The organism is Nocardia sp. NPDC003482, assembly GCF_053588115.1.
The window spans coordinates 1-57,338 of the sequence record NZ_JBSFPI010000009.1 but is presented as its reverse complement, the minus strand read 5'-3'; the positions used below and the strand labels follow the sequence as shown (position 1 = coordinate 57,338).

Annotated in this window: 50 protein-coding genes; 15 read left to right on the top strand and 35 right to left on the bottom strand. The window is 70.2% G+C overall.

Annotated features, from left to right (window positions below):
- Positions 1–1,037: 1,037 nt before the first annotated feature.
- The gene (locus ACWDSJ_RS15785) at positions 1,038–1,922 is read right to left on the bottom strand and encodes a class I SAM-dependent methyltransferase (RefSeq protein WP_450032596.1); all 885 of its coding nucleotides are present in this window, start codon (positions 1,920–1,922) and stop codon (positions 1,038–1,040) included.
- 281 nt (positions 1,923–2,203) lie between these two features.
- On the opposite strand from ACWDSJ_RS15785, the gene ACWDSJ_RS15780 reads away from it, so the two are divergent.
- From ACWDSJ_RS15780 to ACWDSJ_RS15770, 3 genes are all read left to right on the top strand, one after another.
- Entirely contained in the window at positions 2,204–2,782 is a 579-nt protein-coding gene (locus ACWDSJ_RS15780) for a TetR/AcrR family transcriptional regulator (RefSeq protein WP_450032594.1), read from the top strand.
- 92 nt (positions 2,783–2,874) lie between these two features.
- Positions 2,875–3,792, top strand: coding sequence for an acetoacetate decarboxylase family protein (locus ACWDSJ_RS15775; protein ID WP_450032592.1), 918 nt, complete (start codon positions 2,875–2,877; stop codon positions 3,790–3,792).
- Positions 3,793–3,819: 27 nt separating this feature from the next.
- Positions 3,820–4,503, top strand: a complete 684-nt coding sequence (locus ACWDSJ_RS15770) for a type 1 glutamine amidotransferase domain-containing protein (protein ID WP_450032590.1) — start codon at positions 3,820–3,822, stop codon at positions 4,501–4,503.
- A gap of 97 nt (positions 4,504–4,600) precedes the next feature.
- On the opposite strand, the gene ACWDSJ_RS15765 is transcribed toward ACWDSJ_RS15770, so the two are convergent.
- From ACWDSJ_RS15765 to ACWDSJ_RS15755, 3 genes are all read right to left on the bottom strand, one after another.
- Positions 4,601–4,999: a PPOX class F420-dependent oxidoreductase gene (locus ACWDSJ_RS15765; protein WP_450032588.1), complete on the bottom strand. Its 399-nt coding sequence runs from the start codon at positions 4,997–4,999 to the stop codon at positions 4,601–4,603.
- Positions 5,000–5,032: 33 nt separating this feature from the next.
- Positions 5,033–5,509 (bottom strand): DUF1772 domain-containing protein, encoded by a 477-nt coding sequence (locus tag ACWDSJ_RS15760; protein WP_450032587.1) that lies wholly within the window; start codon positions 5,507–5,509, stop codon positions 5,033–5,035.
- Between the two features lie 225 nt (positions 5,510–5,734).
- Positions 5,735–6,187, bottom strand: a complete 453-nt coding sequence (locus ACWDSJ_RS15755; RefSeq protein WP_450032585.1) for a hypothetical protein — start codon at positions 6,185–6,187, stop codon at positions 5,735–5,737.
- A gap of 197 nt (positions 6,188–6,384) precedes the next feature.
- Between ACWDSJ_RS15755 and ACWDSJ_RS15750 the strand changes: the two genes are divergently transcribed.
- Positions 6,385–6,576: a hypothetical protein gene (locus ACWDSJ_RS15750; protein ID WP_450032583.1), complete on the top strand. Its 192-nt coding sequence runs from the start codon at positions 6,385–6,387 to the stop codon at positions 6,574–6,576.
- A 10-nt stretch (positions 6,577–6,586) separates the two neighbouring features.
- Here ACWDSJ_RS15750 and ACWDSJ_RS15745 read toward each other — a convergent pair whose 3' ends face one another.
- Genes ACWDSJ_RS15745 through ACWDSJ_RS15720 form a run of 6 tightly spaced genes read right to left on the bottom strand, consistent with a single transcriptional unit; the run spans position 6,587 to position 14,180 of the window.
- A complete protein-coding gene (locus tag ACWDSJ_RS15745) occupies positions 6,587–7,060 on the bottom strand; it encodes a B-4DMT family transporter (protein ID WP_450032580.1) in 474 nt (157 codons plus the stop codon).
- Between the two features lie 47 nt (positions 7,061–7,107).
- A complete protein-coding gene (locus ACWDSJ_RS15740; RefSeq protein WP_450032578.1) occupies positions 7,108–7,929 on the bottom strand; it encodes a shikimate dehydrogenase in 822 nt (273 codons plus the stop codon).
- Positions 7,913–9,613 (bottom strand): endolytic transglycosylase MltG, encoded by a 1,701-nt coding sequence (locus ACWDSJ_RS15735; RefSeq protein WP_450032577.1) that lies wholly within the window; start codon positions 9,611–9,613, stop codon positions 7,913–7,915. Before ACWDSJ_RS15735 ends, ACWDSJ_RS15740 begins: the two co-directional genes overlap by 17 nt.
- Positions 9,610–10,131, bottom strand: a complete 522-nt coding sequence (gene ruvX, locus ACWDSJ_RS15730; RefSeq protein ID WP_450032575.1) for a Holliday junction resolvase RuvX — start codon at positions 10,129–10,131, stop codon at positions 9,610–9,612. The genes ACWDSJ_RS15735 and ruvX overlap by 4 nt, the downstream gene beginning before the upstream one ends.
- Positions 10,131–12,797 carry an alanine--tRNA ligase gene (gene alaS, locus ACWDSJ_RS15725; protein WP_450032573.1) on the bottom strand — a complete coding sequence of 889 codons (2,667 nt, stop codon included), beginning with the start codon at positions 12,795–12,797 and terminating at the stop codon, positions 10,131–10,133. Before alaS ends, ruvX begins: the two co-directional genes overlap by 1 nt.
- 36 nt (positions 12,798–12,833) lie before the next feature.
- Positions 12,834–14,180, bottom strand: a complete 1,347-nt coding sequence (locus tag ACWDSJ_RS15720) for a replication-associated recombination protein A (protein ID WP_450032571.1) — start codon at positions 14,178–14,180, stop codon at positions 12,834–12,836.
- Between the two features lie 65 nt (positions 14,181–14,245).
- On the opposite strand from ACWDSJ_RS15720, the gene ACWDSJ_RS15715 reads away from it, so the two are divergent.
- Entirely contained in the window at positions 14,246–15,001 is a 756-nt protein-coding gene (locus ACWDSJ_RS15715) for a class I SAM-dependent methyltransferase (RefSeq protein WP_450032569.1), read from the top strand.
- Positions 15,002–15,024: 23 nt separating this feature from the next.
- Here ACWDSJ_RS15715 and ACWDSJ_RS15710 read toward each other — a convergent pair whose 3' ends face one another.
- Positions 15,025–16,194: a phosphotransferase family protein gene (locus tag ACWDSJ_RS15710; RefSeq protein WP_387356907.1), complete on the bottom strand. Its 1,170-nt coding sequence runs from the start codon at positions 16,192–16,194 to the stop codon at positions 15,025–15,027.
- A gap of 241 nt (positions 16,195–16,435) precedes the next feature.
- Between ACWDSJ_RS15710 and ACWDSJ_RS15705 the strand changes: the two genes are divergently transcribed.
- A complete protein-coding gene (locus tag ACWDSJ_RS15705; protein ID WP_450032567.1) occupies positions 16,436–17,461 on the top strand; it encodes a hypothetical protein in 1,026 nt (341 codons plus the stop codon).
- 3 nt (positions 17,462–17,464) lie between these two features.
- Here the strand turns inward: ACWDSJ_RS15705 and ACWDSJ_RS15700 are convergent, their stop codons facing one another.
- Positions 17,465–18,421 (bottom strand): DUF389 domain-containing protein, encoded by a 957-nt coding sequence (locus ACWDSJ_RS15700; RefSeq protein WP_450032565.1) that lies wholly within the window; start codon positions 18,419–18,421, stop codon positions 17,465–17,467.
- Between the two features lie 15 nt (positions 18,422–18,436).
- Entirely contained in the window at positions 18,437–20,230 is a 1,794-nt protein-coding gene (gene aspS / locus ACWDSJ_RS15695; RefSeq protein WP_450032973.1) for an aspartate--tRNA ligase, read from the bottom strand.
- Positions 20,231–20,414: 184 nt separating this feature from the next.
- Here aspS and ypfJ point away from each other — a divergent pair, with 184 nt between their 5' ends.
- On the top strand, positions 20,415–21,320 hold the full coding sequence (ypfJ, locus tag ACWDSJ_RS15690; RefSeq protein ID WP_387356902.1) for a KPN_02809 family neutral zinc metallopeptidase: 906 nt from the start codon (positions 20,415–20,417) through the stop codon (positions 21,318–21,320).
- A 113-nt stretch (positions 21,321–21,433) separates the two neighbouring features.
- Positions 21,434–22,018 carry a hypothetical protein gene (locus ACWDSJ_RS15685; protein ID WP_450032563.1) on the top strand — a complete coding sequence of 195 codons (585 nt, stop codon included), beginning with the start codon at positions 21,434–21,436 and terminating at the stop codon, positions 22,016–22,018.
- 47 nt (positions 22,019–22,065) lie between these two features.
- On the opposite strand, the gene ACWDSJ_RS15680 is transcribed toward ACWDSJ_RS15685, so the two are convergent.
- The 4 genes from ACWDSJ_RS15680 to ACWDSJ_RS15665 all read right to left on the bottom strand — a co-directional run bounded on the left by ACWDSJ_RS15680 (position 22,066) and on the right by ACWDSJ_RS15665 (position 27,261).
- Entirely contained in the window at positions 22,066–23,145 is a 1,080-nt protein-coding gene (locus tag ACWDSJ_RS15680) for a 2-oxoacid:ferredoxin oxidoreductase subunit beta (RefSeq protein WP_450032561.1), read from the bottom strand.
- Positions 23,145–25,079, bottom strand: coding sequence for a 2-oxoacid:acceptor oxidoreductase subunit alpha (locus ACWDSJ_RS15675; protein WP_450032559.1), 1,935 nt, complete (start codon positions 25,077–25,079; stop codon positions 23,145–23,147). The genes ACWDSJ_RS15680 and ACWDSJ_RS15675 overlap by 1 nt, the downstream gene beginning before the upstream one ends.
- A gap of 135 nt (positions 25,080–25,214) precedes the next feature.
- Positions 25,215–26,237: an Rv2578c family radical SAM protein gene (locus ACWDSJ_RS15670; RefSeq protein WP_450032557.1), complete on the bottom strand. Its 1,023-nt coding sequence runs from the start codon at positions 26,235–26,237 to the stop codon at positions 25,215–25,217.
- Positions 26,238–26,268: 31 nt separating this feature from the next.
- Positions 26,269–27,261 (bottom strand): NAD-dependent epimerase/dehydratase family protein, encoded by a 993-nt coding sequence (locus ACWDSJ_RS15665; protein ID WP_450032555.1) that lies wholly within the window; start codon positions 27,259–27,261, stop codon positions 26,269–26,271.
- 188 nt (positions 27,262–27,449) lie between these two features.
- Between ACWDSJ_RS15665 and ACWDSJ_RS15660 the strand changes: the two genes are divergently transcribed.
- Together ACWDSJ_RS15660 and ACWDSJ_RS15655 are read left to right on the top strand one after the other, a co-directional pair.
- Positions 27,450–27,761 carry a type VII secretion target gene (locus ACWDSJ_RS15660; RefSeq protein WP_450032553.1) on the top strand — a complete coding sequence of 104 codons (312 nt, stop codon included), beginning with the start codon at positions 27,450–27,452 and terminating at the stop codon, positions 27,759–27,761.
- A 5-nt stretch (positions 27,762–27,766) separates the two neighbouring features.
- Entirely contained in the window at positions 27,767–29,428 is a 1,662-nt protein-coding gene (locus ACWDSJ_RS15655) for a hypothetical protein (protein ID WP_450032551.1), read from the top strand.
- Positions 29,429–29,553: 125 nt separating this feature from the next.
- Here ACWDSJ_RS15655 and ACWDSJ_RS15650 read toward each other — a convergent pair whose 3' ends face one another.
- Positions 29,554–30,744 (bottom strand): MFS transporter, encoded by a 1,191-nt coding sequence (locus ACWDSJ_RS15650; protein ID WP_450032549.1) that lies wholly within the window; start codon positions 30,742–30,744, stop codon positions 29,554–29,556.
- A 30-nt stretch (positions 30,745–30,774) separates the two neighbouring features.
- Between ACWDSJ_RS15650 and ACWDSJ_RS15645 the strand changes: the two genes are divergently transcribed.
- Complete coding sequence (locus ACWDSJ_RS15645; protein ID WP_450032547.1) at positions 30,775–31,824, top strand: LacI family DNA-binding transcriptional regulator; 1,050 nt, start codon at positions 30,775–30,777, stop codon at positions 31,822–31,824.
- Positions 31,825–32,098: 274 nt separating this feature from the next.
- Positions 32,099–32,743, top strand: a complete 645-nt coding sequence (locus tag ACWDSJ_RS15640; protein ID WP_450032971.1) for an arsenate reductase/protein-tyrosine-phosphatase family protein — start codon at positions 32,099–32,101, stop codon at positions 32,741–32,743.
- 30 nt (positions 32,744–32,773) lie between these two features.
- On the opposite strand, the gene ACWDSJ_RS15635 is transcribed toward ACWDSJ_RS15640, so the two are convergent.
- The 6 genes from ACWDSJ_RS15635 to ACWDSJ_RS15610 form a co-directional block, all read right to left on the bottom strand.
- Positions 32,774–33,181, bottom strand: a complete 408-nt coding sequence (locus tag ACWDSJ_RS15635) for an anti-sigma factor antagonist (RefSeq protein ID WP_450032545.1) — start codon at positions 33,179–33,181, stop codon at positions 32,774–32,776.
- A 125-nt stretch (positions 33,182–33,306) separates the two neighbouring features.
- Entirely contained in the window at positions 33,307–33,963 is a 657-nt protein-coding gene (locus ACWDSJ_RS15630; RefSeq protein WP_450032544.1) for a maleylpyruvate isomerase N-terminal domain-containing protein, read from the bottom strand.
- Positions 33,964–33,999: 36 nt separating this feature from the next.
- Positions 34,000–34,875, bottom strand: coding sequence for an LLM class F420-dependent oxidoreductase (locus ACWDSJ_RS15625; protein ID WP_450032542.1), 876 nt, complete (start codon positions 34,873–34,875; stop codon positions 34,000–34,002).
- A 34-nt stretch (positions 34,876–34,909) separates the two neighbouring features.
- Entirely contained in the window at positions 34,910–36,244 is a 1,335-nt protein-coding gene (locus ACWDSJ_RS15620; protein WP_450032540.1) for a M1 family metallopeptidase, read from the bottom strand.
- Positions 36,244–40,119 (bottom strand): Pls/PosA family non-ribosomal peptide synthetase, encoded by a 3,876-nt coding sequence (locus ACWDSJ_RS15615; protein ID WP_450032538.1) that lies wholly within the window; start codon positions 40,117–40,119, stop codon positions 36,244–36,246. Before ACWDSJ_RS15615 ends, ACWDSJ_RS15620 begins: the two co-directional genes overlap by 1 nt.
- 109 nt (positions 40,120–40,228) lie before the next feature.
- Positions 40,229–40,990 (bottom strand): SDR family oxidoreductase, encoded by a 762-nt coding sequence (locus ACWDSJ_RS15610; RefSeq protein ID WP_450032536.1) that lies wholly within the window; start codon positions 40,988–40,990, stop codon positions 40,229–40,231.
- A 117-nt stretch (positions 40,991–41,107) separates the two neighbouring features.
- Here ACWDSJ_RS15610 and ACWDSJ_RS15605 point away from each other — a divergent pair, with 117 nt between their 5' ends.
- Positions 41,108–41,977 carry a TIGR03619 family F420-dependent LLM class oxidoreductase gene (locus ACWDSJ_RS15605; RefSeq protein WP_450032534.1) on the top strand — a complete coding sequence of 290 codons (870 nt, stop codon included), beginning with the start codon at positions 41,108–41,110 and terminating at the stop codon, positions 41,975–41,977.
- Position 41,978: 1 nt separating this feature from the next.
- Here ACWDSJ_RS15605 and ACWDSJ_RS15600 read toward each other — a convergent pair whose 3' ends face one another.
- From ACWDSJ_RS15600 to hisS, 3 genes are all read right to left on the bottom strand, one after another.
- Positions 41,979–42,983, bottom strand: a complete 1,005-nt coding sequence (locus ACWDSJ_RS15600) for a malate dehydrogenase (RefSeq protein WP_450032532.1) — start codon at positions 42,981–42,983, stop codon at positions 41,979–41,981.
- Positions 42,984–43,128: 145 nt separating this feature from the next.
- Entirely contained in the window at positions 43,129–43,785 is a 657-nt protein-coding gene (locus ACWDSJ_RS15595) for a hypothetical protein (protein WP_387356868.1), read from the bottom strand.
- A gap of 35 nt (positions 43,786–43,820) precedes the next feature.
- Positions 43,821–45,098, bottom strand: a complete 1,278-nt coding sequence (hisS, locus tag ACWDSJ_RS15590; RefSeq protein ID WP_450032530.1) for a histidine--tRNA ligase — start codon at positions 45,096–45,098, stop codon at positions 43,821–43,823.
- Positions 45,099–45,328: 230 nt separating this feature from the next.
- On the opposite strand from hisS, the gene ACWDSJ_RS15585 reads away from it, so the two are divergent.
- The gene (locus ACWDSJ_RS15585; protein ID WP_450032528.1) at positions 45,329–46,201 is read left to right on the top strand and encodes a peptidylprolyl isomerase; all 873 of its coding nucleotides are present in this window, start codon (positions 45,329–45,331) and stop codon (positions 46,199–46,201) included.
- A gap of 331 nt (positions 46,202–46,532) precedes the next feature.
- Positions 46,533–47,093 (top strand): hypothetical protein, encoded by a 561-nt coding sequence (locus ACWDSJ_RS15580; RefSeq protein ID WP_450032526.1) that lies wholly within the window; start codon positions 46,533–46,535, stop codon positions 47,091–47,093.
- A gap of 33 nt (positions 47,094–47,126) precedes the next feature.
- Here ACWDSJ_RS15580 and ACWDSJ_RS15575 read toward each other — a convergent pair whose 3' ends face one another.
- The 8 genes from ACWDSJ_RS15575 to ACWDSJ_RS15540 form a co-directional block, all read right to left on the bottom strand.
- Positions 47,127–47,531, bottom strand: coding sequence for a DUF4913 domain-containing protein (locus ACWDSJ_RS15575; protein WP_450032524.1), 405 nt, complete (start codon positions 47,529–47,531; stop codon positions 47,127–47,129).
- Positions 47,528–49,351 carry a type IV secretory system conjugative DNA transfer family protein gene (locus ACWDSJ_RS15570; RefSeq protein ID WP_450032522.1) on the bottom strand — a complete coding sequence of 608 codons (1,824 nt, stop codon included), beginning with the start codon at positions 49,349–49,351 and terminating at the stop codon, positions 47,528–47,530. The genes ACWDSJ_RS15575 and ACWDSJ_RS15570 overlap by 4 nt, the downstream gene beginning before the upstream one ends.
- A 37-nt stretch (positions 49,352–49,388) precedes the next feature.
- A complete protein-coding gene (locus ACWDSJ_RS15565) occupies positions 49,389–49,931 on the bottom strand; it encodes a hypothetical protein (protein ID WP_450032520.1) in 543 nt (180 codons plus the stop codon).
- 95 nt (positions 49,932–50,026) lie between these two features.
- The gene (locus tag ACWDSJ_RS15560; protein WP_450032518.1) at positions 50,027–51,739 is read right to left on the bottom strand and encodes a peptidoglycan DD-metalloendopeptidase family protein; all 1,713 of its coding nucleotides are present in this window, start codon (positions 51,737–51,739) and stop codon (positions 50,027–50,029) included.
- 124 nt (positions 51,740–51,863) lie between these two features.
- Entirely contained in the window at positions 51,864–52,172 is a 309-nt protein-coding gene (locus tag ACWDSJ_RS15555; protein ID WP_387356850.1) for a transposase, read from the bottom strand.
- A 28-nt stretch (positions 52,173–52,200) separates the two neighbouring features.
- Positions 52,201–55,548 carry a hypothetical protein gene (locus ACWDSJ_RS15550; RefSeq protein ID WP_450032516.1) on the bottom strand — a complete coding sequence of 1,116 codons (3,348 nt, stop codon included), beginning with the start codon at positions 55,546–55,548 and terminating at the stop codon, positions 52,201–52,203.
- A gap of 6 nt (positions 55,549–55,554) precedes the next feature.
- Positions 55,555–57,045 carry an SCO6880 family protein gene (locus ACWDSJ_RS15545; protein WP_387356846.1) on the bottom strand — a complete coding sequence of 497 codons (1,491 nt, stop codon included), beginning with the start codon at positions 57,043–57,045 and terminating at the stop codon, positions 55,555–55,557.
- Positions 57,042–57,173 carry a hypothetical protein gene (locus tag ACWDSJ_RS15540; protein ID WP_450032514.1) on the bottom strand — a complete coding sequence of 44 codons (132 nt, stop codon included), beginning with the start codon at positions 57,171–57,173 and terminating at the stop codon, positions 57,042–57,044. Before ACWDSJ_RS15540 ends, ACWDSJ_RS15545 begins: the two co-directional genes overlap by 4 nt.
- Positions 57,174–57,338 lie beyond the last annotated feature (165 nt).

The following is a 57,338-nucleotide window of genomic DNA, read 5'->3' as shown; positions in this document are numbered from 1 at the left end:
ACATCGCCTCCACGGCAGAACGCCGTCGCCCCACAGGACAGCACACCTATCCGACAGGGGGACGTACGTTCCCCGCAGGACGGACGTACGTCTCCCGTAGTGCGCGCGCGTCACGCGCAGACGCAGCGCACCTCCCTTGCAGGGCGGCGCACTCACACTCCCTCGTAAGGCGCGTGCATGTCACCTGCGGGCCACAAGCGCCGCATCTCCCCGGCAGAGCGGATGTACGTGCCCACAGGGCGAGTGGACATCGCCCGCAGCCACAGCGCACCTCCCCCGCACAGATGGCGCCCCTCGCCTATGGTGAATCTCCGATAACCCGCGCACGGATGATTACGTTGCCCGCCCGGATAATTCACGCCACCCACACGCATAACCCACGACACCGACACGGATAACTCACGTCGTTCACACGCATCGTCCACGTCGCCTGCGGTTACAGCGCCGCACCTCTCCCCCCCGGACGAGCGCACGCCCCCACAGGGTGAGCGAGGTCGCCTGCGGCCAAAGCACACCTCCCCGCAAGAATGACGCCCCTCGCACCCGGAGGAATGCGCCCAGGGAGAGCCTGGCCTCCCCCACGGGTCGAGTGGACGTCGCCTGCGGCCACAGCGCACCTCCTCGCACGGTGGCGCCCCTCGCACCCTTGGGCCCCAGGGGATCGTCTGGGCCTCCCTCACGGATCGCCACATCACCCACACCATGACCTACGCCATCTACACGGATCGCCCACATCACTCACACGGATCTCGCCCATGTCGCCGCGCCGATGGCCCGCAGCGCCCATAGAGGTGGCGAACGTAGCCTGTGGGTGGGGCGGCGGCGGGCGCAGCGATCTCGGCGCAGAAGTAGTAGGTACCGGCGGCTCGTCCGAGCGAACGCCTAGCCTCGTCCGGGCGCCCTCAGCATGAGTGGACCATGGGTCACGCGGCTCCGTGATGCATCTGTCGAGTGTGGCCGTGTGTTTACCCTTTCGCCTCGCGGGGTTCGCGTGCTACGCGAGGCGCGTTGAGCCCCAACAGGTTTCGCGGAGTTTCTCAGTGGCTCGCTCGGAGTATGCGGACCGGCCGCAATGCCTGTGGGGGTTCGGCTTCGAATTCCGTTGAGGGGCCCAGGTAGCGGGTGATGAGATCCGTGGCGGTGTGGTCTTCGATGTTGGTGAAGCCGAGGTTGTGCAGTTGGGTGGCGAGGTCGGTGGGGGTGAAGTAGCTGAACCAGGGTTCGCCGACGGCGGCGGCTCGTTTTGCTCGGGCTTGTAGCTGGGCGCGGTCCTCGTCGGTGTCCGCTAGGTAGTCGAAGATCACCTCGACCTGGGTGGATTGGCCGGCGATGTACTCGAGGGTGGTGCGGGCGGCGTCGGGGGTCAGGTAGAAGACGACGCCGAGCCATACGAAAACGGCTGGGGCGGTTCGGTGGAATCCGGCTTCGTCCAGTCTTGTTGCCAGGGTGTCGGTTTCGAAGTCGACCGGTACGAAGGTCAGGCCCTCCGGGAGGTCGATTCCGGATGCGGCGAGCCGTTGGTGTTTCCATGCTTGGGTCGCGGGATGGTCGACCTCGAACACGCGTAGGTTCGGGTTCGGGTTGCGGTAGGCGAAGGTGTCCAGGCCCGCGCCGAGGATCACGACCTGGCGCGTGCCGGTCGCGGCGGCTTGGGCCACGCGGTCCTCGGCGAATCGGGCGCGGGCGGCGAAGAACAGGCGGCGCGGGCGATCGCCGATGCCCAGCCGTAGCATTCCCTCGTTGCTGTCGAGCCCGGAGGGGGTTTCCGCGGGGCGACCCCATTCGGCGATCTCATCGGCGGTGACACCCAGCAGTCGCGCGGCCAGCGGATCGGTGAGAATCTTTGGCTGATCGGCGATCTGATGATAGGCGCGGGCGTATGCGGTCACGAGCGCTGTTCGGCTGGGCCCCTCGTTCTCCATAACCGAGAAACTACTCATGAGCCGGACATGTCGTGTCCGCCGGGTCGGGCCACCTGAGCTACCTGTGCCCGCTCCCGGCACTCGCGCCGAGCCTCGCCGCTGAAGACGTCGGCGCAATACCAAATGACCTATCCCGGATTCTCGACGCCATCCGTGCGGTCCCTGGTGCCAGGTTGGCGGTCAAAGGTTCGCCGACGGAAGAGGGCTGTGTCGATGGCATCGCCGCTCCGGAATGCGGTATGTTTACATTGCTAACATGAGGCCGAGAAGGAATGTAAGCGGTGTCGATTTCAGCGAAGAGTGGTTACCATCACGGCGATCTGCGCTCGTCGCTCCTGACCGTGGCGATGCGCATGCTCGAAGCCGGTGAGGCGTTCTCGCTGCGCGCGGTCGCGCGCGAGGCGGGAGTCTCGCCGACCGCGCCCTATCGGCACTTCGCCGACCGGGACGCGCTGGAGTCGGCGTTGGCCGCGCAGGGTTTGCGCGACCTGCGGGCGGATCTGACCGAGGGGCGCGAACTGCCCACGGCCCCAGGCGAACTCGGGGAGTTCGCGGTCGCCTACGTCCGGTTCGCCCTGCGTCGGCCCGCCCTGTTCCGCCTGATGTTCGGAAACCCCTGCGACAAGGAGGACGAGGATCGGGTGCGCGCCGCGGAGGAGATTCACGACCTGTTGCGGTTCGCGATGACACAGGTTTTCCCGGACGGTGATCACGAGGCGCTGGCCTCGGCGGGGTGGGGGCTGGCGCACGGGTTGGCGTGTCTGTACCTGGACGGCAAGCTGTCGGCGGGCTCCGATCGCGAGGTGGCCGAGCACGTCCGCGCGGCCTTCGCCGCGACCTTCGCCGCGCGGCCGCGATAGCGGGGAGCAACTCACCCGGGCCGGATGTTGATGGCGCTTACATACCCGCCTAGCATCACCAATGTAAGCAACGTAAACATCTGGGAGAGAGCATGCAGCCAACGGTCACGGTAGAGCTGGGCGATCATTCCGTCGAAGTCCTCGAGGGCGGCCTGTACGACCGCTTCCGCATGCGGACCGACCTGGACGTCGTCGCGGCGGATCCGCGCGTGTCCGGCGTCGACTTCTTCCGCCGACTGCCCAAGTCCCGGATCGACTCCCCCATCGGGCCCACCTGGACACCGAACTTCTACTACCGGATCGCCACGGCACGGGTGACGATGATCGCCCCGACGCGCGCGATCCGCTCGCGGCTTCCCTCGGAACTGGCACCGCTGGAAGTGGTACCGGGTGTGGGGCTGGTGTCGGTGATGTTCTTCCGATACGACGTGTGCGACATCGACTTCTACACCGAGGTGGGCGTCGGCATCGCCGTCAAGCCCGCCCGCCACGGTGGACTCGGGCCAGCCGATCTGGTCACGGCTCTGACGAACGATCACCTGCACTCGTATGTCCTGTCGCTTCCCGTGAGCAGTGATATCGCGCAGGTACGCGGCCACGACGGGTACGGATTTCCCAAGTGGCGCACCGATATCGAGGTTGATATCGACGACGAGCACGCCACGGCCCGGGTCGCGAACGAGGGCGGCGGCACGGATGTGAGCTTCTCCGCGCGCACCCCGCGCCAGGTGCGGCGCGCCTCGGGGGAACATGTGTCGAGCCTGACGTCGTACACGACGATCGACGCGGCGTGGCACTCGACGCTGAGCCAGACCAATGTCCTCGCGGCCGGATCCGCGTTCCTGCCCCGCGGCATCGATCTGCGACTGGGCGACGGCCGGGTCGCCGACGACATCCGCTCGCTGCGACCGATCAGGACGATCCGCCTCGATGTCATGACGGAGGGACAGAACGCTCTCCACCTGCCCGTCCCCACATCCGTACCGAGCGCCCGTGAAGGGCGCGGATAACCGTCCCGCTCGGAGAGGAGAGCACTCGTGACCAAGCGCATTCTGAACGTCGTCAGCAATGTGGGCCACTTCGACGACCCGTCGCACCCCACCGGACTCTGGTTGTCCGAACTCACGCATGCCTGGGATGTCTTCTCGGAGCACGGATTCGAGCAGACCCTGGTCAGCCCGGCCGGTGGGGTGTGCCCCCTGGAACCGCGCTCGCTGAAGTTCCCCACCTACGACAGCTCGGCCAAGGCGTGGCACAACGATCCGGCGCGGATGGCGCTGCTGGAGAACACCGCCGCACCCGAGGATGTCGACTCGGCCGAGTACGACGCCATCTACTTCACCGGCGGGCACGCGGTGATGTACGACTTCCCGGGAAGCGCTGGGCTGCAACGCATCACGCGGGAGATCTACGAACGCGGCGGCATCGTCTCCTCGGTCTGCCACGGCTACTGCGGCCTGCTCGACGTCACGCTCTCCGACGGCAGCCACCTCGTCGCGGGGCGCGAGGTCACCGGTTTCGCCTGGCAGGAGGAAGTCCTGGCCCGCGTCACCAAGCTCGTGCCCTACAACGCCGAGGCGGAGATGAAGAAGCGCGGCGCCCGCTATCGAAAGGCCGTGCTGCCGTTCGTTCCCTACGCCGTGGCGGACGGCAACCTCGTGACCGGTCAGAATCCGATGTCGGCCAAGAAGACGGCGGAGGAGGTCGCCGCGCGGCTGTGAGCCGCGCGCCGACGGATCCACTTCGGGCGGGGCATCCTCTCTCGATGAACTCATCGGTGTCTCCTTCTGCGCCGCAAGGGAATTGGTCGATGTCCCGCTAGTCGACGGGTCGACTGGTGAACTCGAAGGAGCCGCTGTCGATACCCCAGGAGATGATTCGATCGGGGTGGATTCGGATGATCGCGCGTTCCTGAGGCGGGAACGGGGGCTCCTCGTCGCCGAGCGCCTCGGCCGTACCGCGGATTTCGATGCCGCGAATGACGTACGGGTCCAAGGAGACCTGCTCGTCGATGACGAAGGAGACGCGGCTGCCCGCCTCGACATTGCGGAACTTCCGGCTGGCGCGCATGCGCATGCCGCCGATATCGACCGTGCCGTCGCGGTTCACGCGGTAGTTGGTGGGGTTGTTCTGCACGACGCCATCGGGGGAAACCGTTGCCAGGCGGCCGATTCCGGCCTCGGCGAGGAACCGCTGTTCGTTGGTGGTGAAGGACATGTCGATACTCCTCGGGAATTCGGTGGGGTGGGGTCAGAACAGGATCAGCGCGGCGCACAGGCCCGCGATGGCGGTGAACTGCAGGGTGATTCGGTACTTCAGGAGGCTGTCCCATTTGTCCTGCAGGGCACGGGCATTGGGGGGAATGACGCCGCTGCGGGCGGCGGCGGTCTGCTGGGTGTTGATCGGTTTGGCGATGCGGACGTAGAGGGCCAGCCAGATGAGCAGGGCGGCCACCGTGACCGCGGCCGCGGCAGTGGTGCCGGGCTGACCGGCGAACAGCGCGATCAGCAGGGTGAGCACGGCGGTGGACACGCCGACGACGCCGACGATCGGCATGCGTCTGTCGCCATAGTAGTGGCCCCATCCCACGCTCGTGGTCATGGTCGCGTCGTCGAGCTTGTGGTTCACGGATCGGGTGATCACGGTCGCGCAGACGTCGGTGCCGTAGACGATCGCGTTGGACAGGACGGCGACGGTGGCGATGAGTTGACCGGTGGCGATGAGCATTTCGGCTTCCCTTCAGAAGTTCTAACATCGCTAGAAACTGGAGCAAAGGTAACACTGGATGCGCTACATTGTCTAGCGATGGTAGATTTCTGAGCGAGACAGCACTTCCCACGACCCGACTACGCGCGAGCAGGCGAGGAGAGGATCATGTCCAGCGGACAGTCACGACCCCGACGGGTGGCAGGGCGGGGGAAGAGGCCGAATCGGCCGAAAGCCGTTGCGGCGCTAGGAGATGTCGGGCCCGATCCGGCGCGGCTTGGCCACGCGGCGAATGCCCGCGCCCGGAGCCTCGGCGCCGGCGCGCTTGCGCCGCGACGCACCGAGATCGATGACGCTCCCGTCGCGCTCGGCGTCGTCCGGAACGTCCACGGGAGTGTGCTGCCACGCCGGACGGAGGTCGACCGGCCAGGCCCCGGTCTCCTGCAACTCCGACCTCATGACGGGCCGCGTCGGGGCCGGATCGTAGACCGCGCCGCCCTCCGGCTGACGGGGCTTGCGGCGGCGGTCGGGGGTGTCCTCGATCGTGCGTCGCGGGCGATGCGGCAGCCGGATGACCTTCGACGCGCGGGTTTCCGCCTCGGCGCGACCGGTCTCGGCTGTCCTGCTGTCTTCCGGCTGCCTGTCCATCCGTTCCACCGCATCGAAGTTGGTTCCGCCGGGCCGCGGCGGGTCGCTCACGTCCGGGTCCTGTCCGAGGATCGTACCGTCCGTTTCTCTCCGTCCAGCCTAGGCCAAGGACCCGGGCCGTGTGGGTCGCCCCGGCTACTCGTCGCCGAACCGCGCGAAAGCACCGAAAACGGCCCGCCGACACGCCCATTCGTAACGAACCGGCCGCCACCCCGATTGAGCGGGTACAGGCGACGACGGGAATCGGGATGAGCGAGCTGCGGCTACCGCGGCGGCAGTGGCTGGATATGGCGCGGCTGATCGCGGGCGTGGCTGCCGCGGGGACATTGATCTCCGTGGGCGTGGCCGTGCTCCCGGACGGGGGTCGGCCCCAGCCGACACCGACGCGAGAGATCATGGATCAACCGATCACCAAGCCGCTGCCCACGCAACAGCCGTAAGGGAGCCGGATCAGGCGGCCGCGGGTGTCGCGTGGTTCGGCTTCGATTCGGCCTTGCGGCCCGCGCGGCCGACGAGGAAGCGACCGAGGGCCACACCGGCCATGGCCGGGATGAAGATCATCAGCACGATGAACGAGGCGCCCGCGGTGAGTTCGAACAGCAACCCGTTGCCGCCGAGGTCGAACTTCGGCACGTAGTCGAGCACCCACGAGACCAGGCCGCTGCCCAGACCGCCCACGACACCGGCCTTCAGCCAGCGCATGGTGAGATCGGCGCCGCCGTGATCGGGGTCGGGGTGCGCGCGGCGGTCGCCGCGGCCGTCGGCCAGACCCCACAACAGGGCCGCCGCGATCAGCACGATCAGGCACAGCGTGCGCATCCACGCGCCGTGCGTGGGCGATTGGATCATGCCGAAACCCAGCAAGATCCGCAGGACCACCGTCAGCGCCCCGAGGACTGCGGCGCGTAACACCCACGAATTCATGGGTCCACATTAACCTGCCGCGGTATCGGGAAAAACAGTAACCGGTGTCAGTCGTGCACCGCGGCGGCCATCGCGGCGCGCGGCGCGGGGCGGCCGGTGAACTGCTCGACCTGTCCGTACGCCTGGTTCAGCAGCATCTCCAGCCCGCTGATCACCGTGTTCCCGGCGCGAATCACCGCCTGGGCCAACGGTGTCGGCCACGGATCGTAGATGGCGTCGAGCACCACCGGCGCGGCGGCGACCACCTCGGCGACGGGCGCGGCACCCGCGGACGGCACCGTGCTGACCACAGCCTCCGCCTCGGCGCACACCGTCCGCAGCGCCGGATCGTCGAAGCCGAGCACGGCCACGGCCATACCGAGCCGCTCGGCCAGCTCCCGCGTGCTCGCCGCGCGGCCCGCGTCCCGGGCCACGATCGTCACCGACCGAGTGCCCAACTCCGACAGCGCCAGCAGCGCCGGTCGCGCGGTGCCCCCGGCCCCGAGCACCACGGCCCGTTCCGCCTTCGCCACGCCGCCGCCCTGCAACGCGCCCCGCACGCCGTCGACGTCGGTGCAGTCGGCACGCCAGCCGAAAGCCGTGCGCACCAACGTATTCGCCGATTCGGCGAGCACCGCGCGTTCGGTGCGTTCGGCGGCGTAGGCGAGGGCCGCGACCTTGCCGGGCATGGTCACCGACAGCCCGACCCATTCGGGACCGAGCCCGTCGACCAGGCCGGGCAATCGCTCGGCGGTGCATTCGATCCGCTCGTAGGTCCAGTTCAGGCCCAGCGCGCGATAGGCGGCCAGATGCAGCTGGGGTGAGCGGGAGTGCGCGATGGGTTTGCCGAGCACGGCGGCCCGGCGCGGTGGTTCAGTTTCCCTTGCCACTGTCGAGGATTCCGCTCTGCTGGGCGCGCACGACATTGCGCTGATGTTCGGCGAAGCTGTCGGTGAACATGGTGGTTCCCTGCTTGTCGACCGTCACGAAGTACAGCCACGGGCCGGGCGTGGGATGTTCCATCGCCTGCAGGGCCTCGAGCGACGGCGAGGAGATCGGCGTCACGGGCAGGCCGACCATCGCGTAGGTGTTCCACGGGTTCTCGCGGGCACGGTCGGCGTCGGTGGTGGCGACCTCGGTGCGGTCGAGGGTGTAGTTGACCGTGGAGTCGAACTCCAACTTCTGCTTGTTCGCCATCCGGTTCACGATCACCCGCGCGACCTTGGCCATATCGTTGGGCTGCGCCTCGCGCTCGACCAGCGACGCGGCCGTGAGCGTCTGGTAGGGCGTCATGTTGTTGGCGCCGTTGGATTGCAGCAGCCCGGTCGATTCGTAGCTGTGCGCGCTCGCGCCGATCAGCTGTTTGAGGATGTCGGTCGGCGTGCCGGTGGGGTCGAAGTCCCACGCGCCCGCGGCGATCAGGCCCTCCAACTGCCGGGAGTGGTCGGGCACCTGACGCACCGCGTCCAGCGCCCACGACGGCACGCCGAGCGCGACCAGGTCCGTGCTGGAACCGGCGGCGTCGAGTTGTTCGGGGGTGACGCACTTCTTGTCGGCCGCGGTCCCGACGCAGCTCGCGTCGGCGATCTTGCGATAGATGCCCTCGTTGCGCGCGCCGGTGGTCACGTCGGTGGAGTCGTGCAGCCGCTTGCCCTCGGGGATCACGACATTGCCGACCCGGTTCTTCTTCTCCAGCAGCGCGGCCACCGCGTCGGCGCCCTTGCTGTGCGAGGGCACCGCGTAGTAGCCGGGCTGCACGCCCGTCATGCCCGAATTGCGCACGGCCGCTTCGTAGAACGCGCCGCTGCTGGCGACCACGCCCTTGTCGGCCATGGTCTGGGCGATCTGCTCGGCGGTGTCACCGGGCTGCACGCGCACCACCACGGCCGGACCCGCCGGGCCCGCGAAATCCTCGGGGCCGTTGAGTTTGCCGATCAGTTTGTAGCCCGCGTACCCGCCCGCCGCGACGATGAGCACCGCGAACACGGCCCCGATCGCCCACAGATTGCGCCGGCGGCGCTTGCGTTCGGCGGCCTTGCGGGAGGCCGCGCGGGACCGGCGGCCGCGCGATTGCCCCCGGCCCGAGGGACGACGCGGGGTGTCACGACCGCTCGCGGATCGGGTCGCGCGCTCGGGCGGACGCCGTCGCACGGGACGGGCGGGCGGAAGGTCCTCGTCCTCGAACGCCGCCGGATCGTCGTCGTGCCAGTCCGCGTCCTCCGCGACTTCCCTTCTGCGCGAACGATTTCCGGGCTCGGCGACCGGCCGGTCGGATTGCTCCCATTCGCCCGTGTGATAGCCGGGCTCGACCCAGTCCTCCGGATGGCCCTCCGGGACCCGCGGCAGCGTGGGGTCGGTCGAGTAGGTCGCGGCCTCCTGCTCGTCGGTGTAGCGGGGGATGACCGCGGTGTCGTCCTCGTAGTCGTCCCAGTCGTCGGTCGACGCGGCATGGCGGCCGCCGCGCGCGCGGGGCGCCCGTCCGGCGTCGCCCCAGTCGTGGTCCGAGCGCCGATAGCGCTGTTCCTCGGTGCGCTGCCGATAGCGCTCCTCCGCACGGGTCCAGCGGTCGTTCATCCGACCACCTCGCCGCCAGAGTCACCGGCCGACTTCAACACCGCACTCCGTTCGTCCAACCATCCCTGCAGGATCGCGACGGCCGCCGCCTGATCGATCACCTGCCGCTGGCCACGCGCACGAACTCCACTGTCCCGCAATGCACGTGCTGCTGATACCGTAGTCAACCGTTCGTCGGAAAGTCGTATCGGCACACCAGGAATCATCCGTCGCAAACGTCTCGCGAAGCCCGTCGCGATCGTGGCCGCGGCCCCGTTCTCCCCGCGTAGCGTGCGTGGCAGGCCGACGATCACCTCCACGGCCTCGTATTCCCGCACAATTTCGGCAATCTTGATCAGGTCGGTGGGTTCGGCCCCCCGCTTGCGCACCCGCGGCACGGTTTCCACCGGTGTGGCCAGCAGGCCGTCGGGGTCGCTGGCGGCCACGCCGATGCGGACCGAGCCCACATCGATGCCGATCCGGCGACCCCGGCCGGGGTCGGTCGCGACGCTGGGCCGGTCTGGTCCGGACGGGTCCATCAGGCGGCGAGCTCGGCCACCCGCGCCCGCACCGCGGCCAGTCCGGCCTCGATCCCCGACGGATCCGAACCCGCGCCCTGCGCCATCTCCGGCTTGCCGCCGCCGCGTCCGGAGATGCTCGGCCCGAACGCGGCCACCAGATCGCCGGCCTTGAATCCGAGTTCCTGCGCGGCCTTGTTCACCGCGACCACGAACGGCACCTTGCCGTCGGCGTTGCCGAGCAGCACGACCACCGCGGGTTCGGTACCGAACCGGCCGCGGATGTCACCGGCCAGCGTGCGCAGATCGCCCGCGCCGACGCCCTCGGGCGCGGCCTCGGCGACCAGCAGTACACTCCCGACCCGCCGGGCCTGCTCGACGAACCGGCCCGCCGAGGACAGCACCGCGGCGAGTTTGGTGCGCTCGAGCTCCTTCTCGGCGACGCGCAACCGCTCGACCAGCTGCTCGACCCGCGCGGGCACCTCCTCGGAGGGCACCTTCAGCGCGGAGGCGACACCGGCGAGCAGGGCGCGTTCCTTGGCCAGGTGCCGGTAGGAGTCCAGGCCCACGAACGCCTCCACGCGCCGCACGCCCGACCCGACCGACGACTCCCCCAGCAGCGTGATCGGGCCGATCTGCGAGGAGTGCTCGACGTGGGTGCCGCCGCACAGTTCCATCGAGAACGGGCCGCCGATCTCCACCACGCGCACCTCGTCGCCGTAGTTCTCGCCGAACAGCGCGAGCGCGCCCATGGCCTTGGCCTTGGGCAGATCGGTGACGAACGTGTTGACCCGGAAGTCCTCGCCGACGGCCTGATTGGAGACGGCCTCGATCTGATCCCGCTGCGACTCCGACAGCTGACCCTGCCAGTTGAAGTCGAAGCGCAGGTAACCGGGCTTGTTCAGCGAACCGGCCTGAACGGCGTTGGGCCCCAGCACCTGTCGCAGCGCGGCGTGCACCATGTGGGTGCCGGAGTGGCCCTGGGTGGCGCCGCGCCGCCACGCCGGATCGACCTGCGCGAGCACGGTGTCGCCCTCGACAATCTGGCCCTGTTCGACCGTGGCCTTGTGCACCCACAGCTTCTTGGCGATCTTCTGCACGTCGTCGACGCGCAGTTTCAGGCCGCTTGCGGTGAGCGTGCCGCGGTCGGCGATCTGACCGCCGGATTCGGCGTAGAGCGGGCTGCGGTCCAGGATGACCTCGACGTCCTGCCCGATCGTCGCCGCGGGTACTCGCACGCCGTCGGCGATCAGCGCGAGAACCGTTGCCTCGGTGGTCAATTCGTCGAAGCCGGTGAACTCGGTCGCGCCGCGGTCGACGAGTTCCTTGTAGATGCTCAGATCGGCGTGGGCGTGCTTGCGGGCCTGCGCGTCCTCCTTGGCGCGCTGGCGCTGCTCGGCCATGAGCGAACGGAAGCCCGCCTCGTCGACCTCGAGCCCGGCCTCGGCGGCCATCTCCAGGGTGAGATCGATGGGGAAGCCGTAGGTGTCGTGCAGGGTGAACGCCTCGGAGCCGCCGATGCGCTTGCCGCCCTTGGCCTTCACCTCGTCGACGGTCTCGTCGAACAGTTTGGTGCCGGTGCTGAGCGTCTTGAGGAACGCGGTCTCCTCGCCGACGGCGACGTTCTCGATGCGGGTGAAGTCGGTGGCCAGTTCCGGATACGAGGGCGACATGAGATCGCGGACGATCCGCATGAACTCCCCCATCACCGGCTTGTCCGCGCCGAGCAGCCGGGCCGAGCGCACGATCCGGCGCAGCAACCGGCGCAGCACGTAGCCGCGGCCGTCGTTGCCGGGGTTCACGCCGTCGGAGATCAGCATGGCCGCGCTGCGGGCGTGGTCGGCGATGACGCGGAAGCGGACATCCTGGGCGGCCTCGACGCCGTAGGACTTGCCGGTCAGCTCCTCGGCCTTGGTGATGATCGGGCGCAGCAGATCGGTTTCGTAGACGTTGTCCACGCCTTGCAGCAGCATGGCGACGCGCTCGACGCCCATGCCGGTGTCGATGTTCTTCCGGGGCAGCGATCCGATCGGGGCGTGGCCCTCCTTGGGGCTCAGCTCGCCGCGGATGTCCTGCATGAACACCAGGTTCCAGATCTCGAGGTAGCGGTCCTCGTCGGCGACCGGGCCGCCGTCGCGGCCGTACTCGGGGCCGCGGTCGAAGTAGATCTCCGAGCACGGGCCACCGGGGCCGGGCACGCCCATGTCCCAGTAGTTGTCCTTGCCGTCGCGGAACTGGATGCGCTCCTTGGGGATTCCCGCGACGCGGTGCCAGATCTCGGCGGCCTCGGGATCGCTCTCGTAGGCGGTGACCCAGATGCGTTCGGGGTCGAAGCCGAAGCCCCCGTCCTCCTGGGACTTGCTGATCAGCTCCCAGGCGAAGGTGATGGCCCCCTCCTTGAAGTAGTCACCGAAGGAGAAGTTGCCCGCCATCTGGAAGAACGTGTTGTGCCGGGTGGTGACGCCGACCTCTTCGATATCGCCGGTGCGCACGCACTTCTGCACGCTGGTCGCGCGCGCGAACGGCGGCGCCTCCTGACCCAGGAAGTACGGCTTGAACTGGACCATACCCGCGTTGACGAAGAGCAGGTTGGGGTCCGGCAGGATCAGCGAGGCACTGGGGACCTCGGTGTGCCCGGCACGGACGAAGTGGTCCAGGAAGCGCCGTCGTATCTCGTGGGTCTGCACGAGTATTCAGCCTACCGGGCCAGGTCCACCGGGTTTTCACTGACCGCGCACGATGCGCCGCAGCTTGGTCACCCGCGGACCCACCTCGCGCTCGTACCCGTGGTCGGTGGGGCGGTAGTAGTCGGTGCCGACCAGATCGTCCGGCGGGTACTGCTGGGTCAGCACGCCGTCGGGGTGATCGTGCGGGTACTGGTACCCCTGCGCGTTGCCGAGCCGGGCCGCGCCCCCGTAGTGCCCGTCGCGCAGATGCGGCGGCACCGCGCCGGCCTTGCCCTTGCCGATATCGGCCAGGGCCGCGCCGATGGCGGCCGCGACCGCACCGGACTTCGGCGCGGTGGCGACGTGGATGGTGGCGTGGGTGAGCGCTAGCTGCGCCTCGGGCATGCCGACCAGCTGTACCACCTGGGCGGCGGCGACCGCGGTCTGCAGGGCCGTGGGGTCGGCCATGCCGACGTCCTCGCTGGCCTGAATCATCAAGCGGCGGGCGATGAATCGCGGATCCTCGCCCGCGCTGATCATCCGCGCCAGGTAGTGCAGCGCCGCGTCGACGTCCGAGCCGCGCAGCGATTTGATGAACGCGCTGATCACGTCGTAGTGCTGATCGCCCGCGCGGTCGTAGCGCACCGCGGCCTTGTCGACGCTGGCCTCGACCAGATCGACGTCGACCGTCCCGTCGAGCGAGGATTCGGCCGACGCCTCCAGCGCGGTCAGCGCCCGGCGCGCGTCGCCGCCCGCGATGCGCACGATGTGGTCCAGGGCCGCGTCGCTGACGGTGTACTCCCCCGCCAGCCCGCGCGGATCCTCGATCGCGCGCCGCAGCACGGCTCGAATATCGTTGTCGGACAACGACTTCAGTTGCAGCACCAGCGACCGCGACAGCAACGGCGACACCACCGAGAACGACGGGTTCTCCGTGGTCGCGCCGACCAGCAGCACCACCCGGTTCTCCACCGCGGCCAGCAGCGCGTCCTGTTGCGTCTTGGAGAACCGGTGCACCTCGTCGATGAACAGCACGGTCTGCTCCCCCGCCAGCAGCCGCCGCCGCGCGATATCGATGACCGCGCGCACCTCCTTCACCCCGGCCGACAGCGCCGACAGCGCCTCGAACCGGCGGCCGGTGGCCTGCGAGATGAGCGAAGCGAGCGTGGTCTTGCCCGTCCCGGGCGGCCCGTACAGCAGGACCGACGCCGCGCCCGATCCCTCGACCAGCCGCCGCAGCGGCGATCCCGCGCCCAGCAGATGCCGCTGGCCGACCACCTCGTCCAGGCTCGCGGGCCGCATCCGCACGGCCAGCGGCACGTGATCACCCGCGCCGCGGAACTCCACCGTGCCCCCGCCGGTCGCGGGCTCCGCCGTCGGGGCCTCGAACAACCCTTCGCTCACGAGTTCGACGGTACCGTCCCGGTCCGACAGGTCCGCGCTGGTGCGGCCTGGAAGAATGTTTCCGTATGGATCGAACGTTCGAGGATCTGGTCGCGGAGGCCGCGGCCGCGCCGATGAGTGGCTGGGACTTCTCCTGGCTCGACGGCCGGGCCACCGAACAGCGGCCGTCGTGGGGGTATCAGCGGTTGATGAGCGCGCGGCTCGCGACGGTGACCGCGGCCCTGGACCTCGAGACCGGCGGCGGCGAGGTGCTCGCCGAGGCCGAGGCGTTCCCGCCGACCATGGCCGCCACCGAGTCCTGGCCGCCGAATCTCGCGTCGGCCACCGCGCTGCTGCATCCGCGCGGCGTGGTGGTGGTCGCGCAGGCCGAGGGCGCGCCGCTGCCGTTCGCCGACGCGGCCTTCGACCTGGTGACGAGTCGCCATCCCGCGACCATCCGCTGGGACGAGATCGCGCGCGTGCTGCGGCCGGGCGGGACCTATCTGGCCCAACATGTCGGTCCCGCAAGCGTTTTCGAGCTGGTCGAATACTTCCTGGGACCGCAACCGGAGGCCCGGCGCGCGAGAGATGCCGAGGTCGAGGCCGCCGACGCGCGGGCGGCCGGACTCGATATCGTCGATCTCCGCAGCGAGCGCCTGCGCGTCGAATTCGACGATATCGGCGCGATCGTCTACTTCCTGCGGAAGGTGATCTGGCTGGTGCCGGGCTTCACCGTCGAGGCGTACCGGGATCGGTTGCGCGCACTGCACGAGCGGATCGTGCGCGAAGGACCGTTCGTCGCCCATGCCGCCCGCACTCTCGTCGAGGCGCGGAAACCCTGAGCGGCACCGGACATTCCGGGCGGCTACTCCTCCCAGTACTCCTCGAGCGTGGCCGACACGTGTTCGGCGAAATCGCCGAGCGGATCGTCGCCGAAGCAGCGGGCGTCCTCGGCGAGGGCGGCCCAGCGGTTGATCAGCGCGGCCGAGCGCGGAACCGACAGGCCGTGTTCGCGGGCGGCGGCGATGCGGGTGTAGTCGACCGGGAGGAACCAGTAGGTCGACAGCCACACCCAGATGAGCCGGGCCTCGAGGATGCGTTCGGCCAACAGGTCGTCGTCGGCGAGCGCGGGCCACACGCCCACGACCTCCGAGCGCCACGCCTCGACCATTTGCCGGGCGCGCTCGCGCGAGAGTTCGACATCGCACAGGCAGCCCGGGAACGACACCAGCGCGTAGGCGATGTCGAGGGTCGCGTCGCGGAAGCCGCCCCACTCGTAGTCGAGGAACCGCGCGCCCTCCTCGTTGAGGATCACATTGTCCGGGCACAGGTCCGAGGGACTGAACGCGCGGAAGCGGCCCGCCGAGAACAGCCGGTTGCCGCGGACGATGCGTTCGGCGATCTCGCCGGGCACCTCGATGCCCAACTCGCGCAACAACAGTCCGGGCACCTCGTTGATCGCGGCCTCGGCCTGCTGGCCGATGCCGTCGATGCGATGCGACACGTCGACCCGGCGCAGCAGCGCCACGAAGTCGGCCTCGCGTCCGACCGTCGCCGCGTGCATGCGGCCCAGCGCCTGCGCAAACGCCATCAGCGCGTTGCGCGTGGCGGTCTCGCCGCCGGTCTGCAGCACGCTGGTGAGCGACATGTTCTCACCGAGGTCGCTGAGGATCAGGAGACGATCGGGGAGGCTGTGCGCGAGCAGGTACGCGCCGGGGCGGTGGCGGCTCGACAGCGCGGTGGTGAACTGATAGGACACCGCCTCCCGGAGGAAGGCCGAGTCGATACTGGCCACTCCGGGCGCCATGCCACCGATGCGTCGATCGCGCGCGGCGCCACGAACCTGCTTGACGATCAGGGTTCGCGGGAGCGAGAAGGCGTTCTCCGCCACGCGCACGCGTAGGACCGTCGTCCTGCCACTGCCACTGAGTTCGACGGGGTCGCTCAGCTTTACCGCAGCGCCCATTCGCTTGGTGAGCAACTGTTGTGCCGCGGACACGACTTCGGCGGCGCGTTCGGCCAATAGTGCGGTCATCGGATCCCAAGTTACTCGCTTCGGGTCACTTTCAGCGAGCGGTTGCGCAACCTTTCGCGCGTCGCTCGGCGTGTCTTTGTGAAGGGCTCGCTACCGCACGTGATGTTGAACGGGTATCACGAACGAGTCCGGCCGCGGACACCGGGGACCGGCTGCTTGACACTCGTGGGCCGGTCCGGTTGTCTCATCCTCAACTGCTCTGCGCCACACCGCAACCCAGGCGATTCGAAAGGTCCCCACCATGACCGACACGCCGCACCCCGGCTCCGGCGACACGCCCGCGCGAGGCGGTGCGTCGGGACGGCACCAAATGCCGGGCGCGGCGGGGTATCCGCAGTTCGAGGGTCCAGGTCAGGCGCAGTACGGCAGGGAGCCGATCGAGCCGCCGCCCCCGGTGTCGGGCGGTGTGCCGCTACCGCCGCCGAGTGGGGCGGTGCCGCCGCCGGTTTCGGGCACGCAGCCGATTCCCACCCAGCAGCAGCCCGGATACGGTCCGTCGGACAGGGGTTATGGCCAACCGGGGTATCCGCCGGGCCCCGATCAGGGTTATGGGGAACCGAGCTACGGTCCGCCGGGCTCGTATCCGCCGCCCGGGGACGCGCCGCCCGGATACGGCACACCCGGCCCCGGCTACGTCGCGGGTCCACCGCCCCCCACCCTGAGCATCGGCAGCGCGCTGGGGTACGGCTGGAACCACTTCCGCGCCAATCCGATTCCGTGGGTGGCCATCACACTGGTCGGTTTCATCGCCTATCTGGCGGTGACGCTGGTGATCAATATCGGCGACATCGAATCGCTCGCGCCGCTGTTGTTGATCTTCCTCGTGGTGTCGGTGGTGGTGTGGCTGTTGCAGGCGGCCATGGTTCGCGGGGCGCTCTACGAAACCGACGGCACGCCACCGGATTTCCAGTCCTTCTTCGGCTTCGTCAACGCGGGCAATGTGCTGCTGACGGCGCTGGTCGTCTTCGTGGCCGCGTGGGTGGCCGCGCTGTGCCTGGTCTTTCCGGCGCTGATCGTCGGGTACCTGTGCATGTTCGCGCTGCACTTCGTGATCGATCAGGATCAGGGTCCGTTCACGGCGATCAAATCGAGTGTGAATCTGGTCATCGCCAATCTCGCGCCGACCCTGCTGCTGGCGCTGGCCGTGGTGGTGCTGACCGTCGTGGCCACGCTGCTGTGCGGAATCGGGCTGCTGATCGTGGCCCCCGTGACGATCATGGCGGTCACCTACACCTACCGATTCCTCACCGGCGGCGTACTCGTCTGAGCCTCAGAGCATTCCGGCGCACCAGCGTTTGAACCGGTGCACCGGGCCGCCCTCGCGGCCGTGCCCCGGCCGCAGTTGCAGCACGATCACCCCCGCCACCACGATGCCCACCATGTTCACGCCGAGCTGGCCGATCGACTCGAGGGCCCGATGCCATTCGCCGAGCGTGGCGGCGACCGCCGCGTAGCCCGCCGCGGGAATCGTGGTCACCGAGATGAACACCCCGACCAGCGCCGAGGATTTCGACGTGACCAGCGACAGCATGCCCGCCGCGCCCGCGAGCAGCGCGACCACGAGCGAGAACGGCCCCACCTCGTAGATGAAGTCGACATTGTGGCTCTCGTTGATGCCGTCGACGGTGATCCAGCCCGCGTGCTCGAAGATCAGCGAGGCCAGCGTCGCGATCCCCATCGCCACCGGGAAACCCACCAGCAGCGCCAGCGCCGACCGCCGGGCGAGCCGAAAGTCCCTGCGCACCAACGACACCGCGATGGCCGCCAGCGGACCGAACTCCGGCCCGACCACCATCGCGCCGACCACCGTCACCGGCGAGTCGGTCGCCACACCCACCACCGCGAGAAGGCAGGCGATGGTGATGAACGCGAGGAACACCAGATTCAGCGAGGACTCCTCGTGGGTCTGGGCGAGCAGTTCCTCCCACACCACCGCGTCGGCGGGGTCACCGGGCGCGGCCTCCTCGGCCCGATCGGCGGCCTCGGACAACGAGGTCTCGACCGGGTCGAGCAGGATGCCGCCCGTGCTCGGGATGCCGAGGTCCGACAGCGCCGCGAGCACATCGTTGGCGCACTCGCGGGCGATATCGGCCTCGATGAGATCCCCGGCCGGTTCGACCGCCGCGCCGCGGTGCAGCGTGATCAGCGTGGCGCCCGGCTCGGTGCGCAGGACGGCCAGCGCGGCGTCGGTCGCCTCCGGCGGGCAGATCACCCGAACGTGCAGCACCGGAAACCCTTGCGGCTACTTGGTTTTCGCGGTGACCGGGATGCCGTTCTCGTCGAGCACCACGTCCAGCCCGGCCTCCTTGCGCTGCTGCGGGGTGATCGGGGTGGGCGCGTCGGTCAACGGGTCGACGCCGCCGCCGGACTTCGGGAAGGCGATGACCTCACGGATCGAGTCGACCCCGGCGAGCAGCGCGACGATGCGGTCCCAGCCGAAGGCGATGCCGCCCATGGGCGGAGCGCCGTAGGAGAACGCCTCGAGCAGGAAGCCGAACTTCTCCCGCGCCTCCTCGGCCCCGATGCCCATCACCTGGAAGACCCGTTCCTGCACGTCGCGGCGATGGATACGGATCGAGCCGCCGCCGATCTCGTTGCCATTGCAGACGATGTCGTAGGCGTAGGCCAGCGCCGACCCGGGATCGGTGTCGAAGGTGTCGAGCGACTCCGGCCGCGGCGAGGTGAACGCGTGGTGCACCGCGGTCCAGGCCGAATGTCCCAGCGCCACATCGCCGCTCGCGGTCGCCTCGTCGGCGGGCTCGAACATGGGCGCGTCCACGATCCACACGAACGACCACGCGTCCTCGTCGATCAGGCCGCAGCGCCGGGCGATCTCGCCGCGCGCCGCGCCCAGCAGCGCGCGCTGCGCCTTGGCCGGACCCGCCGCGAAGAAGACGCAGTCACCGGGTTCCGCCCCGACGTGCTTGGCCAGGCCCTCGCGTTCGGCGTCGCTGAGGTTCTTGGCGACCGGACCGCCGAGCGTGCCGTCCTCCTGCACCAGCACGTAGGCCAGACCCTTCGCGCCGCGCTGCTTGGCCCACTCCTGCCAGGCGTCGAGCTGCCGCCGCGGCTGGCTCGCGCCGCCGGGCATGACGACCGCGCCGACGTAGGGCGCCTGGAACACCCGGAACGGCGTGTCGGCGAAATACTCGGTGCACTCGGTGATCTCGATGCCGAAGCGCAGGTCCGGTTTGTCGGAACCGTAGCGGCGCATGGCCTCCGCGTAGGTCATGTGCGGGATCGGCGTCGGAATGTCGTGGCCCACCAGCTTCCACAGCGCCACCAGGATGTCCTCGGCCAGCAGGATGACGTCCTCCTGCTCGACGAAGCTCATCTCGATGTCGAGCTGGGTGAACTCGGGCTGCCGGTCGGCGCGGAAGTCCTCGTCGCGGTAGCAGCGCGCGATCTGGTAGTAGCGCTCGATGCCGCCGACCATGAGCAGCTGCTTGAACAGCTGGGGCGACTGCGGCAGCGCGTAGAACTTGCCCGGCTGCAACCGCGCCGGCACCAGGAAGTCGCGCGCGCCCTCCGGGGTGGACCGGGTCATGGTCGGGGTCTCGACCTCGACGAAGGCGTGCCGGTCGAGCACCTCGCGCGCGGCGGCGTTGACCTTCGAGCGCAGCCGGATGGCGTGGCCGGGAGTCTCGCGGCGCAGGTCGAGGTACCGGTACTTCAGCCGCGCCTCCTCACCGGGTTCGTCGTCGAGCTGGAACGGCAGCGGCGCGGCCTCGTTGAGCACCTCGAGCTCGCTGACGTTCACCTCGATCGAACCGGTCGGCAGGTTCGGGTTCTCGCTGCCCTCGGGCCGGGCCTCGACCACGCCGGTGACCCGCACGCAGAACTCGTTGCGCAGCCGATGCGCCTGTTCGGCGGGATCGCCCTCGCGAAACACGGCCTGCGCCACCCCCGACGCGTCGCGCAGATCGATGAAGATCACCCCACCGTGGTCTCGCCGCCGGGCCACCCATCCGGTGAGGGTGACGGTCAGACCGGCGTGCTCGCTTCGCAGCGAACCTGCCAAGTGGGTGCGCAGCACGGGATTCCTTTCGACGACTCGGGGCACGGCCAGGGTGGCCTGGCGCGGTCCCATCCTAGTTAGACACGGTTCGCGACGGGAAACCGATATCCGCGCGGCCGTGTCAAGCTTGTCTCGGGCCGCGCGCCCCAGCCGGATCGCGGGACGTCGAGCACGCCCCCGCACGCACATGAGAGAGCGAACGATGACCTTCAACGAGGGTATGGAAATCGATCCCGACCGGGCCTCCTCGGGCGGTATGGGACCCAAGCTCGCGCTCGGTGGCGGCGGCGGTCTGATCGTGCTCGTGTTGGCGCTGCTGTTCGGCGTGAACCCGGGCAATGTGCTCGACAACGTCACCGGCGGCGGCGGTCAGCAGACCGGTGGCGTGGACACCTCGATGTGCAAGACGGGCGCCGACGCCAACAAGTACGTGCAGTGCCGCGTCGTCGCGACCGCCCAGAGCCTCGACGGGGTCTGGGGCGCACAGCTTCCCAAGCAGACCAGCAAGCAGTACAGCAAGCCCAAGCTGGTGTTGTTCACCGGTTCGGTCGGCACCGGCTGCGGCAACGCGACCAGCGCGGTGGGCCCGTTCTACTGCCCCGCCGACCGCAGCGCCTACTTCGACACCGGCTTCTTCCAGGAACTGGTCGACAAATTCGGCGCGAGCGGCGGCCCGCTGGCCCAGGAGTACGTGGTGGCGCACGAGTTCGGCCATCACATCCAGAATCTGCTCGGCGATTCCGGTCGCGCGCAACGGGATCCGAAGGGACCCGATTCCGGGTCGGTGCGGCTGGAGTTGCAGGCCGACTGCTACGCCGGGGTGTGGGCCTACTACGCCGACAAACAGCCCATGTCGGCGAGCAACAACCAGCCCTATCTGAAGACGTTGAGCGACAAGGACGTTCAGGACGCCCTGTCGGCCGCGGCCGCGGTCGGCGACGATCGCATCCAGAAGGCGTCGACCGGCCGGGTCAATCCCGAGGGCTGGACGCACGGGTCGTCGGACGAGCGGCAGAAGTGGTTCCTGTCCGGCTATCGCACCGGTCAGGTCCGCGCCTGCGACACGTTCAACGCCGCGGACCTGACCAATCCCCCGGCATTGCGCTGAGATCGGATTCGGGCCATCCGCCGGGTGGCGGGGTGACGAATACCGGAGGACGCGGGCCGAGTAGGGTTCGTGCGCTTCGCGATTCACGACGAACCGTCCGATCAGGAGGAACCATGCGGTCGCTCGGCAGGACTCTCGGACTCGCGTTCGCCCGCACGGCGGCCGGTGCGCTGCTGGTGGCGGCCACCGCCCTCGGCGGTCCGGCCATCGGAGGCGTCGCATGGGCGCACGCGCCGCGGCAGCCGGTGCCCGCGCCCGGGACGGTTCCGGTGGCCGCCGCGCCGATCTCGGTGGTGCTCACCACGATTCCCACCGGCTGGGACGCCCGGACCGATCTGCAACCGATCCTGGAGGTGCGGGGTGACGGCCGGGCGGTCCGGAGTCCGGACGCCGCGAGCGCCGACCGGGCGCCCGGCGCCGCGCCGCAGCGGACGAACGGGCGGGTGCCGGTGGAGGTCCTCACCGACGCGGCGGCCGAGGCGCACACCCTGGCCACCGCGGACATGGGGATGCCGCAGAACGGGGATTCGGGCAGTACGCTACTCGACTTCCTCGGCGACACACCGGATCAGGATGTGCATCTGGTGGTGTACTCACCGGCGACCGATACGGGTCTGAGCGACGAGCAGAAGGCGAACCGCAAGCGGTTCGCCGACCTGTGCTCCAGGTTGCTCGACTCCTTCGTCGCCGATCAGTGAGGTAGCGGGTTACCGGCCGATCGGTGAGGGCGACCTCCTGGTGGGCGTCAGCCGACGGTCCACGTCTCCTTGCCGGTGAGCAAGTCCTGCAAGGTGTTCGGGCCCACGGGTTTACGGTCGCGGGCGGCGGTGGTCTGGGTGCGGACGCCGTCGTCGTAGGTCGGGCGGGCGACGCTGCGGAAGACGCCGATCGGGACGTGCGAGAGGTCCTGGGCGGAGAGCCGGGACAGCGCGAACGCGTATTCCGGATCCTCGCTGTGCGCGTCGTGGACGACGATCTCCGATTCGGCGACGGTGTCGGCCCCGACTACCCGCAGGCCGAATCCGCTTCGCACGACCGCGAATTCGCCGTCCGCGCCGAACCGAATCGGCTCGCCGTGCCGGAGCCGGATCAGATGCGATTCGGCGTTCTCCTTGCGCAGGTCGTCGAAGGAGCCGTCGTTGAAGATCGGGCAGTCCTGGAGGATCTCGACGAAGGAGGCGCCGCGATGTTCGGCGGCGGCGCGCAGCACCTCGGTCAGCCCGGCGCGGTCGGAGTCCAGGGCGCGCGCGGCGAAGCTCGCCTCCGCGCCCAGCGCCACCGACAACGTGTTGAACGGGTGGTCCACCGAACCCATCGGCGTCGACTTGGTGACCTTGCCGGTCTCCGACGTCGGCGAGTACTGGCCCTTGGTGAGGCCGTAGATCCGGTTGTTGAACAACAGGATCGTCATGTTCACATTGCGGCGCAGCGCGTGGATCAGGTGATTGCCGCCGATGGAGAGCGCGTCGCCGTCGCCGGTGACCACCCACACCGACAGATCCGGGCGGGTCACGGCCAGCCCGGTCGCGATGGCGGGCGCGCGGCCGTGGATGGAGTGAATGCCGTAGGCGTCGAGGTAGTACGGGAACCGGCTCGAGCAGCCGATGCCCGAGACGAACATCAGGTTCTCCCGGCGCAATCCGAGCTCGGCCAGGAATCCGCGCACGGTCGCGAGGATGACGTAGTCGCCGCAGCCGGGGCACCAGCGCACCTCCTGATCGGAGGTGTAGTCCTTGGCCTTCTGCGGTCCGGCCGCGCCCGGCACCCCGGCCAGTCCGGTCAGGCCGAGATCGGTTCCGACGAGCGATGTCTCGACGATCGTCATCACTTGCCCCCTGTCGTGCGATACGTGGCCCGTGCCCGCGCGGCGAAGGCCTTGTCGTGTTCCAGCTCGGCGATCGAGCCGTCGAGGGCGGCATCGATGACGCCGACGAGTTCCTGCGCGGAGAAGGCGGTGCCCGCGATCTTGGTCCACGGCCGCACGTCGGCCAGGTAGCGGGCGCGCAGCAGCATGGCGAGCTGGCCGCCGTTCATCTCCGGGGCGACGATCGTGCGGTAGCGGCGCAGCACGTCACCGAGGTTGGGCGGCAATGGATTCAGATGCCGTAGATGCGCCTGGGCCACCGACACCCCGCGCCGACGCGCCCGGCGGCACGCCTCGCCGATCGGGCCGTAGGAGCTGCCCCAGCCGATCAGCAGCAGTTCGGCCCGGCCGTCGGGATCGTCGACCTCGAGTTCGGGCACGGCGATGCCGTCGATCTTGGCCTGCCGCAGGCGAACCATGAGTTCGTGGTTGGCGGGATCGTAGGAGATGTTGCCGCTGCCGTCGGCCTTCTCCAGGCCGCCGATGCGGTGCGCGAGCCCCTTGGTGCCGGGGACGGCCAGCGGGCGGGCCAGCGTCTCGGGATCGCGCGCGTACGGCTCGAACGAATCCCCTTCGGCCGCTTCGGGTTCGAAGGCCGGATCGATCGGCTCGAGCTCCGCGACATTCGGAATCGCCCAGGGCTCCGAACCGTTCGCGATCGCGCCGTCGGACAGCAGCAGCACCGGGGTGCGGTAGGTCAGCGCGATGCGCGCGGCCTCGACCGCCGTGGCGAAGCAGTCCGCCGGGGAGCGCGGCGCGAGCACCGCCACCGGCGACTCGCCGTTGCGGCCGTAGAGGGCTTGCAGCAGATCGGCCTGTTCGGTCTTGGTGGGCAGGCCCGTGGACGGGCCGCCGCGCTGCACGTCGATGATCAGCAGCGGCAGTTCGGTCATCACCGCGAGGCCGATGGTCTCGCTCTTGAGCGCCAGCCCCGGGCCCGAGGTGCTGGTGACGCCGAGCGCGCCGCCGATCGAAGCGCCCAGGGCCGCACCGATTCCCGCGATCTCGTCCTCGGCCTGGAAGGTGGTGACGCCGAAGTTCTTGTGCTTGCTCAGCTCGTGCAGGATGTCCGAGGCGGGGGTGATCGGATAGGTCCCGAGGAACACCGGCAGCCCGGACAGCTGCCCGGCCGCGACGATGCCGTAGGCGAGCGCGGTGTTGCCGGTGATCTGCCGGTAGGTGCCGGGGGCGAGGGTCGCGGGCGCGACCTCGTAGGTGGTGGCGAACGCCTCGGTGGTCTCGCCGTAGTTCCAGCCCGCCCGGAACGCGAGGATGTTGGCCTCGGCGATATCGGGTTTCGCGGCGAACTTCTCCCGCATGAACTGCTCGGTGCCGCCGATCGGCCGCCCGTACATCCACGACAGCAGGCCGAGGGCGAACATGTTCTTCGCCCGCTGCGCGTCCTTCTTGCCGACGCCGGTGACCTCGGTGGCGGCGAGGGTCAGCGAGGTCATCGGCACGCGGTGCACCACGAAACCGGTCAGCGTGTCGTCGGTGAGCGGGTCGCCGGTGTAGCCGACCTTGGCGAGGTTGCGCTTGGTGAACTCGTCTGTGTTGACGATGACCGTCGCGCCGCGCGCCAGATCCTCCAGATTCGCCTTCAGCGCAGCGGGATTCATGGCGACGAGCACGTCGGGCTGATCGCCCGCGGTGAGGATGTCGTAGTCGGCGATCTGGATCTGGAAGGACGAGACGCCCGGTAGCGTGCCCTGCGGCGCCCGGATCTCGGCCGGGAAGTTGGGCATCGTGGCGAGGTCGTTGCCGAAGGCCGCCGCCTCGTGGGTGAAGCGGTCGCCCGTCAGCTGCATCCCGTCGCCGGAGTCCCCGGCGAAGCGGATGACGACGCGCTCCAATTTCTCTGTACCGGCACCGTCACGGTGGGCAAGGTCAACCATGCGCCTGCATCACTTCCTCTGGGTATGAGGTACCACAAGCCAAATTACTCCCCGCATCCCCTGGGCACACCCGAGAACCGTTGGGTACGACACGATTCGATCGTTCGAATGGCACGAATCGAACCGCGTGGGGCGTCAGGCGAACAGAGCGAGCTGCGGGTCCGGCCGGGGCGCCGAGTCCGCGAGGTGCGGCGGTCCGGGATCGGCCGGAGCCTCGCGACGCAGACCGTGCCGCGCGAGCAGCGGTTCGAGCCGGTCCCGCAACCACGCAGAGTACTCCGGTGTGACGTACGCCCCACGACCGTACAGCTGTCGATAACGCCGCAGCAGCGCCGGGTGCCGCGCGGCCAGCCACTCCAGGAACCAGCCGCGGGTACTCCCCCGCAGATGCATGGGAAACGCGACCGCGCTCGTCGCGCCCGCCGCCGCGATCGCGCCGAACAACTCGTCCAGCGCGGCCGTACCGTCGGTCAGGTACGGGATCACCGGCGCCACGAGCACCGAGACGTCGAAGCCCGCGTCGGTCGCGGCCCGCACCACCTCCAGCCGGGCCCGCGGCGAGGGCGTGCCCGGTTCCAGACTCCGGTGCAACTCGTGGTCGCCGATCGCGATCGAGAACGCCAGGCTGACCGGAACCACCCGCGCGGCCGCGGTGAGCAGCGGCAGATCCCGGCGCAGCAGCGTGCCCTTGGTGAGGATGGAGAAACCGGTGCCCGCATCGGTGAGCGCGCGAATGATGCCCGGCATCAACCGATATCGGCCCTCGGCCCGCTGGTACGGGTCGGTGTTGGTGCCCAGCGCGACCGTCTCGCGCCGCCACGAGCGGCGGTGCAGTTCCTTGCGCAGCACCGCCGCGACATTCGTCTTGACCACGATCTGGCTGTCGAAGTCGCGACCCGCGTCCAGGTCCAGGTACTCGTGGGTGGTGCGGGCGAAGCAGTAGCGGCAGGCGTGGGAGCAGCCGCGCATCGGGTTGATCGTCCATTTGAACGGCAACCCGCTGCCCTCGGGAATCTTGTTCAGCGCGCTCTTGCACAGCACCTCGTGGAACGTGACGCCCTCGAACTCGGGCGTCCGGACGCTGCGCACGAAGCCGGCCCGCTCGAGCCCCGGGAGGGCGCCGTCATCGGCGTCCAGGGTCTGGCCTTGCCATCGCACCCAACCAGTCGAACATGTGTTCTAGATGCTGTCAAGCGATGCTGAGCGCCTCCGGCTCGGGCGATTCGCCCTTGTAGAACGCGATGAGGTCGCGCACGGTCCGCTCGGTCGGGCGCGGCGCGTAGCCCAGTTCGGTGCGCGCCTTGGCCCCGTCGACCTCCGGGGCCGACAGCAGCGCGCCCATCGCGGCGCGCGAGACCTTGTCGCTGCCGAACAGTTTCGCGATCGGTTCGAGCACCGGCATCGCCGCCGACATGACCGGCAGCGGAATCGCGAAGCGGGGACCGCGTTTTCCGTTGACCTCCGCCGCGAGCCGGGTCAGTTCGAGCATCGTCACCATCGCGCCAGGCAGCAGATAGTTCTCCCCCGTGCGGCCGCGCTCCCCGGCGAGGATCAGCCCGGCCGCGACATCGCGCACGTCCACCAGATCGAAGCCGCCGCCGATCATCACCGGCACCCGGCCGCGGGCGGCGTCCCACAGCGAGGCGTTGATGCGCGAGGCGCTGTTGTCGATCGGGCCGTAGACGCCGGTGGGATTGCAGATCACCGCGTCGAGCCCCCGCTCGACGACCTTGCGCAGTTCGAGTTCGCCCTGGTACTTGGACCGGTCGTAGACCGGCAGCGACGGATCGGTCGACCGCGGCCCGTTCTCGTCGATGCGACCGCCGCAGGTGTACTGATCGAACGCGTGAATCGAGCTGGCGTGCACCATCCTTCGCACGCCAACCGCGTGCGCGGCCTCGGCGACCACCCGCACGCCCTCGGTGTTCACCCGCCAGGCCAGATCGTTGCGGTGGGCCAGGGTGATCACCGCGACCAGGTGATACACCACCTCGGCCCCGTCGAGCGCCGAGCGCATCGAATCGGGGTTCAGCACATCGCCGTTGACCCAGCGGACGCGCGGGTCGGTGTCCCCGGACGGCCGGAGCCGATCGATGGCGATCACCTCGTGACCGCGCTCCACCAGCTGGTGGAGCAGATTCGTGCCCAGGAACCCGGCCGCGCCGGTGACTGCCACCTTCATGGGAACGAGAATATAGAACATGTTCTAATTTGCAACAAGTTCCAGTTCGTCCCCCTTCCCGTCCGCACGCTCGAAACTCGTCGGCGTGGTCGGCTATATTGAGGCCCAGTCGCCACCGTTCGGCGGTGGGGGCCACCGTAGTTCGAACGGACCAGGCTGATGATCACGACGATTGGGGGGCAGACGCGATGAGTGATCTTTCCGCGGAGACCGATGCGATCCGGTCGTTCGCCGCGACCCACGAGGGCGTGGCGGCCGATATCGCCGGTGCCGCCGATATGGACACGGTCAAGAACGTGGCGGCGATGACGCCGGTGTTCGGCATGATCGGGGCCGACTATCTGGCGATGTTCGCGGCCGCGCAGGTGCTGCACGCCAAGGACATCAACGATCTGTCCGCCAAGGTCGATCACCTCGGCAGGGCCGCGTTCGGCACGGCCGCCTTCTTCGACGAGACCGACGGCACGTCGGCGGCGGGTATCACCGCGACAGGGGTGTGAGAGTCGTGCGCACAGTAGACGGAACCGACAGCGGCGTCATCGGCGCGGCGCCCTACGCCCCCGCGCCGGAGGCCGCGCACGTCGTCACCGAGGCGGCGGGGCAGAGCGGGCCGATCCTGGATGTGGCGCTGCCGCAACTCCCGGCGGATATGCCGCCGGTCGAGCCGCCCGCGTTCACATTGGCGCGCAAGGAGATCGACGACGACCCCACGGTGCTCGGTGTCCCGCACGCGCCGGGGCTGGGCGGCGGTTCGCCCGATCCCGCGGCGGCGATCCACCCGGCCGCGCTCGCCGATCCCTCCTCGCCGCTGCTCGGGGCCGCGCACACCGCGCTGAACGACGCTCAGGGCGTGTTGAATTCGAGCCACACCGCGGCGCAGGGCGTACTGGATTCGGCGCAAACGGCTTTGGGCCACGCGGGCGGCGGCGGGATGGCCGCGGCCGTGCAGCAGGCCGGGACCCCGGCCGCGGCGGCAGCGGCCGCCGCGCCCACGGTGGCCCCGATGCCGTCGGATCCCATCGGCGCGTTGATGAACGGCGCCGCGCTGCCCGCCCTGCCCGGGGTCGACGCGCTGTTCAAACCGTTCCTGGACCTGCTGTCCAGCTTCGGCACCGGCGTGCTCGGGGCGCTCAATCCGGCCGCCCTGCTCAGCCAGTCGTCGCAGATCATCCAGACCGCGATGCAGGTCGGCATGGGCGCGGTGAAATCGGTCGAGCAGGTCTGGGAGGGGCAGGCCGCGCGCGGCGCCCAGACCGCCGCGGCCCAGACCCAGGCGCACGGCGAGGACGCCAGCCAGCGCGGCTTCGATATCTCCAAGCTCACCGAGGAGGCGGCCGCGGTCGTGCAGCGCGGCAATGTGCAGCTGACCGCCGTGGCCAATATGTTCGCGGCGGAGGCCACCGCGCTGGCCCCGGTCATCTTCACCCCGCCCGCCCAGGCCACGCTGATCGCCAGCGCCACCGAACATCTCGGCACGGCCGTCGGCATCGTGAACGCGACCCGCGCCGAATTGGCCGGGTACACCGGGCAGTTGTCGGGCGTGGTCCAGCAGTTGCTCGGAACCTCGGCGCCCGACGCGGCCCAGGTCGCGCAGTCGGTGGCGCAGAACGTCGGCGAGCCGATCATGGAGCAGGCCCAGCAGTTGCTGTCCGGTGACGGCATCGGCACCCAGGCCGCGGGTCTGGGCGGCACCGACCTCACGGGCTCCGGCCCGGGCGCGTCGACGCACGCGGCGTCCTTCGGCGGCAACGGCGCCCACCCCGGCTCGTTCGGCGGATCCGGCGGCGGCGCAGGCGGATTCGGCGGCGGCCTGTTCGGTGGTCACGGCGGCGGCAGCGGTTCCGGCGGCGCGTCGGCCGCCAAGCCCGGTGCGGGCGCGGCCCTGCCCGGCGGTCGCGGCGTGGCGGGCATCCCCGGCATGCCCTTCGGCCCCGGTATGCCCGGCACCCCCGGTCAGGGCGCGGCGGGCTCCGGCTTCCTCGGCGCACCCGGCGGCGTCGCGGGCCAGCGCCGCGACGACGACGAGCACGGCCGCAACGTCCAGCCCTACCAAAGCCCCACGGGCAACACCGATCTCACCGGCGGCCTCGGCGAATCCGCCCCGGAAGTCATCGGCCAAACCCACTCCGACGAGATCATCAACGATTACGAGATGGACCAGCTCTGACCCATCGCACCCTTCACCCGGAGACGGCCCAGCGCTGAATCTCGGTGCGCCACAACGCATCACGAGACGGACCAGCACCGAAACCGCGCACACCACACCGCATCACCAGGCGGGTCGAGATCGGATCATCGCACACCGACGAAAGCCGGTGCCCGCCGGACGATGAGGGTCGCGGTGAGGCCGCAGGCCGCGGCGAGGCCCACCAGGCTCGGCACCGCATCGTGGTCGAGGGTGACTCCGCCCGCCCAGGCGCCCGCCGCGATGCCGATCTGGAACGCGACGATGTAGACGGCGGAGGCGAGGTCCTGGTGGTCCCCCGCGTGTCGTAAGACCGCGGCCTGCAACACGACTCCCATGCCGCCCGCGGGGACGGCCCACAGCACGAGGGCGATTGCGGCGGCGAGTGTCGAACTCGGGCCGAGGAACAGGACGACCAGCATGCACGCGGTGAGCCCGGCCGTCACCGTCAGGGCCGTCGCGCGCGGCGCGCTGTCCACGCGCCGACCGATGGCGACCAGGCCGAGCAGGCCCGCCGCCCCGTGCGCCAGCAGCACGCCCGAAGTCGCGGATCCGGTCAGGCGCAGATAGTGGGCGATGAGCACGGTGATGTAGGAGAACGCCACGAAGTGGCCCGTCACGACGACGAGCGTGGCCGCGTTCGCCCCACGCAGCACCGGATCGGCGAGCACCCGCCCGATCCCGGCCCGGCGGCCCGCGAAACCGCCGGGCGCGGGCGGCGTCTCGACCGGCATCGGATCGATCGTCACCCGAATGAGCAACGCCGCCAACGCCGCCGCGACCGCCACCACCGAAACCGTCTGCCGCCAACCGATCGTCGCGCCCAGCCAGGAACTCAGCGGCAGCCCGAACAGGAAGGCGAGCGAATTCCCGGCGAAGATCACCGTCGTGGCGCGGCCCGCCTGCCGGGGATCGAGCAATCGCGCGGCCATCGGGGCGACGATCGACCAGAACACCCCGTGCCCGATCGCCGACACCACCCGCGCGCCGACCGCCACGGCATAGGTGGGCGCGCACGCCAGCACGAGATTCGACACGGTGATCGTCGCGACCGTCACCAAACCCGTTGCGCGGCGGTCGAATCGGGCCGTCAGCGCCACCAGCGGCACCACCGTCACCGCGACCACGATGGCGTATCCGGTGACCAGCAGGCCGATCCGCGATTCCGACACCCCGAACCCGGCGGCCAATCGCGGCAACAGGGCCACCGGCAGATTCTCCGAGGTGACCGAGACGAAGCACGCGGCGGCCAGGGCCGCGAGCGCCACGCCGGTCCGGGACGAGCGGGAATCGACCATTGTGTAACGATACACAGATAGGCTGGGCCCATGTCCAGGCCCCGGTCCGCCCGCGTCACCATGGCCGAGGTCGCCCGCCGCAGCGGCGTCTCCCCCATGACGGTGTCCTACTGCTACAACCAGCCGGACCGGGTCGCCGCCGACACCCGCCGCCGCGTCCTCGAGGTCGCCGCCGAACTGGGCTATCCCGGGCCCGATCCGACCGCGCGCTCGCTGCGCCGCGCGCACACCGGCGCGATCGGGGTGGTGCTCGGCGAACAGCTCGCGTACGCGTTCGAGGATCCGCAGGCCCGGCGCTTCCTGACCGGGGTGGCCGAGGTGTGCCGGGAGCGCGGGGTCGGGCTGAACCTGATCCCGACGACGGGTGCGCCGGACGATGTGACCCGCGTGCGTTCGGCCGCGGTGGACGGTTTCATCGTGTGGACGACCGTGGACGCCGACCCCGTCGTCGACGCGGTGACCCGGCTGGGCAAACCCGTGGCCGTGCACGGCGGCCCGGCGGTGGACGGGGCCCGGACGGTCACCATCGACAATCGCGCCTCCGCCCGGGACTTGGCCGCGCACACCTTCCCGGGCGCACGACGCCCCGCCGTGCTCAGCTTCCCGTTCGATCGCGCGCGCGAGTCGCGCCTGATCATCGGGCCGGACCCGGACGCGGTGGCCTTCCCCGTCACGCGCGACCGGCTGCTGGGCGTCTACGACCACTGCCGGGCGAGCGGCCGGGACGTCCGAAGCATGCCGGTGGCCGTCGCCGCCCGCAACGATCGCGACGAGGCCACGGCCGTCACCGAGGCGCTGCTGGACGCCCACGCGCCGGACGCGGTGATCGCCATGAGCGATCAGCTCGCCTTCGCGGTGCTGGATGCCTGCCGCCGCAAGGGTTTTCGCGTACCCGGCGATATCGCGGTCGCCGGGTGGGACGACGATCCGGAGGCCGAGCGCGCGGGCCTGACCACGGTGGCGCAGTCGCTGTCGGACCAGGGCCGCAGCTGCGCGCTCCTCGCCCTGGGCGAGCGGGCGCCCGACCACGAACACGACTGGTCGGTGACCGTGCGCGCGAGCACGGGACCGCGCGGCTGACCGAGCCCCACGACCGGATGTGTTACGGATTTCACGCGCCCGAAACACGCATCTTTTGCGCCACAACACTATTCGATAACGACTCGAAATCTTCCCCGCGCTAACGATTTTCGCGAAACACCGCCTGGCCACCGCATGTGGTCGGAGATATGTCGGATTGTGCCCTCCGGGTTCGCAACGGTTCATCCCCAGTTCGGTTGCCGCCGCACGGGTCCGGTGTCACCCTGACTACGTGGCTACGCTCGAGCGGCGGAAGCGGGCCGGATACGCCGAGATCACACCGGCTTACCGGCTCCTCGACATCGTGCACGGCACCGCGCTCGCGCGGGCGGAACGGCGGCTGCACCGCGAGTTCTCGATTCTGTTCGACACCAAGACGATTCACCATTTCCTGCACGATTCCTACGCCGAGATCGGCGGGCAGGCGTCGGTGCAGCTGTATCTGCCGCTGCTGGCCGAGCGCTACGCCCGCCAGCGCCTGCACGCGCGGGCCAAGGTGGAGGGCCGGATCGAGCACGCGATTCCAGTGGTGTTGTTCCTGTGCACGTTCAACGCCGGGCGCTCGCAGATGGCCCTGGGCTACTTCGAGCACTACGCGCGCGGCCGGGCGCTGGCCTGGTCGGGCGGTTCGGAGCCGTCCGCCGCGCTGAACAAGGCCGCGGTCGCGGCGATGGCCGAGGTGGGGATCGATATCGCCCACGAGTTCCCGAAGGCGTGGACCGCCGAGATCCTGCGCGCCGCCGATGTCATCATCACCATGGGCTGCGGCGACGTCTGCCCGGTGGTGCCGACCATCCGGCAGGAGGACTGGATCGTCGACGATCCGGCGGGGCTGACGGTCGCCGAGATCCGCCCGATCCGCGACGATATCGACCGGCGGGTGCGCGCCCTGCTGGATAGCCTGCGCATACCCGTCTGAAAGCCTTGCGGCACAGGGACTTTCGCGTCCCTACGATCGTTGCCCCGCGCCCGTGCGCGCGGCCGGGGCCGCGAGCGCCGCCTCGATGGTCTCGTAGACGGCCAGTTGGGTGTTCAACTCCGTCGCCGCCAGGATGCGCCGGGTGATGGCCTGGGTCGACACCAGGCATACGGTCACGCCCTTGCCTCGACTGCGCACGGCCTCGTCGGCCAATACGACGTAGGCGCGATACCCCAGGAAACCGAGGTTGCGGGTGTCGACGACGAGCCTGCCGGGCGAGGCGTCGGCGGCCGCGCGCAACAGCCGCTGCCAGGTCGGCAGGGTGTAGGCGTCGACCTCGCCGTGGGCCCGCAGGATCATCGCCTCGGCGCGGCTCTCCAGGCTCGCGGTCAGGCGCAATCGGGCCGTATCGGATTCGTGGTGGTGGTTCGTGCTCATCGAGCAACCCATCCGTCCGGGGATTCGCGGACTCACCCTGTCAACTGAAGACGAACCCGTCCCTTCCTTGGTATCAAGACAATAGCCCGCCCGCAAACCTCTTTCCCATAACGGACACGCCGTGGTTACTGGAGAAAAATCGGGAGTTTCGCGGCAGCGCCGGTCAGGGCGGCCCGTTCGGCGTCGGTGGGCTCGCGGCGGCCGGTCGCGATCAGCAGGGCGTCGGCATCGGACCATTCGGCGGGCAACGCCGTCCCGGCGATCCGCTCCAGCATGGTCCGGGAGCGGGCGAGGCATTCCTCCGGCGGTCGGGGCGCGTCCGGCAGCTGGGCGATCAGGTCGAGGTGATGCAGGGTCCATTCCAGGACGTAGGCGCGCAGGTAGTCGCCGGTGGTGATCACGTGGCCGCGGGTGCCGACGCACACGGCCGGATCGGCGAGCTCCGCGGCGCGCCCGGCGGCGGAACCGACGTCGTCGAGATGGAACTTCAGCAACCGCGGTTCCTCGTAGGCGGCGGCCAGCCGGACGGTCAGCGCGTCGAGCGGATGCTCACCGTTCGGCTGGGCGTCGGCGGTCTCCCAGTAGGTCACCTCGTCGCGCGTCGGCTCGGCGTCCGCGGGCGTCACGAGCGTGATCAGCACGTCCTGCGCGTCGATGATCAAGTGGCACACCAGATCTCGCACCAACCATCCGGCACATCCCGACGGTCGCCCGAAATCCTCGTCCGAGAGATAGGCGACCGTCGTCCGCAGCGCCGCCCACGAGCGTGAGAAAAGATCCACTGCCGCAAGCTAACACCGGTCGCGCGACCGCGCGGCCTACCCGAGTTCGGCGAGCTGACCGACGGCCGGGCCCATGTCCCGGATCCACTGGGCGGGCGCGCCCGACATCGGGGAGACCATGACCCGATGGATGCCCAGTTTCGCGTAATCGCCCATGGAGCGGACGAATTCGTCGCGGGTGGCGGGGGTGGGGCGGGGGTTGTTGGCCGTGATGGTGAGGCGGATGGTGTCGTAGTCGCGGCCGACGGTGTCGCAGTGGCGGCGCAGCACGTCGAGTTTGTGGGCGACGTCCTCGGGCGAGCTGGCGAACAGGTTGCACGCGTCGCCGTACTGGGCGACCAGGCGCAGGGTCTTCTTCTCGCCACCGCCGCCGATGAGCACCTTCGGGCGGTTGATCGGCTGTGGGCGGCACAGGGTTTCGGCGAGCTGGTAATACTTGCCCTCGAACGGGCCGTCGTTGTCCGGGTCCCACATCTGCGCGCAGACGCGCAGGGCCTCCTCGAGCCGTTCGAAGCGTTCGGCCAGCGGCGGGAACGGCACGCCGAGCCCGCGGTGCTCGCGCTCGAACCAGGCCGCGCCGATGCCGAGCGTGGCCCGCCCGCCGGACAGCACGTCCAGGGTGGTGACGATCTTGGCGAGCAGGCCCGGGTGCCGGTAGGTCACGCCGGTGACGAGCAGGCCGAGGTCGACGGTGCGGGTGTGGGCCGCGAGGTAGCCCAGGGTGGTGTAGCCCTCGAGCATGTTCGACTCGGCGGGCAGCCCGGTGGGCTCGATCTGGAAGAAGTGGTCCATGAACGACAACCAGCTCGCGCCCACCTCTTCGGCGGCCTCGCCCACCCGGGCGAGTTCGCCCGCGATGGCCGCGGTGCCGCCGTCGATGTCGAAGACGGGGAGATGAAGTCCGAATTCCATACCGGGAACGCTAGACGCTGGAGCGCACTCCAAGTCAAGAGCGCGGCAGCTCCGGCAGCGGCCGGGCGTACAGCCACGCGTCCCACAGCTCCCGCAGTGGCGTATCGCCGTAATGTCCGGCCAGATCGGTGAACTCCTCGGTGCCGACCAGCGAGTGCCGGTACCGTTGCGTCCAATCCCGCAGCAGCGCAAAGAATTTCGCGTCGCCGAGGGTCAGCCGCAGCGCGTGCAGGGTGAGCGCGCCGCGCTTGTACACCCGATCGTCGAACATCGTGCGCGGTCCAGGATCGGCCAGCACGAGATCGCGCGGCTGCCGCGCGAGCAGCTGCCGGGCCGAGCGGGCCAGGGCGTCGGCGCTCGGACCGCCCGACGCCTCCGACCAGATCCACTCCGCGTAGCAGGCGAATCCCTCGTGCAGCCAGATGTCGCGCCACTGCCGCACGGTCAGGCTGTTGCCGAACCACTGATGCGCCAGTTCGTGCGCGATCAGCCGTTCGGCGCCGCGCTCCCCGTCGCAGTGATTGGCCCCGAAGATCGACAGGCCCTGCGCCTCGAGCGGGATCTCGAGGTCGTCGTCGGTGACCACGACCGTGTATCCCGCGAACGGATACGGCCCGAAGCGCCGCTGGAATTCGGCCATCATCAGCGGCTGCCTGCCGAAGTCGTGTTCGAAGCGGGTCCGCAGCCGCGGCGGCAGCACCGCGCGCATGGGCACCGGTTCCGCGTCGCGGACCGGGTCGATCCGGTATTCGCGGTAGGGGCCGATCTGCACGGTCGCCAGGTACGTCGACATCGGCTCGGCCTGCTCGTACACCCAGGTGGTGCGGCTGGACTTGGTGCGCTTGTGGGTCAGAACCCCGTTGGCCACAACGTGATACGGCGAATCGGTGGTGACGGCGATGCGGTAGCTCGCCTTCGCGCCGGGATGGTCGTCGCAGGGGAACCAGGACGCCGCGCCGTTGGGTTGCCCGGCCACCAGCGCGCCGTCGGTCAGCTCCTCCCAGCCGACCTCGCCCCACGGCCCGCGGATCGGGCGCGGCGTGCCCGCGTACTGCACGGCGATCACCAGCGCGCCCCCGGCCGGAATCGGTTGCGCCGGAGCGAAGGTCAGCTTGCCGTGCCGGTGCGTATACCTCGCGACCTTGGCTCCGTTCACCGAAACCTTTGCGACGGTGAGGGATTGGGACAGATCCAGCGCGAAGCGGGGCCGCGCCTCGGTGGTGACGGCGGTAATGTCGGCGCGCCCGGCGAGCCGGTTGCTCGCCACCTTGTACTCGAGGTCGAGTTCGTAGCGCGACACCCGGTAGCCGCGGTTGCCGTTCTGCGGGAGGTAGGGATCGATCGGCGCGTCGGAGACCTTGTCGGACATCACCGCTCCGGCCAGGGCGCGATCGGGTTGCCCCACCAGCGGGTCGAGGGCGGCACGGTATCGCCGCGCATCACCAGGGAGGCGGGGCCGACCGTGGCGCCCGCGCCGATCCGCGCGGCGGGCAGCGCCACGCAGTGCGGGCCGAGGGTCGCGCCCGCCTCCAGAGTCACCGTATCCATGGCCATGATCCGATCATGGAACAAATGCGTCTGCACGACGCAGCCGCGTTCGACGGTCGCCCCGTCGCCGAGGGTCACCAGATCGGCCTCGGGCAGCCAGTACGACTCGCACCACACCCCGCGCCCGATCCGCGCGCCGAGGCCGCGCAGCCAGATGTTCATCACCGCGGTGCCGGTCGCGGCGCGCGCGAACCACGGGGCCGCAACGGTTTCCACGAACGCGTCGGACACCTCGTTGCGCCACACGAACGAGCTCCACAGCGGATGCTCCTCGCGCCCGATCCGGCCGACCATCGCCCATTTCGCGGCCACCGCACAACCTCCGGCCAACGCACCCGCCAGATGCAGCACGATCCCGGCCAGCAACGCGGCGAACCAGTAGCCGGGCCCCTGGGCCAGCGCGGCGAGCCCGAACAGCACGCCCAGCCCGATGCCGAAGGTGACGATCACGGGCAGCAGGCGGCAGGTCTCGACGACGCCGCGGGCCACCTTCAGCCGCAGCGGCGGATCGAAGGTGCGGGCGGTGTCGGACTCACCGGCCTTGCGGCGCAGGCGAACCGGCGGGCTGCCCAGCCACGACGAGCCGGCCTTGGCCTTCTCCGGCGCGGCCGACAGCACCGCGACCAGACCGTTCTTCGGTACCCGGCGGCCCGGCGCGGTCATGCCCGAGTTGCCCAGGAACGCGCGCTTGCCGACCTTCGCCTCGCCGACGCGCATCCAGCCGCCGCCGAGTTCGTAGCCCGCGATCATGGTGTCGTCGGCGAGGAAGGCGCCGTCGGCGACCGTGGTGAACTTGGGCAGCAGCAGGACCGTGGACGCCTCCACATTGCGGCCGACGCGAGCGCCCAACAGCCGCAACCACATCGGCGTGAGCAGGCTGGCGTACAGCGGGAACAGGAAGGTGCGCGCGGAGTCCATCAGCCGTTCGGTGGCCCACGCCTGCCAGCCGACGCGGCTGCGCACCGGGTGGTAGCCCTCGCGCAGCCCGATGCTCAGCAGCCGCACCGCCACCACGGTGAGCGCGGCGAACACCGCCAGGCTCAGCACGGTCGCCACCGGCAGCAGCGCGAAGGCGTGACCGAGCGCACCGGGCAGGGTCCGGTCGTCGCGAATCGCCCACGCCAGCAACGCCCCACCCGCGGCGAGCGCGACGATCGGCAAGGCGGCCAGGACCATCGAGGTGATCCCGAAGACGAGCACCCAGCGGGTCGCGCGCGGCGGCGTCGCGGCGGGCCACGGGTGGTCGGCCTTGCCGACCTTCACCGCGGGCGAGCCCGCCCACTCCTGTCCGGCCTTGACCTTGCCGAAGACGGCCGACCCGGGTGCGACCACCGACCGTTTGCCGACCACCGCGCCCGGCAGCAGCGTCGAGCGCGAGCCGACCACCGCGCCCGCGCCGATCCGGATCGGGCCGATGTGCACGCGATCGCCGTCGATCCAGTAGCCCGCGAGATCCACCTCGGGTTCCACGCTGCATCCGTCGCCGAGTTCGAGCATCCCGGTCACCGGCGGCAGGCTGTGCAGATCCACGCCCTTGCCCACCCGGGCGCCGAGCGCGCGGGCGAACGGCACCATCCACGGTGCGCCGGACAGGTTCTCGGCCCCGCTGGCCTCCGCGAGCCGCACCGCCGCCCACAACCGCAGATGCACCGAACCGCCGCGCGGATACGTGCCCGCGCCCACGCCGCGCAACAGCAGGCGCGCACCGGCGACGCAGATGGCCATCCGGCCGGGCGGCGAGATGAACAGCACGAATCCGGCCAGCGCCCACCACCACGACAGGCCCGGCATCCACGGCAGCGCTCCCGACCAGCTCGCGATATTGGTGACGATGCCCAGCCAGGTCAGCCATTGCAGGCCGGTGAGCGTGGTCAGCGGCACCAGCGCGAGCACCTGGATCCACTGCGCCCGCCGGGAGGTCGGCGCGACGTGCCGGGTCTCGACCTCGGCGGCGGGCGCGGCGGCGTCGAGCAGATCGGCCAGCGCGCCGAGGCGGGGATGGTCGTAGAGGTCGGCGACGGTGACCCACGGGAAGCGCTCGCGCAGGGCGGTCACCAGTTGCGCGGCGGCGAGCGAACCGCCGCCGAGGTCGAAGAAGTCCGCGTTCGGGCCCGAGATGTCCGCGCCCAGAATCGAATTCCACAGTCCGGCGATCCAGTACGCGGTGCCGTCGAGGCCCTCGCCGGGTTCGGGATCGTTCGACGCGCCGGGCAGCGGCCAGGGCAGCGCGTCGCGATCGACCTTGCCCGAGGTGCGGGTGGGCAGTTCGTCCAGCACGGCCAGGCGCGGCACGAGCGGGGCGGGCAGGCTCTCGGCGAGCCGGTCGCGGGCGCGGTGCGCGTCGAATCCGGGGTCGGCGACACTGAGATAGCCGACCAGGATCTTGTTGCCCGCCTTGGTGGTTCGCACCGCGGCGGCCGCGGCGGTGACGCCGGGCAGGTTTTGCAGCGCGTTGTCGAGTTCGCCGAGTTCGATGCGGCGGCCGCCGATCTTGACCTGATCGTCGGCGCGGCCGAGGAAGATCAGCCCGGCCGCCTCGTTGCGGACCAGATCGCCGCTGCGGTAGGCGCGGTCCCAGCCGAGCGAGGGCATGGGAGCGTACTTCTCGGCGTCCTTGGCCGGATCGAGGTAGCGGGCCAGGCCGACGCCGCCGATCACCAGCTCACCGGATTCGCCCTCCCCCACGGGATTTCCGGAGCCGTCCACGACCGCCAGATCCCAGCCGTCCAGCGGCAGGCCGATCCGCACCGGTTCCCCCGCGGTGAGCCGGGCGGCGCAGGCGACCACGGTGGCCTCGGTGGGGCCGTAGGTGTTCCACACCTCGCGGTCGGCGCTGCCCGCCAGCCGCTCGGCCAGTTCGGGGGGCACGGCCTCGCCGCCGAAGATCAACAGCCGCACCGCCTCCAGGGCCTCGGCGGGCCACATGGCGGCCAGCGTCGGCACGGTCGACACCACGCTGATCGCGCGGCGCTCGAGCCACGGCCCGAGATCCATGCCGCTGCGCACCAGCGCGCGGGGCGCGGGCACCAGGCACGCCCCGTTGCGCCACGCCAGCCACATCTCCTCGCAGGAGGCGTCGAAGGCCACCGACAGTCCGGCCAGCACCCGGTCGCCGGGTCCGATCGGGTTGTCGCGCAAGAACATTCGCGCCTCGGCGTCGACGAACGCCGCGGCGTTGCGGTGGGTGACCGCGACGCCCTTGGGGGTGCCGGTGGAGCCGGAGGTGAAGATGATCCAGGCGTCGTCGTCGGGCGTGGGCGGCGCGGTGGAATCCGAACGGGCGCGGGCGTTTCCGGTCGCCTCGATCCCGTCCCCGGTGACCAGCGCCGTGATTCCCGCCTCCCCGAACACCAGCCGGGCGCGCTCCTCGGGATCGTCGGCGTCCACCGGAACGTAGGCCGCGCCCGCGTGCAGCACGGCCAGAATCCCGACATACAGCTCCGCGGTCCCGGACGGGACCCGCACCCCGACCCGATCCCCGGTCCGCACGCCCGCGTCGCGCAGCCGGTCCACGGCCTCGTCGATCTCGGCGAGCAGTTCGGCGTAGGTCAGGACGTCGGAGCCGTCGTCGATCGCGGGCGCGTCGGGATGGGCGGCCGCGGTCTCGGCGAGGATGTCGACGAGGGTGCGCGGCGGGGCCGCCGCCGCCGAACGAAGCAATGGAGTGGGTGCCGACACGTCGAAACCGAGCGTCACCGTCCTGCCTTTCCGATCGCCCCCGCCTACCGCCCGGCGCCGTTACCGGTGAGCTAATTCGGGACCATTCTCGCAGGACTATCGGGCGCGCCGGTGCGCGGGGCCGCGCTCAGAACATCGTCGGCCGGGTCGCCGCGTCCACTCCCCCGTCGATGACGAACTGCGCGCCGTGGATGTAGCCCGCCTGCGGGCCGAGCAGATACGTTGTGAGACTTGCGATCTCGGCCGGTTCGGCGGTACGGGCGATGGGCGCGGTGAAGCCGCGGATGAGGTCGCCGTAGCGGGGATCGTCCAGTCCGGCGCGCAGCAGCGGCGTATCGACCGTGCCGGGGGCGACGGTGTTGAGCCGCACCCCCGCCGCGCCCCAATCGGCGGCGCGGCGGCGGACCGCGACGGTGAGGGCGTTCTTGGACCAGGCGTAGGCGAGATGGCCCGCATAGTCGCCCGCGGGTCGCAGGGCCGCGGTGAGGTCGGCGGGCGTGGGGTCGGTGGCCAGCGGATTCTCCGCCCAGGTCACCTGAACCGAGGCCACCGAGGAGACCACGACGACGGCCGGGGATTCCGCCTTGCACAGCACCGGCAGCAGGCCGTCGAGGACCGCGACCGCCGCGTGGTAGTTGATATCGATCAGGCGCAGCGGGTCGGGGGTGTGCGGCCCGACGCCCGCACAGAGCACCGCGCCGTCGAGGGTACCGCCGCAGCGCTCGGTGACCTCCTCGATCGCGGCGGCCCGGCTCGCCGGGTCGGCCAGATCGGCGCGCACGTCCGCGTCGCGCAGGTCGATGCCGATGATGTCGTGCCCGGCCGCGGACAGGGCCGCCGCGGTGGCGGCGCCGATGCCCGAGGCCGATCCGGTGATCGCGATCGTCATCGGACAATTAGAACAGGTGTCACCCCGCGACGTGCCGATACGAGTTAGCATCCCGAGGATAATTAGAATCTGTTCTAGTTTTCCCCGCCGCCGCGCGGGCACTGCGAGAGGACACCGATGCGCTTCACCTACGCGGAGGCGATGACCGACCCGGCGCACTACATCCCGCTGGCCCGGGCCGCCGAGGCGGCCGGATTCCACAGCATGTCGATCGCCGACAGCATCGCCTATCCCGCCGAGTCGGATTCCACCTATCCCTACACTCCCGACGGCAACCGGGAGTTCCTCGACGACAAGCCGTTCATCGAGGCGTTCGTGCTCTCGGCGGCGCTGGCCGCGGCGACCACCCGGCTGCGGTTCACCCCGTTCGTCATCAAGCTGCCGATCCGCCCGCCCGTGCTGGTGGCCAAGCAGGCCGCCTCACTGGCCTATCTCAGCGGCAACCGGTTCTCCCTCGGCGTCGGCATCAGCCCGTGGCCGGAGGACTTCCAGATCATGGGCGTGCCGTTCGACAAGCGCGGCAAGCGCATGGACGAATGCATCGAGATCGTGCGCGGGCTGTCGCGCGGCGGGTACTTCGAGTATCACGGCGAGTTCTACGACATCCCCAAGATCAAGATCACCCCGGTGCCGACCGAGCCGCTGCCGATCCTGGTCGGCGGGCACAGCGACGCCGCGTTGCGCCGGGCGGTGCGGTTGTGCGACGGCTGGATGCACGCGGGCGGCGACGCCGCCGAACTGGACCGGATGCTCGACCGGCTCAGCGAATTGCGCCGGGACGCAGGGCATTCCGGCCCGTTCGAGATCCATGTGGCGTCCCTGGACGCCTACACCACCGACGGCATCAAACGGCTCGAGGACAAGGGCGTGACCGATGTGATCGTCGGCTTCCGCTACCCGTACGTCGCGGGTCAGGACACCGAACCGCTGGAGACCAAGATCGCCCACCTGAACCGCTACGGCGAGTCGATCATCGCCAAGTGCTGAGTCAGCGGCGCTTGGCGAAGCCGAGATCGATCACCGCGTCGCGCTCGGCCGCCAACTCGGCGACGCTGAGATCGATCCGCTCCCGGGAGAATTCGTCGATGTCCAGGCCGGGCACGATGTGGTACTCGCCCTCGCGGCAGGTGACCGGGAACGAGCTGATCAGCCCCTCGGGCACCCCGTAGGACCCGTCGGAGGGCACGGCCATCGACACCCAGTCCCCGGCGGGCGTGGCGCGCACCCAGTCGTGGATGTGGTCGATGGCCGCGCTCGCCGCGCTGGCGGCCGAGGAGGCGCCGCGCGCGGCGATGATGGCGGTGCCGCGCTGCTGCACGGTCGGGATGAAGTCCGCGCGCACCCACTCCGGGTCGTCGATCACCGCGAGCGCGGGACGACCGGCGATGGTGGCGTGCGAGAGATCCGGGTACTGGGTCGCGGAATGGTTGCCCCACACCGCGATTCGCGCGATGTCGACGGCGGGCGCGCCGGACTTCTTCGCCACCTGCGCGATCGCGCGATTGTGGTCGAGCCGGGTGAGCGCGGTGAACCGCTCGGCCGGGACGTCGGGGGCGTTGCTCATCGCGATGTAGGCGTTGGTGTTGGCGGGGTTGCCCACCACCAGAACCTTGACGTCGGCGGCGGCGCTGGCGTTGATGGCCGCGCCCTGATCGGTGAAGATCGGGCCGTTCGCGGCGAGCAGATCGGCCCGCTCCATGCCCGCGGTGCGCGGCCGCGCCCCGACCAGCAGCGCGATATTCGTGTCCGCGAAGCCGACCCACGGGTCGTCGCTGATATCGATGGACTCGAGCAGCGGGAACGCCCCGTCCTCGAGTTCCATGGCCACGCCCTCGAGCGCCCCGACCGCGGCCGGAATCTCCAGCAGCCGCAGCCGCACCGGGGTGTCCGCGCCGAGCATGGCCCCGGAGGCGATGCGGAACAGCAGCCCGTAGGCGATCTGACCGGCCGCGCCGGTGACGGTGACCGTCGCGGGGGTGGGGGCAGTGCTCACATCGACTCCTCGTGTCCTCGTGATCTTCGTGCCTGACCCAACCCTAGCCACGCTCACGCCCGCCGAGCCCCCGACGTGAGCAACCAGACACCCGGACCGCGACAGAGCCGACGAAACGGGCAAAATTGTTGCCGCGCAAGCGCTTTCAGGGCAACGGATGGTCCAGCCGCGCGATATCGCGGTCGCCGAGCACCACCGGCTGCACGATGTCCTGCGCGCGCACCAGCTGCACCGCCCGGTACAACGGCCGCTCCTCCAGGGCCGCGTCGCGCGCCTCCGCCCGCAGCTGGTTCACCAGCACGCCCGACACCGCCAGCGCCGCGGCCAGTTCGCTGCGCGCGAGCGCGTCGGCGAGCGTGCGCAGGCCCAGGATGTGCAGTTCCCGGCCGCTGCCGGAGTCGGTGTACATCGCCAGCGGCACAAGCTGGCTGTCCCGTCCGGCGGTCACCCGCAGCACGATGCGGCTCAGCCGCGCCGGATACACCAGCACCTCCACGCCCGTCGCCGCCGCGACGTCCAGCCGCCGCGAGCCGAACAGCCTGCGGGCGCGAAGTTCGGTGCCGGTCAACCACATTCGCCGCCGCTGCACCGCCACCGCGTACAGCGCGGTCGGCGCGCCCAGCGCCAGCCCGGCCAGCACCGCGACCGGCCAGCTCACCAGCAACGCGAGCAGCAGCGCCGCCACGACGCCGACCCCCACCGCCGCCAGCGTCAACCGGCGCAGCATGGGGGCGAACGTCTCCGGCGCGATCAGGTCCAGGCCGACCGGTTGCGCCGCACCGGAATTCGAGGGTTCAGTCACGCGTCCACATCCGTCGGGCCCCCGTCGTGACCGTACTACCGATCCCCCGCCAGCGCGGCCGAGACCGCCGAGACCGCCGAATCCAGCGGCAGCTGCCGTTGATCGCCGCTGGCCAGATCCTTCAGCCCGATCTCGCCCTCGGCGAGGTCCCGATCACCCAGCACCAGAGCGTATTTCGCGCCCGAGCGGTCGGCGGCCTTCATCGCGCCCTTCACCCCACGCCCGCCGTAGGCCAGATCGACCCGCACGCCCGCCGCGCGCAGCTCGGCGGCCAGCACCACCAGCCGTGCCTTGGCGGCGTCGCCGAGCGGGACGCCGAACACGTCGACGCGGGCCGGTTCGGCGGCGGACTTGCCCTCGGCCTGCAAGGCCAGGATCGTGCGGTCCACGCCGAGCCCGAAGCCGATGCCCGACAGCGGCTGCCCGCCCAGCTGGGCCATCAGCCCGTCGTAGCGGCCGCCGCCGCCGATCCCGGACTGCGCGCCGAGGCCGTCGTGCACGAATTCGAAGGTCGTCTTGGTGTAGTAGTCCAGGCCGCGGACCATGCGCGGGTTGATGACGTACGGCACGCCCAGTGCGTCGAGGTGGCCGAGCACCTGCTCGAAGTGGGTCTTGGCCGTCTCGGACAGGTGATCGAGCATGAGCGGCGCGTCGGCGGTCAGCGCTCGCACCTCGGGCCGCTTGTCGTCGAGCACGCGCAGCGGATTGATCTCGGCGCGGCGGCGGGTCTCCTCGTCCAGCGGCAGCGCGAACAGGAACTCCTGCAACAGTTCCCGATAGCGCGGGCGGCAGGTGTCGTCACCGAGGGAGGTGAGCTCGAGCCGGAAGCCGTCCAGGCCGAGGGAGCGGAAGCCCGCGTCGGCGATCGCGATCACCTCGGCGTCGAGGGCCGGATCGTCCACGCCGATGGCCTCCACGCCGACCTGCTGCAACTGCCGGTAGCGCCCGGCCTGCGGCCGCTCGTAGCGGAAGAACGGACCCGAGTAGTACACCTTGACCGGCAACTGCCCGCGGTCGAGCCCGTGCTCGATGACCGCGCGCATCACCCCGGCCGTGCCCTCGGGCCGCAGCGTCACGCTGCGATCGCCGCGGTCGGCGAAGGTGTACATCTCCTTGCTGACCACGTCGGTGGATTCGCCCACGCCGCGGGCGAACAGGCCGGTGTCCTCGAAGATCGGCAGCTCGACGTGCCCGTACCCGGCCAGTCGCGCCGAGCGCACGAGCGCGTCGCGCACGGCGACGAACTCCGCCGAGCCGGGCGGCACGTAATCCGGGATCCCCTTCGGGGCGGTGAAGCTGCTGGCCTTGGTCACGATCGACCAGTCTTTCAAACGCGTCGGGGGCGCGTCCAACCGGTTGCGGCCGGGCGTACGCGTCCCATGGTCCGATTCGCCTGGGCCGGTGTCGCGAATCCCTGTCCCCGGCTCGACCCATTTGGAGGTCGCGCGGATTGTACGGTGCGGAATCGTGACCTGAGTCGCGGTCTCAGGAAGTGATGGCACACTCTTATGCCGACAGCGGACCATCACGGGAGGATCTGGGAGTGCCGAGTAACGAACAGCGGCGGCAGGCGGCGAAACGCAAGCTCGAGCGGCGATTGGCCCGGCAGGCCGAGCGGGCCCGCAAGCGCAGGCAGCTCACCATCGCGGGCTCGGTCCTGGGTGTCGTCGTGGCGATCGCCGCCGGTGTGGGCATCTACTACCTGACCCGTGGCGACGACAAGTCCGACAACGCGGCGACCCCGGACTCCTCGCTCGCGAGCACGCCGCAGGCCGCGCCGCCGCCCTCCCCGCAGCCCAAGCCGGAGACCGTCGGCTGCGCCTACCGCGACGGCGGCGGCGACGCGGCCAAGCCGGTGGCCAAGCCCAACGGCGACAACATCGTCGCCAAGGGCCAGGAGGCGGTCACCATCACGACCGAGCAGGGCCCGATCGGCATCACCCTCGACCGCGCCGAATCCCCGTGCACCGTCAACAGTTTCGCGAGTCTGGTGAGCCAGCACTACTACGACGGCGCGCCCTGCCACCGGCTCAGCACGCAGGGCCTGAAGATGCTCCAGTGCGGCGACCCGACGGGCACCGGCAAGGGCGGACCCGGCTACGTCTTCGACAACGAGTACCCGACCGACCAATACCCGCCGATGGATCCGAACGAGGATGTGCCCCCGGTGCTGTACAAACGCGGCGTGGTCGCGATGGCCAACGCGGGGCCCGGCACCAACGGCAGCCAATTCTTCCTGTTGTTCGGCGACTCCCAGCTGCCGCCGTTGTACACGATCTTCGGCACGATCGACGAGGCCGGGTTGCGGACGCTGGACAAGATCGCCGCGAGCGGCGACGACGGTTCGCTGAACCCCCGACCCGGCGGCGGCAAGCCGAACCAACCCGTCACCTTCCAATCCGTCAAGCTGGGTTGAGTCCAAGGGCGGCGGAATGCCATGGCGGGGCGGCGAAATGGCATCGCGGAACGCTGGCACCGCCCCCGTTTCCGGGGGCATCCTGAGGTGCGGGAACATACCGGCGCATAGGGGTATATGTCGCAACAGTGCGTTATATGCTGTGCATGCACTCGCGAGCAGGTTTGTCGCACCGTTGTCGCTGGTAACCTCGAAGAACGGAGTGCCGATGAGACGTACCGACCACCCCACCGGGTAGGACTACGCCCCGTCGGCGCCGCCGGCATCCGCGTTGGCGAGACCGCAGCACCACCACCATCCATAGTGACTCTGCAACATCGGGGAGCAGGCAATGGCCGAGGAACTCGACGACATCGGCCGCGAGACAGCGGCTTTGATGAAGCAAATGTTGCAGCTTGCGACGCTGGTCGCGCTGCGCACCCGGGAACGCGGCCAGAAGGAAGCCGAGGCCCGCGTCAAGATCACCGACGCGCGGCGCAAGGAGGCCCGGGAACTCGCGCTGCGCGAGGCCCGCGAGGCCAAGGCCAAGGACCCACGCAATTTCGAGTTGGCCCGGATGCTGGAGCGGCCGCCGTTGGACAAGGGCGTCTCCCTCGAGAAGGACCGCTTCGCCGCGCAGGCCAGCGCGACGCGAATGGCCGCGCAGGCGGCGGCGAAGGATAAGGCCGCCAAGGAGATGAACCGCTACGACTCCGTCGAACGGCGCACCGCCTTGGCGGCGCATCTGGCCCGGATCGGCATCGCGCCCGATCTGGCGGCAGTACGAATGCTGATGGAGGTCAGCCAGGCCCAGCCGCCGCAGGCGGCGGTCCGAGGTCGCCCGGAGGAGCCGCCGCACGTGACGCGCGCCCGGCAGGCGCAGGCCCGCGGATTGGAACGCACGCGCGGCTGACGTTGCCGCGCAAGCCTTTCCGCTCCGGTCTCGTCAGGACGGGAACTCGCGGAAGTCTCCGGTCACCGGGTCGACGGTGGGGTCACCGAACAGACCCTGCTGCGGGGACTTCAACGGCAACGGGCTGAGCATGTCCTTGTGCCCGTTGCGAACACTGCAATACTTGAACGGCCCCTTCGGGTCGAACAGCCGCGCCATGTGCGGATCGGCGTGATCGAGGAACCACACGCTCATCCCCGTCTTCGGGTCCTGCCGCAGATACTCCCAGGCCCGCCACAACGCCTCGAGCCGCATCGCGGCCTCGGCGTGCTTCCACCATTCGGGGCACCACACCGTGTCGCTGAGATCGGTGACCTGACGCCGGTAGACCAGGCTCAGATAGTTCTCCACGAATTCGACCACCGTGGAGTAGATCATGTCCTGTTGCTGTTCGTTCACAGCGGCCGAACCTCCTCGGGCTGTCCGTATGTCTGCGGCTGGCCCGCGTCGTTCAACGCGCGCTCCTCGATGAGATCGCTGATCGTCGTGCGCCGTCCGGTTTGCGGATCGTGCTGTTCGATCGAATGACGTACCGCGTCAGCGTACTCGCTCTCCCACCACGGGACGGTCCGTACGAGGACGGCGGGAGCGCCGGAGGTGAACAGGATCGCGCGCCCGCGCGGCAGGGTGGCCAGAGCGTTGACGCTGAACGTCTTCGACGAACCCAGCGACCGCGAATAACTCTTGCCGCCTTTGGATTCCGACACCGATTGCGAGATCGTGTCGTAGTCGCCGATCGCCTCCGACCGTTCCTGGAGGAACTTCGTATCGTCCACCCCGCTGCCGAGCACCTTGATGTTGGCCGCCGACCACAGCGCCTCCATCCCGTCCTCGCCCCAGCATCGCGCGCCCTGCGCCCAGGACTGCAATACGGTCATGACGACGATGCCGCGCGAGCCGAAATGGCTGTACTGCTTGGGCAGATCCTTCCAGCGCACCACGTTCGCCGCCTCGTCCAGCACGGCCAGCAGCGGGATCGGCAACCGGCCGCCGCGCGAGCGCGACGCCTTGCGCATGGCGACATCGATGACGGCCTCGGTCAACGCGCTCACCAGAGGCGCGGCCGAGCCGCGGCCCTCGAGCGAGAGGCAGTAGAGGGTGCCGTTGTTCTCGATGAACTCCAGTTCGTCGAACGGCCGACGATCGCCCGTGGGAGTGACCCACGGGTGCACGTTGGACAGTTTCAGACAACGCACCATCTTCTTCGCGGTGCCGAAAATGCCACTGCGCGTGCGTTCGTCGGTGTTGTACTGCGCGGACAGGCCCGAGGCGGTGTAGTGGTGGCGGGCGGAACGCAGCAGCTCGATGGGCTCGCCGTCCTGCGGATTGGTGACCCATTCCCACACCTGCACGATGGGACGCTGTCCGATCGCGGCCGCGAGGAACAATCCGGCCAACAGATCCTCGGCCTCCGGATCGAAGAACGAGTCGGATTTGGCGTCGCTGCCGGAATCGCTGTCGGCGAAGTGACCCGCGAGCCGCGCGGCGCGCATCTCACAGCCCTCGTGCTGGGCGTCGACCCAGGCCAGCGGATCCCAGTACCAGGTCGGCTCCTCCCCCGCGACCTGCTGCGGATCGAAGACGAAGGTCCGAGACCCCTTGGCCTCCCGCACATCTCGCGTCGCGTCGACCACATCGCGTTTGTTGGAGGTGGCCAGCACCGGACCGATCGCGCTGAGGATGGCCGGAATCACGCGCGAGGTCGACTTGCCCTGCCGGGGCCCCCAGATGTCGAGATGCAGATCCTCGTAGGACCCGTAGAGCATGACCCCGTCCGCGACCGACATCCCGATCGGCACGCCGGGTGGATCGTCGTAGCCGAGTTCGACTCCGAGCTGCGTCGCCTTCTCCTTCGCCCCCGCGGCGGTCAACGCCGCGATCGCTCCCCCATTACCCATGTACTGGGCCTTGTCGTCGACCGCGAGCTTCCCCTTCCCCTTGCTCTTCTTCAGCTCCCGCCGCACCACCACATACGCGACCACCGCCCCCAACACCAGCAGCACGATCACCGATGACGCCGTGGGCCAGTGGAGTTTGCCGCGGGCGAAGCCGGCGACGATGGCGATCGGGTTGATCGGGACGTCCTGTTTGGTCACCGCCATCTGGTTGCCGAGTTGCAAGGCGAGCCACAGGGTTCCGATCACCGCGAAACCGATGTAGATCATGTACAGGGTGACGTCGGGACCGGGCTCGGCCGGGTCCTTCAACTTCTTCGCCATCTCCGCCTCCTGAGGTGACCGTATACGTTGTTGTGGCTCACCGGTATCCGTCGAGCCGCCAGCCGTCGGCGGTGCGCGCGACGGTGGCGATGACCGTCGTCGGCGTCAACGACTCGCGCCGGCCGTCGGGGTAGACGACGGTCTGCTCGATCCCGATCTTGTACTGCTCGTGGTCCGGATCGCCGCTGGGTGGCGCCTTCTCCCCGGAGGCGAAGGTGAACGCGTCGATCTTCGCACCGGCCTTGCCCCAGTCCGCCCATTGCAGCGACGGCTTCGGGGTGTCGACGCCGCTGGGCGGGGTGTCCAGGGTGCGGATCAGGCTGGGGCCCAGCCATTTCCGCGCCCGCGACAACGAGGCACCCTGCGCCTCGCGCGCCGGGTACCAGGTGTAGATCTCCCGCAGCGCGGCGACCGCCACGCCGTCGGGCGTGGTCGGATCGGGCGCGGGGACCGCCTCCAGCTGCCGCGGGGTCGAGGTCGGCGACCGTTCGGCCGACGAACCCGAATCGCCACCGCAACCGGCCACCAGTACCGCGATGCCCACCACCAGCATCACCACCAGGTTACCGTGTCTCGTCATCGATTTCGGCCCTGCTGTCCAGGCTAAACCCCGCGAGCGCCGGGCGGGGGCGACCCGGCTGTCCGTGACCCCGGCGTGTCCGACTTCCGGTGAACTCACAGCACCCTCCGCACTCGACTGTCGCCGGGAATGGGGGCCTCGCGGACACCGGACGCGTCGGCGGCACGGATCATCGTGCCGTTGCCGGTGTAGACGCCGACCTCGGCGGGCCCGCGCGGGCCGAATCGGGAGAAGACCAGATCGCCGGGCTGGGCCTTGCGCAGCGGCACCTCGGATCCCGCCTCCCACTGCTGTTCGGCCGTGCGCGGCAACGAGATTCGGCCCGAGGAGGCGGCGAAGACCGAGGCCGCGGTGAGACCGGGGCCGTCGAGTCCGCCGCCGGACGGGCCCTGCGGTCCGCCGCCGCCCCAGACGTACGGGGTGCCGATCCACTGCCGGGCGGCCTCGACGATCTGCGCGCCGGGGGGTTGGCCGTCGGGCTGGAAGCGGCCCGTCGCGCCCGCGGCGCGGTACTGGGGTTCCATGGCGAGGATGTTGGCGACGTAGGGCTGGGTCTCGGAGAAGTGCGCGGCGACCTGATTGGGCATGCCGCCCGAGGCGAGCACCGCACCCTCTCCGGCGTTGTAGGCGGCCAGGGCGAGCGGGACCACGTCGCCGTGCACCCGGCCCTCGCCGATCCAGCGTTCGACCTGATGGGCGATCGAGCACATGTAGCGGCCCTGGGCGATGATGGCGTCGCCGTCGTCCCACAGACTGGCGGTGCCGTTGCCGTCCGCGTCGAGCAGATACGGTTTGCCGTCGTCGGGGTCGGCGGCGCGGGCGGTACTGGGCAGGAACTGCGAAAGCCCTTGCGCCCCAGCCGGAGACGTGAGGCCGCGCCGGAAACCGGATTCCTGCCGTCCCTGCGCGGCCAGCAGGGACGGGGTGATCTCCGGGCACAGGGACCCCGCGCGGCGATACCAGATCTCGAGTTCGGCGGGCACCTTCCCATCGGCGAGCGCCCCGCCCGCGGTGCCGAATCCGCGCTGGCACTGCGGGTTGACCGAGAACGGCCACGCCCCACCGCCGCTCGGGGTCGGCGCGCCGTCGAGCCAGGGCAGCGGATCGATCTGATGGCCGCCTGCGAACCGCCCGCCGGGCACGATCTCGAAATGCAGATGGGGACCGGAGGATTCGCCCGCCGACCCGACCCGGCCGATCTGCTGCCCGGCACGCACCGGCTGCCCGACGCGCACGAGCACCCCACTGTCCCATTCGTGCCCGTACACCGCCGAGAACGGCCGCCCGTTGACGTCGATGGAATCCACCACGATCCAGTTCCCGAATCCGGACGCGGGCCCCGCCGCGACGACCATCCCGTCGGCGACGGAGAAGATCGGCGTCCCGTCGGCGGCGGCCAGATCCACCCCCAGATGCGTCCCCCCGCGCGCCCCGAACGGATCCGACACCGTGAAAGATCCCCCCGGCAACGGCCACGTCCGCCGGATCGGAGCCAGCCCACCCGCCAGCGAGGGCGTCCCCGTCACCGTCGAACCACCCTGCGCCACAGGCCGATCCGGCGCTCCCGTCGCCGTCCCCGTGATCACCGCGGCCCCCTGCGAGGGCGCCCCCGCCTCTTGCGAAGGCACCCCCGTTCCACTGGCCCCACTCGTCGCGACCCCCGACGCCCCCATCGCCCACGTACTCCCCGGCACACTCGGCTGATCCGCACACGGATCCTCCGACGCGGGCAACACCACGACCACCACGAGCGCGATCAACCCGATCACACTCCCCAGCCCCACCCACACCCACCGCTTGGGATTCACCGCACCCCCAGAGCACGCACCCCAGCCGCACCCTTTATTCGGATCCGCACACCGTATGGGGGTCTGAAGGGGGTGCGGATCCGAATAAGGGGTGCGGCTGGGGGTGCCGGGCGGTGGGGGGTGGTCATGGGGTGCGTTTGGTGTCGTTGAGGGTTTCGACGAGGGTGCGGTTCATTTCGGCGGCGGCGGCTAGTTGTTGTTGGAGGAGGGCCACTTTGCGGCGGAGGGCGATGGCGTCCATGCGTTCGAGGCTGGGGCCCTCCGCGGCGCGGACCCAGTTGCGGACCGAATTGGTGTGCACGCCTATCTGTTCGGCGACGACGCGGCAGGCCTCCGACTCGCTGCGCAGCCTGCCGGTGAGGGCCAGCACCTGCTCGACGGCCGCCTGCCGCACCTCCGGCGACACCCTGCGATAGGACCTGTGCGGCATCATCGTGCCAACCTCCCGGACATTTCCGATCTCACGCGGCACTCCCCTCGTCACCGCGGCGCGCGGTGGATTCCGTGAATTCGCTGAAGCGCTGGTTGGTTTCGTGGATTCCGCTGGCCTTCTCCGACATGGTGAACTCCATGTGGAACGGGATGCCCGGACGCCGGTCCTCACCGATCTTGAGCAGGAATTTGCCGGTGCCGGGAGCGGGCGGGCGGATCTGGCCGGGTTTGAGCGCCTCACCCGTGAGCGCTTGCGGCGCCGACCAACTCGTCACCATCTCCTCCTCGGCGGCGGTGAACGGCACCGTGGAGTCGAGCCGCTTGATCTCCTCGGGCGGCAGCGCGCCGAAGATCTTGGCGCGGGCGCGTTCGAGGAAGCCGAGCGCCTTGGCGATGGCGGCCTCCGAGCCGAGGGCCTGGAGGTCCTTGATGGTGTGGCTGATCATGATCAACGCGGTGGCAATCGTGCGGTTCAGGCGGGTCAGCTCGTCGACGCGGTCGATCATGAAGTCGCCCAGTCCCAGCACCTGCCACAGCTCGTCCATGACGACCTGGAAGTAGCGCTGCGGCCCGAGTTCGGCGTCGGCGACCACGTGCGCGGCCTCGACCGAGGCGAAACCGTCGGCCCAGCAGGCGAGCATGACGGCGGCCTTGAGTTTCTTGTCGCCGTTGGGAATGTGCGAGACATCGATGCAGACCGCCACCGCGGAGGTGTCGATCGGGGCGGTGGTCTGGCCGTTGAAGATCGCGCCGAACGGGCCCTGGGTCAGCGCGCGCAGCGAGCGCCGCAGGCCCTTGGTGGCCTCGTGGTACTCCTCGGGGTTGTCGGCCCCGGCGTCGAGCATGAGTTCCTCGCCGCCGCCGACGATCACCTCGAGCAGGTTCTCCATGATGGGCGGGTTGTCGGGGGTGTAGCCGCTGCCCTCGCGGTAGAGGATGCGCAGCGCGGTGGAGATCAGCGTCTCCTCGTAGTCGCGCACCCGCGCCCCACGCACCAGCTCCACCAGACCGGCGATGAGCGTGACCTGCCGGGCCCGCATCTCCTGGGTCACCTGGATCTGCAAGGCGGGCAGGTCGTTCAGCATCGGCACGATCGAGCCGAGCACACCGGCGGCGAGCGGATTCAGCTTGCCGTGCCCGTAGCCCAGGTCGATGACCTGACCGCCGACCAGCTCCACCAGTTTGCGGTAGTCGGGTTTGACGTCGGCCAGGATCAGCGGCGTGATGCCCTGCGCGACACCGCCGAGCACGATCCGGCGCACCAGCGAGGATTTACCGAAACCGTTGAGCCCCAACACGAACAGGCTCGGCGCGGTGATGAAGCTGCCGCGCATGAACCAGTTCATCGGATCGAAGCAGACCGGCGCGCCGGTGTGCAGGTGCGAGCCGAGCGGTGTGCCGATCAGCGGCGCGCCCGCGCCCACCGACCAGGGCCACAGCCCCGCGACCTGCGCGGTGGTGGCGCGGTATTCGACCGGCCGCCCGACCACGCTCATCCGGCCGCCGCCCGCCCCGGCGTAGCCGCGATCGGTCAACGGCGCCGTCTCCCGGTCGAATCCGTCCTCGACGACGGCCTCGATCCGCGCGGCGGCGTTGACCCGCCGCAGATCGTCGGTCCGGAGCCGGAACGCGGCCCACGCCGCCCGCAGCCCCGCCCGTTCCCGCGCGATGGCCTCGTACCGCGCCCGGGTCGCGTCGTCGAGCAACGGCGGCCCCTGCCGCTTCGGCTTGACCGGCCTGCCCCGCTGCCCCGAGCCCCGCCCCCGATCGGACCGCGCGTACGCACCCCGATCCGCCCCGGACCGCCGCGTTCCACCCCGAGACCCATTGCCGCGCACCCGATCCCCGTCCCCCCGGGCCCGAATCCGCTCGGTAGGCTGCTCGCCCTCCCGGCGGCGCACCGCCGCCCGTCCGTCGTCCCGCATGGCCCCCCGCTCCTGCCCGCCACGCCGCCGCGCGGCCTCGCCCTGCCCCGAACGCCCACGCCCCGCCCCGTTCCCGGACCGCTCCTCCGCACGCCCACTCCCGCGCCGCCGATCGGTCCCGCGCGCCGCCCCATCGGCGACGCCACGCCGCGAATCACCCGCGAATCCTTCGGTTGCGGCCACCCCACCCGAGCCGTCCCCACGCCCACCGGGCCGTCCCGCACCCCGCCCGTGATCGGACCCGAACCCGCCCCGCCGCCCGTCGGACCCTCGGGTCCCGGCGTCCACTCCACCGCGCGGGCCGTCCGCTCGAACCCCAGCGTCGACTCCGCCGCGCCGCCCGTCGGACCCTCTGGCCTCCGCGTCCGCTCCGCCGCCCCGCGGATCGGAGCCGAACGTGTCGGATATGCCGCCCGAATGGCTTGCGGCACCGCTGTTTTCATGACCCAGATGGGGGTCGTACGCCCCCCGATGGCCGGTCACGGAGGCGTCGGCACCGGGGGCGTCGATATGAATCCCGTTGGCGCGGGCCGCGTTTCGGCCGTCGGGGAGGCCGAGGGTCGGGTCGTGGGTGACCGGGCCCGCCAAGGTGTCGATGTCGAGGAGGTCGGCGGACCTGGGGGCAGCGGCAACCCCGTCATCCGCTGCCGCCCGGTCACCGTCGGCCGGATCCCGTTCCGGGCGCGCCGGATTCGGCGCGCCGGAGTGGCCCCGAAGCCCCGTTCCGGGACCGGCCGTCGTCTCATCCCCCTCCGCCCGCGCGCCACGGCGCGGGCGGTCCTTGCCGGTGTCGGCGGTGGCGCCGGTGCGGCCGGGCACTCGCCGACTCGGGACGGCCTTCCACTCCTCCGGGACACCGGGTTCGACGCCGGTCTGCCGGGGCAGGACGGCGCCGCGCAGTCCCGGCGGCAGGTTCTTCTCGTCCTCGGGTCGGTCCGGGGGCGGTTCCGCGATCCTGGAGTCGGTCGAAAACTCTTGCGGCGCTTCGCGTTTCCCGGTGCCGGGACGCCACACCAGTGCCTCGGCGCTGCTGGGGCCGCTCGCGTCGGGCAGGTCGAGCAGGCCGTCGAGGTCCATCTCGTCCGGAACCTCGAGGGTCACCTCGGGTTCCGGATGCGCCGAACGCGCGGAGCCGCGGCGCGACGGCGGGGTGTCGCCGGGATCGTCGGGCGGGGCGGAGCGCGCCGAACCCCGTCGCGCGGGCGGGGATTCGCGGTCGTCGCCGGGCGCGCCGAGGTCGCGGCGGGTGGGACGCACGGGCGCGTCGTCCCAGTCGGCAGGGAGGGCGGACCGTGGGTCACCGGGCGTGTACGCCTCGATGTCCCAGCCGTCGTCGTGGCCGCGGCGCGCCCCGCGGCCCACCGGCGCCGGATTCTCCGGGTCGACCACCCGTTCCCGGTAGCGCGGTGGTTCGCCGCGGTACCGGATCGGCGGTTCCTGATCACCTGCCATATTCGCTCACCCCGCCAAGGCTTTGGGAATGGACGCGTGCTCCGGCAGGATCACCCCGCATCCCAACGACGCCGCGAAGGCCGCCGCCTGGTAGCGGTAACACCGCCGGATCTTCAAGCGCGCCTGCGTGGACAGGTCGCGCGTGATGGCCTCGATGCGCGGCAGATCGCCGCGCAGGGGTTCGGTGATGGTCACCAGCGCCCCGAACCGGGTGACGCCGTGACCGCGGGCCTGCTCCTCGCGGGCCTGCTGGGTGGCGCCCACGCGCAGGGTCGCCGCGGCCGACACCACACCGCGCTCGCTCTGCTGGGCGACCAGCGCGTTCTTGTAGTCGTCGTCGACGATCTCGGCGGCGTCGGCGGCCGAGTGCGGACGGTACACGATGGCGATGCGCTTGCGCGGCACCTCCGGATTCGGCGCGAGCAGCCGTTGCAGCACCCGCTCGTCCACCGCGCCCTCGGGGGCGGTCTCCATCTCCCAGGTGACCGAGCGGCCGCCGTCGTGGATGAAGTGGTCCCAGCGCTCCTCGTGCGAGATCGGCCCGGCGTCGGCCCAATCCAGCCCGTGCCCGCCCGGTTCGCTGGCCGCGACCTCGAGATCGGCCTGCGCGGCCGGATCGTAGCTGCGCCGGATGAAGGAGATGACCTCGTCGGCCGACATGGGCTGCGCGCGCACGCCCGCCTCGGCCAGCGCCGCGCAGATGCCGGGCAGTCGCCGCCCGATCTCCACCGCCTCCTCGGCCGGATTCTTGCGGCGCTCGGCGGTGGTGGCCTTGAACGTGATCGCCACCCGCGGCAGCAGCTGCACCCGCTCCTGCGGCAGTTCGGTGGCCAGCTCGTACATCACCTGCTGGGCCAGGTCCGGGGACTGCGGGTGGGTGATCGTGGAAACCTCTGTGAGCAAACGGTTTCCGGTCTCGGGCACGGTGTCGATGACCGGGACGACCGCAATGATGTCGGAGGTCTGGCCGAGCGAGGCCAGGAACGTCCCCCACGCCGACACCCACCGATCGATCACCGGCTGGTCGACCGCCTCGTGCCCCTGCGGCCAGGCCCGCAGCACGACCGTGTACTGCGCGAACTGCGGCAGATGGATCATGCCGAAGCTGTAACCGCCCGCGTCGATGCCCTCGTACAGCTTGGAGGGGGCCATCAGGCCGGGCAGCCGCGCCACCCCGCCGGGGATGCGCGAGAACCGGCCGCCCCGGTAGACGTGCTCACCCTTGTTCCGGCCGCGCAACCAGTGGAACATCATCAATCCCGTCTCGTAACCGGAGCGGCCGCCCGTGCGCCACACCAGGGGAACCATCACGACCACGCCGACGCCCGCGACGAAGAACATGGCCTTCGGACCGGCCACCAGCGCCGTGAGCAGAGCCGAGATGACCACGATGAAGCCGAGCACGGTCTCCCCCCAGCGCAGACCGAAAAGGCCTGCGCTGCGGGGTTTCTGCCACAGTCCGTAGGACCGGCGCTCGTAGCTCTCGCTCGTCGTCATCGCGGAATCGTGCTCCTACCGAGGTCGGGTGCGCGGTTGGCCCAGCGGTCGCCGGCGACGTCGCCCATGGCGTCGTCGGCCCGGCCCAGGGGCGCACCGGCCGCACGAGCGGTGGTGATGCGATTCATGATTCGTGCCGGGCCGGATGGTACTGGCCCCGAACCGGGCGGCGCCGCAGGACGCGCGGCCGCCGCGCCGCCGCCCGCGGGCTGTCCGTCCGGACCGCGCGGCGGCACCGGCCGCCCGCCCGGGCCCCGCAGACCCGGTGCGCCGCCGGGGGGTGGCCAGCGCCG

Bases quoted from the DNA above. Each gene is read 5' to 3' on its own strand.
- ACWDSJ_RS15785 (WP_450032596.1), bottom strand. From the start codon at position 1,922: ATGGAGAACGAGGGGCCCAGCCGAACAGCGCTCGTGACCGCATACGCC.
- ACWDSJ_RS15775 (WP_450032592.1), top strand. From the start codon at position 2,875: ATGCAGCCAACGGTCACGGTAGAGCTGGGCGATCATTCCGTCGAAGTC.
- ACWDSJ_RS15765 (WP_450032588.1), bottom strand. From the start codon at position 4,999: ATGTCCTTCACCACCAACGAACAGCGGTTCCTCGCCGAGGCCGGAATC.
- ACWDSJ_RS15760 (WP_450032587.1), bottom strand. From the start codon at position 5,509: ATGCTCATCGCCACCGGTCAACTCATCGCCACCGTCGCCGTCCTGTCC.
- ACWDSJ_RS15750 (WP_450032583.1), top strand. From the start codon at position 6,385: ATGAGCGAGCTGCGGCTACCGCGGCGGCAGTGGCTGGATATGGCGCGG.
- ACWDSJ_RS15745 (WP_450032580.1), bottom strand. From the start codon at position 7,060: ATGAATTCGTGGGTGTTACGCGCCGCAGTCCTCGGGGCGCTGACGGTG.
- ACWDSJ_RS15735 (WP_450032577.1), bottom strand. From the start codon at position 9,613: ATGAACGACCGCTGGACCCGTGCGGAGGAGCGCTATCGGCAGCGCACC.
- ruvX (WP_450032575.1), bottom strand. From the start codon at position 10,131: ATGGACCCGTCCGGACCAGACCGGCCCAGCGTCGCGACCGACCCCGGC.
- ACWDSJ_RS15715 (WP_450032569.1), top strand. From the start codon at position 14,246: ATGGATCGAACGTTCGAGGATCTGGTCGCGGAGGCCGCGGCCGCGCCG.
- ACWDSJ_RS15710 (WP_387356907.1), bottom strand. From the start codon at position 16,194: ATGACCGCACTATTGGCCGAACGCGCCGCCGAAGTCGTGTCCGCGGCA.
- ACWDSJ_RS15705 (WP_450032567.1), top strand. From the start codon at position 16,436: ATGACCGACACGCCGCACCCCGGCTCCGGCGACACGCCCGCGCGAGGC.
- ypfJ (WP_387356902.1), top strand. From the start codon at position 20,415: ATGACCTTCAACGAGGGTATGGAAATCGATCCCGACCGGGCCTCCTCG.
- ACWDSJ_RS15685 (WP_450032563.1), top strand. From the start codon at position 21,434: ATGCGGTCGCTCGGCAGGACTCTCGGACTCGCGTTCGCCCGCACGGCG.
- ACWDSJ_RS15680 (WP_450032561.1), bottom strand. From the start codon at position 23,145: ATGACGATCGTCGAGACATCGCTCGTCGGAACCGATCTCGGCCTGACC.
- ACWDSJ_RS15675 (WP_450032559.1), bottom strand. From the start codon at position 25,079: ATGGTTGACCTTGCCCACCGTGACGGTGCCGGTACAGAGAAATTGGAG.
- ACWDSJ_RS15665 (WP_450032555.1), bottom strand. From the start codon at position 27,261: ATGAAGGTGGCAGTCACCGGCGCGGCCGGGTTCCTGGGCACGAATCTG.
- ACWDSJ_RS15660 (WP_450032553.1), top strand. From the start codon at position 27,450: ATGAGTGATCTTTCCGCGGAGACCGATGCGATCCGGTCGTTCGCCGCG.
- ACWDSJ_RS15650 (WP_450032549.1), bottom strand. From the start codon at position 30,744: ATGGTCGATTCCCGCTCGTCCCGGACCGGCGTGGCGCTCGCGGCCCTG.
- ACWDSJ_RS15645 (WP_450032547.1), top strand. From the start codon at position 30,775: ATGTCCAGGCCCCGGTCCGCCCGCGTCACCATGGCCGAGGTCGCCCGC.
- ACWDSJ_RS15635 (WP_450032545.1), bottom strand. From the start codon at position 33,181: ATGAGCACGAACCACCACCACGAATCCGATACGGCCCGATTGCGCCTG.
- ACWDSJ_RS15625 (WP_450032542.1), bottom strand. From the start codon at position 34,875: ATGGAATTCGGACTTCATCTCCCCGTCTTCGACATCGACGGCGGCACC.
- ACWDSJ_RS15620 (WP_450032540.1), bottom strand. From the start codon at position 36,244: ATGTCCGACAAGGTCTCCGACGCGCCGATCGATCCCTACCTCCCGCAG.
- ACWDSJ_RS15610 (WP_450032536.1), bottom strand. From the start codon at position 40,990: ATGACGATCGCGATCACCGGATCGGCCTCGGGCATCGGCGCCGCCACC.
- ACWDSJ_RS15605 (WP_450032534.1), top strand. From the start codon at position 41,108: ATGCGCTTCACCTACGCGGAGGCGATGACCGACCCGGCGCACTACATC.
- ACWDSJ_RS15580 (WP_450032526.1), top strand. From the start codon at position 46,533: ATGGCCGAGGAACTCGACGACATCGGCCGCGAGACAGCGGCTTTGATG.
- ACWDSJ_RS15570 (WP_450032522.1), bottom strand. From the start codon at position 49,351: ATGGCGAAGAAGTTGAAGGACCCGGCCGAGCCCGGTCCCGACGTCACC.
- ACWDSJ_RS15565 (WP_450032520.1), bottom strand. From the start codon at position 49,931: ATGACGAGACACGGTAACCTGGTGGTGATGCTGGTGGTGGGCATCGCG.
- ACWDSJ_RS15555 (WP_387356850.1), bottom strand. From the start codon at position 52,172: ATGATGCCGCACAGGTCCTATCGCAGGGTGTCGCCGGAGGTGCGGCAG.
- ACWDSJ_RS15550 (WP_450032516.1), bottom strand. From the start codon at position 55,548: ATGGCAGGTGATCAGGAACCGCCGATCCGGTACCGCGGCGAACCACCG.
- ACWDSJ_RS15545 (WP_387356846.1), bottom strand. From the start codon at position 57,045: ATGACGACGAGCGAGAGCTACGAGCGCCGGTCCTACGGACTGTGGCAG.
- ACWDSJ_RS15540 (WP_450032514.1), bottom strand. From the start codon at position 57,173: ATGAATCGCATCACCACCGCTCGTGCGGCCGGTGCGCCCCTGGGCCGG.